At 37.3% G+C, this 57,671-nt stretch carries 49 protein-coding genes, 1 tRNA gene and 2 pseudogenes (1 of these 52 running past the window's edge); 21 read left to right on the forward strand and 31 right to left on the reverse strand.

All coding sequences use genetic code 11. The annotated features are described in order from the left end of the window. The coding region (locus A0F92_RS00750) for a CRTAC1 family protein (RefSeq protein WP_167516679.1) at positions 1-1,989 on the reverse strand (1,989 nt) is incomplete at its 3' end. 200 nt (positions 1,990-2,189) lie between these two features. On the opposite strand from A0F92_RS00750, the gene A0F92_RS00755 reads away from it, so the two are divergent. Next, positions 2,190-3,146 (forward strand): GyrI-like domain-containing protein, encoded by a 957-nt coding sequence (locus tag A0F92_RS00755; protein WP_068240640.1) that lies wholly within the window; start codon positions 2,190-2,192, stop codon positions 3,144-3,146. A 103-nt stretch (positions 3,147-3,249) separates the two neighbouring features. On the opposite strand, the gene A0F92_RS00760 is transcribed toward A0F92_RS00755, so the two are convergent. The 4 genes from A0F92_RS00760 to A0F92_RS00775 form a co-directional block, all read right to left on the reverse strand. After that, on the reverse strand, positions 3,250-6,585 hold the full coding sequence (locus A0F92_RS00760; RefSeq protein WP_068240642.1) for a VCBS repeat-containing protein: 3,336 nt from the start codon (positions 6,583-6,585) through the stop codon (positions 3,250-3,252). Between the two features lie 57 nt (positions 6,586-6,642). After that, positions 6,643-9,969, reverse strand: coding sequence for an FG-GAP-like repeat-containing protein (locus A0F92_RS00765; protein ID WP_068240644.1), 3,327 nt, complete (start codon positions 9,967-9,969; stop codon positions 6,643-6,645). Between the two features lie 292 nt (positions 9,970-10,261). Beyond that, the gene (locus tag A0F92_RS00770) at positions 10,262-11,908 is read right to left on the reverse strand and encodes a RagB/SusD family nutrient uptake outer membrane protein (RefSeq protein ID WP_167516680.1); all 1,647 of its coding nucleotides are present in this window, start codon (positions 11,906-11,908) and stop codon (positions 10,262-10,264) included. A 23-nt stretch (positions 11,909-11,931) separates the two neighbouring features. Further along, positions 11,932-14,946 (reverse strand): SusC/RagA family TonB-linked outer membrane protein, encoded by a 3,015-nt coding sequence (locus tag A0F92_RS00775; RefSeq protein ID WP_068240646.1) that lies wholly within the window; start codon positions 14,944-14,946, stop codon positions 11,932-11,934. Between the two features lie 228 nt (positions 14,947-15,174). Here A0F92_RS00775 and A0F92_RS00780 point away from each other — a divergent pair, with 228 nt between their 5' ends. Next, the gene (locus A0F92_RS00780; protein ID WP_068240648.1) at positions 15,175-16,158 is read left to right on the forward strand and encodes a LacI family DNA-binding transcriptional regulator; all 984 of its coding nucleotides are present in this window, start codon (positions 15,175-15,177) and stop codon (positions 16,156-16,158) included. A gap of 14 nt (positions 16,159-16,172) precedes the next feature. Here A0F92_RS00780 and A0F92_RS00785 read toward each other — a convergent pair. Then, positions 16,173-16,499, reverse strand: a pseudogene (locus A0F92_RS00785) (beta-galactosidase small subunit-related protein); the annotation flags it as partial. Positions 16,500-16,649: 150 nt separating this feature from the next. Between A0F92_RS00785 and A0F92_RS15405 the strand changes: the two are divergent. Next, positions 16,650-16,793: pseudogene (locus A0F92_RS15405) on the forward strand (aldo/keto reductase); the annotation flags it as partial. A 57-nt stretch (positions 16,794-16,850) separates the two neighbouring features. On the opposite strand, the gene A0F92_RS00790 reads toward A0F92_RS15405, so the two are convergent. From A0F92_RS00790 to A0F92_RS00820, 7 genes are all read right to left on the reverse strand, one after another. After that, positions 16,851-17,099: a hypothetical protein gene (locus tag A0F92_RS00790; protein WP_068240653.1), complete on the reverse strand. Its 249-nt coding sequence runs from the start codon at positions 17,097-17,099 to the stop codon at positions 16,851-16,853. Between the two features lie 243 nt (positions 17,100-17,342). Next, entirely contained in the window at positions 17,343-17,699 is a 357-nt protein-coding gene (locus A0F92_RS00795) for a S41 family peptidase (protein WP_167516696.1), read from the reverse strand. A 269-nt stretch (positions 17,700-17,968) separates the two neighbouring features. After that, a complete protein-coding gene (locus tag A0F92_RS00800) occupies positions 17,969-18,259 on the reverse strand; it encodes a hypothetical protein (RefSeq protein ID WP_068240661.1) in 291 nt (96 codons plus the stop codon). Further along, positions 18,259-18,552 (reverse strand): hypothetical protein, encoded by a 294-nt coding sequence (locus tag A0F92_RS00805; protein WP_167516681.1) that lies wholly within the window; start codon positions 18,550-18,552, stop codon positions 18,259-18,261. The genes A0F92_RS00800 and A0F92_RS00805 overlap by 1 nt, the downstream gene beginning before the upstream one ends. Before the next feature lie 3 nt (positions 18,553-18,555). Further along, positions 18,556-19,047 (reverse strand): hypothetical protein, encoded by a 492-nt coding sequence (locus A0F92_RS00810; protein ID WP_167516682.1) that lies wholly within the window; start codon positions 19,045-19,047, stop codon positions 18,556-18,558. Between the two features lie 213 nt (positions 19,048-19,260). Continuing rightward, a tRNA-Arg gene (locus tag A0F92_RS00815) sits at positions 19,261-19,332 on the reverse strand. 112 nt (positions 19,333-19,444) lie between these two features. Further along, on the reverse strand, positions 19,445-20,851 hold the full coding sequence (locus tag A0F92_RS00820; protein ID WP_167516683.1) for a C45 family autoproteolytic acyltransferase/hydolase: 1,407 nt from the start codon (positions 20,849-20,851) through the stop codon (positions 19,445-19,447). A gap of 429 nt (positions 20,852-21,280) precedes the next feature. Between A0F92_RS00820 and A0F92_RS00825 the strand changes: the two genes are divergently transcribed. The 5 genes from A0F92_RS00825 to A0F92_RS00845 all read left to right on the forward strand — a co-directional run bounded on the left by A0F92_RS00825 (position 21,281) and on the right by A0F92_RS00845 (position 25,721). Further along, positions 21,281-21,748: a VOC family protein gene (locus A0F92_RS00825; RefSeq protein ID WP_068240670.1), complete on the forward strand. Its 468-nt coding sequence runs from the start codon at positions 21,281-21,283 to the stop codon at positions 21,746-21,748. Between the two features lie 77 nt (positions 21,749-21,825). Further along, positions 21,826-22,476, forward strand: a complete 651-nt coding sequence (locus A0F92_RS00830) for a tetratricopeptide repeat protein (RefSeq protein WP_068240675.1) — start codon at positions 21,826-21,828, stop codon at positions 22,474-22,476. A gap of 20 nt (positions 22,477-22,496) precedes the next feature. Then, positions 22,497-22,937 (forward strand): hypothetical protein, encoded by a 441-nt coding sequence (locus A0F92_RS00835; protein WP_167516684.1) that lies wholly within the window; start codon positions 22,497-22,499, stop codon positions 22,935-22,937. Positions 22,938-23,104: 167 nt separating this feature from the next. Continuing rightward, on the forward strand, positions 23,105-25,282 hold the full coding sequence (locus A0F92_RS00840; protein ID WP_068240743.1) for a TonB-dependent receptor: 2,178 nt from the start codon (positions 23,105-23,107) through the stop codon (positions 25,280-25,282). A gap of 226 nt (positions 25,283-25,508) precedes the next feature. Next, the gene (locus tag A0F92_RS00845) at positions 25,509-25,721 is read left to right on the forward strand and encodes a YgaP family membrane protein (protein ID WP_068240745.1); all 213 of its coding nucleotides are present in this window, start codon (positions 25,509-25,511) and stop codon (positions 25,719-25,721) included. Positions 25,722-25,793: 72 nt separating this feature from the next. On the opposite strand, the gene pgl is transcribed toward A0F92_RS00845, so the two are convergent. The 3 genes from pgl to gndA form a co-directional block, all read right to left on the reverse strand. Continuing rightward, on the reverse strand, positions 25,794-26,525 hold the full coding sequence (pgl, locus tag A0F92_RS00850) for a 6-phosphogluconolactonase (protein ID WP_253809994.1): 732 nt from the start codon (positions 26,523-26,525) through the stop codon (positions 25,794-25,796). Between the two features lie 111 nt (positions 26,526-26,636). Continuing rightward, entirely contained in the window at positions 26,637-28,160 is a 1,524-nt protein-coding gene (gene zwf / locus A0F92_RS00855) for a glucose-6-phosphate dehydrogenase (protein ID WP_068240686.1), read from the reverse strand. Between the two features lie 49 nt (positions 28,161-28,209). Further along, complete coding sequence (gndA, locus tag A0F92_RS00860; RefSeq protein ID WP_068240687.1) at positions 28,210-29,622, reverse strand: NADP-dependent phosphogluconate dehydrogenase; 1,413 nt, start codon at positions 29,620-29,622, stop codon at positions 28,210-28,212. Positions 29,623-29,748: 126 nt separating this feature from the next. Here gndA and A0F92_RS00865 point away from each other — a divergent pair, with 126 nt between their 5' ends. Beyond that, positions 29,749-30,093: a carboxymuconolactone decarboxylase family protein gene (locus A0F92_RS00865; RefSeq protein ID WP_068240689.1), complete on the forward strand. Its 345-nt coding sequence runs from the start codon at positions 29,749-29,751 to the stop codon at positions 30,091-30,093. A gap of 60 nt (positions 30,094-30,153) precedes the next feature. Then, positions 30,154-31,188: a 2-oxoacid:ferredoxin oxidoreductase subunit beta gene (locus A0F92_RS00870; RefSeq protein WP_068240692.1), complete on the forward strand. Its 1,035-nt coding sequence runs from the start codon at positions 30,154-30,156 to the stop codon at positions 31,186-31,188. Between the two features lie 72 nt (positions 31,189-31,260). Here the strand turns inward: A0F92_RS00870 and A0F92_RS00875 are convergent, their stop codons facing one another. Together A0F92_RS00875 and A0F92_RS00880 are read right to left on the reverse strand one after the other, a co-directional pair. Continuing rightward, positions 31,261-31,953, reverse strand: a complete 693-nt coding sequence (locus A0F92_RS00875) for a porin family protein (protein ID WP_068240694.1) — start codon at positions 31,951-31,953, stop codon at positions 31,261-31,263. Positions 31,954-32,056: 103 nt separating this feature from the next. Next, positions 32,057-32,956 (reverse strand): cupin-like domain-containing protein, encoded by a 900-nt coding sequence (locus A0F92_RS00880; protein ID WP_167516685.1) that lies wholly within the window; start codon positions 32,954-32,956, stop codon positions 32,057-32,059. A gap of 194 nt (positions 32,957-33,150) precedes the next feature. Between A0F92_RS00880 and A0F92_RS00885 the strand changes: the two genes are divergently transcribed. Beyond that, on the forward strand, positions 33,151-33,759 hold the full coding sequence (locus A0F92_RS00885) for an L-threonylcarbamoyladenylate synthase (RefSeq protein WP_068240704.1): 609 nt from the start codon (positions 33,151-33,153) through the stop codon (positions 33,757-33,759). Positions 33,760-33,761: 2 nt separating this feature from the next. On the opposite strand, the gene A0F92_RS00890 is transcribed toward A0F92_RS00885, so the two are convergent. After that, positions 33,762-34,460, reverse strand: coding sequence for a ribonuclease HII (locus A0F92_RS00890; protein ID WP_253809997.1), 699 nt, complete (start codon positions 34,458-34,460; stop codon positions 33,762-33,764). Here A0F92_RS00890 and A0F92_RS00895 point away from each other — a divergent pair. Continuing rightward, on the forward strand, positions 34,452-35,516 hold the full coding sequence (locus tag A0F92_RS00895; RefSeq protein WP_167516686.1) for a COX15/CtaA family protein: 1,065 nt from the start codon (positions 34,452-34,454) through the stop codon (positions 35,514-35,516). The two genes, A0F92_RS00890 and A0F92_RS00895, sit on opposite strands and share 9 nt — an antisense overlap. A 140-nt stretch (positions 35,517-35,656) precedes the next feature. Next, on the forward strand, positions 35,657-37,891 hold the full coding sequence (locus A0F92_RS00900) for a hypothetical protein (protein WP_167516687.1): 2,235 nt from the start codon (positions 35,657-35,659) through the stop codon (positions 37,889-37,891). Positions 37,892-37,963: 72 nt separating this feature from the next. On the opposite strand, the gene A0F92_RS00905 is transcribed toward A0F92_RS00900, so the two are convergent. From A0F92_RS00905 to A0F92_RS00915, 3 genes are all read right to left on the reverse strand, one after another. Continuing rightward, positions 37,964-39,181 (reverse strand): N-acetylmuramoyl-L-alanine amidase family protein, encoded by a 1,218-nt coding sequence (locus tag A0F92_RS00905; protein ID WP_068240710.1) that lies wholly within the window; start codon positions 39,179-39,181, stop codon positions 37,964-37,966. A 111-nt stretch (positions 39,182-39,292) separates the two neighbouring features. Beyond that, positions 39,293-40,558 carry an OmpP1/FadL family transporter gene (locus A0F92_RS00910; protein ID WP_167516688.1) on the reverse strand — a complete coding sequence of 422 codons (1,266 nt, stop codon included), beginning with the start codon at positions 40,556-40,558 and terminating at the stop codon, positions 39,293-39,295. A gap of 9 nt (positions 40,559-40,567) precedes the next feature. Further along, positions 40,568-41,938, reverse strand: coding sequence for a DUF4270 family protein (locus A0F92_RS00915; RefSeq protein ID WP_167516689.1), 1,371 nt, complete (start codon positions 41,936-41,938; stop codon positions 40,568-40,570). Positions 41,939-42,297: 359 nt separating this feature from the next. On the opposite strand from A0F92_RS00915, the gene A0F92_RS00920 reads away from it, so the two are divergent. Together A0F92_RS00920 and A0F92_RS00925 are read left to right on the forward strand one after the other, a co-directional pair. Next, positions 42,298-43,344 carry a Kelch repeat-containing protein gene (locus A0F92_RS00920; RefSeq protein WP_068240717.1) on the forward strand — a complete coding sequence of 349 codons (1,047 nt, stop codon included), beginning with the start codon at positions 42,298-42,300 and terminating at the stop codon, positions 43,342-43,344. A gap of 61 nt (positions 43,345-43,405) precedes the next feature. Continuing rightward, positions 43,406-43,675 carry a DUF4907 domain-containing protein gene (locus A0F92_RS00925; protein WP_167516690.1) on the forward strand — a complete coding sequence of 90 codons (270 nt, stop codon included), beginning with the start codon at positions 43,406-43,408 and terminating at the stop codon, positions 43,673-43,675. A gap of 109 nt (positions 43,676-43,784) precedes the next feature. On the opposite strand, the gene A0F92_RS00930 is transcribed toward A0F92_RS00925, so the two are convergent. Next, complete coding sequence (locus A0F92_RS00930) at positions 43,785-45,575, reverse strand: acyl-CoA dehydrogenase family protein (RefSeq protein WP_253809999.1); 1,791 nt, start codon at positions 45,573-45,575, stop codon at positions 43,785-43,787. Between the two features lie 50 nt (positions 45,576-45,625). Further along, positions 45,626-46,066, reverse strand: a complete 441-nt coding sequence (locus A0F92_RS00935; protein WP_068240721.1) for a MarR family winged helix-turn-helix transcriptional regulator — start codon at positions 46,064-46,066, stop codon at positions 45,626-45,628. A gap of 92 nt (positions 46,067-46,158) precedes the next feature. On the opposite strand from A0F92_RS00935, the gene A0F92_RS00940 reads away from it, so the two are divergent. The 3 genes from A0F92_RS00940 to A0F92_RS00950 all read left to right on the forward strand — a co-directional run bounded on the left by A0F92_RS00940 (position 46,159) and on the right by A0F92_RS00950 (position 49,472). Continuing rightward, positions 46,159-46,971, forward strand: a complete 813-nt coding sequence (locus tag A0F92_RS00940) for an alpha/beta fold hydrolase (RefSeq protein ID WP_068240722.1) — start codon at positions 46,159-46,161, stop codon at positions 46,969-46,971. Between the two features lie 20 nt (positions 46,972-46,991). Beyond that, the gene (locus A0F92_RS00945) at positions 46,992-48,140 is read left to right on the forward strand and encodes a glycosyltransferase (RefSeq protein WP_068240723.1); all 1,149 of its coding nucleotides are present in this window, start codon (positions 46,992-46,994) and stop codon (positions 48,138-48,140) included. 258 nt (positions 48,141-48,398) lie between these two features. Further along, positions 48,399-49,472 carry an ABC transporter permease gene (locus A0F92_RS00950; RefSeq protein ID WP_068240724.1) on the forward strand — a complete coding sequence of 358 codons (1,074 nt, stop codon included), beginning with the start codon at positions 48,399-48,401 and terminating at the stop codon, positions 49,470-49,472. A gap of 24 nt (positions 49,473-49,496) precedes the next feature. Here the strand turns inward: A0F92_RS00950 and A0F92_RS00955 are convergent, their stop codons facing one another. The 7 genes from A0F92_RS00955 to cysC all read right to left on the reverse strand — a co-directional run bounded on the left by A0F92_RS00955 (position 49,497) and on the right by cysC (position 56,294). Then, positions 49,497-50,957 (reverse strand): O-antigen ligase family protein, encoded by a 1,461-nt coding sequence (locus A0F92_RS00955; RefSeq protein ID WP_068240725.1) that lies wholly within the window; start codon positions 50,955-50,957, stop codon positions 49,497-49,499. Then, a complete protein-coding gene (locus tag A0F92_RS00960) occupies positions 50,957-51,823 on the reverse strand; it encodes a Wzz/FepE/Etk N-terminal domain-containing protein (RefSeq protein WP_068240726.1) in 867 nt (288 codons plus the stop codon). Before A0F92_RS00960 ends, A0F92_RS00955 begins: the two co-directional genes overlap by 1 nt. 39 nt (positions 51,824-51,862) lie before the next feature. Further along, positions 51,863-52,330: an Lrp/AsnC ligand binding domain-containing protein gene (locus A0F92_RS00965; RefSeq protein WP_068240728.1), complete on the reverse strand. Its 468-nt coding sequence runs from the start codon at positions 52,328-52,330 to the stop codon at positions 51,863-51,865. A gap of 402 nt (positions 52,331-52,732) precedes the next feature. Beyond that, on the reverse strand, positions 52,733-53,785 hold the full coding sequence (locus tag A0F92_RS00970; RefSeq protein WP_068240730.1) for a sulfotransferase: 1,053 nt from the start codon (positions 53,783-53,785) through the stop codon (positions 52,733-52,735). Between the two features lie 369 nt (positions 53,786-54,154). Further along, positions 54,155-54,328 (reverse strand): hypothetical protein, encoded by a 174-nt coding sequence (locus tag A0F92_RS15410; RefSeq protein ID WP_167516691.1) that lies wholly within the window; start codon positions 54,326-54,328, stop codon positions 54,155-54,157. An 11-nt stretch (positions 54,329-54,339) separates the two neighbouring features. Beyond that, positions 54,340-55,668 (reverse strand): arylsulfotransferase family protein, encoded by a 1,329-nt coding sequence (locus A0F92_RS00980; RefSeq protein ID WP_167516692.1) that lies wholly within the window; start codon positions 55,666-55,668, stop codon positions 54,340-54,342. 17 nt (positions 55,669-55,685) lie between these two features. Then, entirely contained in the window at positions 55,686-56,294 is a 609-nt protein-coding gene (gene cysC / locus A0F92_RS00985) for an adenylyl-sulfate kinase (protein WP_167516693.1), read from the reverse strand. Positions 56,295-56,420: 126 nt separating this feature from the next. On the opposite strand from cysC, the gene trmB reads away from it, so the two are divergent. The 3 genes in view from trmB to A0F92_RS01000 are tightly spaced (at most 1 nt apart) and all read left to right on the forward strand, a layout consistent with a single transcriptional unit that may run on beyond the window. After that, on the forward strand, positions 56,421-57,125 hold the full coding sequence (gene trmB, locus A0F92_RS00990; RefSeq protein ID WP_068240736.1) for a tRNA (guanosine(46)-N7)-methyltransferase TrmB: 705 nt from the start codon (positions 56,421-56,423) through the stop codon (positions 57,123-57,125). After that, on the forward strand, positions 57,112-57,321 hold the full coding sequence (locus A0F92_RS00995) for a DUF5522 domain-containing protein (protein WP_068240737.1): 210 nt from the start codon (positions 57,112-57,114) through the stop codon (positions 57,319-57,321). Before trmB ends, A0F92_RS00995 begins: the two co-directional genes overlap by 14 nt. Before the next feature lies 1 nt (position 57,322). Continuing rightward, positions 57,323-57,671 carry the 5' portion of an MGMT family protein gene (locus tag A0F92_RS01000; RefSeq protein ID WP_253810001.1) on the forward strand. It continues 38 nt past the right edge of the window, so 349 of the gene's 387 nt are visible here — the first part of the coding sequence; it begins with the start codon at positions 57,323-57,325; the stop codon falls past the right edge of the window.

Genomic DNA, 57,671 nt, shown 5'->3' on the forward strand with positions numbered 1-57,671 from the left:
ATCGCCATTTACATCACCCAAAGCTAATTTAGGCCCCTCAGTTGAAAGCATTTTGGGCATGAGTCGTTCCACATCAAAATCAACAAATTCATTTTCCCGGTGTGTAATAGCACCCTGAATACGAGCTGTTGCCACATTGGTGTACCAGGGTTTTACAGGAAGCGGGAATTGCCTTTTTATGGTTGCATCCGTTTCTTTCACCACAAGGGTTTGATTAGTGGCAACTGTATAACGTGTTTCCTGTTTACCATTGGGCCAGTCAATAACAACGCTATCGGCTTGCTGTAATGAATCTAAGCCAAATAACAATACCGGCTCTACGCTACTTTGAAAACCACGGGTAGGCATTTGTTCCTGCATTTGTATATGATGCCCTGCAAATACGGTAACCCTTGCACCTATGCCAAAGGTATTGGGTGCATTTCCTTTGCATTGAATTTTTAAAAACCTGGCATGTGTATGTTCAGTAGTAGTATTTTTATAAATAAAAGCAGGTTGATCTAAATTGTTCGCCACCAAATCTAAATCGCCATCACCATCTAAATCGGCATAAGCAGCCCCACTGCTGAAGGAAGGTGTTGCAAGTCCTAATGCATTGGTTTGATTGTTAAAGATGAATTGGCCTTTATTGAGATACCCATAATTTGAAATGGGAACCGAAGGCATTTTGTTTAAAATATCCTGCAAACCAAATGCACCTTCCGCTACTTTGCGCATGGTTTCATTGTTATTAAAATAAGCCAGAAAATCCTGATCGGTTAAATCACGTTTCAATCCGTTAGATACAAATAAATCTTTTTTCCCATCATTATTAAAATCAAATAACAATGCGCCCCAGCTCCAACCGGTAGCATCAACTCCTGATAGTTGTGCAATTTCGCTAAAAGTACCATCCTGATTATTGAGCTGTAAACAATTGCCGGTAAACTGGTGATGAAAATCTAATACATTCTTGGCATTCTGCACATCGTAATCATCAAACTTAACGGTAGTTTTTAAACGATAATCAGATTCAGGCAACATTTCGGCGGTAAAAATATCGAGATAGCCGTCATTATTGATATCGGCCATATCAGAACCCATGGAGCCATTGCTCATGTGGCCCAATGCTGCATTACTCACTTCTTTAAAAGTTCCATTTTTTTGATTGATGTAGAGATAATCTTTTTCAAAAAAATCGTTAGATACATAAATATCTTCCCATCCATCATTATTTACATCACCTACAGCAATACCAAGTCCATAACCAATGGCGCTGCCATAAATTCCTGCCTGTGCACTCACATCGGTAAAAGTGCCATTGTCGTTCCTGTATAGTCTGTCGCCGTCAGTGGTATCCCGTACATTTCGAACATTTTTTTTATAGCCAAAGCTTTCAATTGATTTAGGATTATTGTTGAGTATAAAACAGTCTAAATCGCCATCATGGTCATAATCAAAAAAAATAGCCTGTGTAGAGGCGCCGGTATCGTTTAAATGATACTTCGCTGCTTCTTCTTTAAATGTGCCATCTTTTTGATTGATGTATAATTCATTGGCCCTGTCATCGCCCGGCATAATGCCGGCATTGCATACATAAATATCTAACCAGCCATCACCATTAATATCTACCATAGTAACACCGGTATGCCATTTGTGTATACTTGAAATGCCGGATTGTTGTGTAATATCTTTAAAATGAAAATTACCTTCATTCAAATACAGTTTATTTTCACCCTGGTTTGAGGTAAAAAAAATATCGGGCTTTCCATCGTTATTAATATCGCCAATGGCTACACCGCCACCATTGTAAAAATTATGGTAGTTGAAAATATTCATTTCACGAGTATCTTTTACCTGATTGATGAAATGAATACCGGTTTCATCGGGTGAAAGTTGCTCAAACAGCGGTTGTTGTTGCGATGCAGTAGTAGTGTGATGACAGCCGGCAACCATTACAATGGTGACAACCAGTATGCCGATACGTTGAACTGCACAATTCATGAACATATTTCCTGTTTTAAAACCACGGGTGAAAATTAACCTAATTTAGGCAGCAGTGCAAATACAATGAAATTTATTTTATTGACTGCCCTGAAAAGAAAAGTTAAGATTATTTTAAAGGTTATTGAATACATTCAATGGGTTTTTATGATCGATTAGGCTTATTTTGCAAGCGTTATAACTAAACCGTTTAAATAAGTTGTTGCATGAAAAAATGGATCCTGATTATTGTTACACTTTTAATCATTTTTTCGGTTACGGTATATATTTTGTTTCCACGGGAAGCCACCATGTGTGTTACCTTAAAAATAAATGCCAATGAAAATGGTGTTACCCGTTTACTACAAGATACGAGCCAATGGCGAAAATGGTGGAACTACGGCAACACTAATAGCGGTCATGGAGTTACTAATTGGGAAGATGGGTTTGTGATAGATAATATTCATCTTTCAGTAATCGAGAAATTATATAAAGGTTTAAAACTTTTATTAACATCTGGCGAAAAGGTGTACAATTCGCAAATTAGTATTATCCCTTCCAGTATAGATTCCAGTTATATTCTCTGGCAGGTAAAAATCCCCACAGGCAATAATCCGTTTTTAAAAATCATTCGTTATCGCACTGCACTGCAATTAAAACCCGCTATGCAACAAATGCTGGCACGCTTTACTGCCTTTGCAGAAAATAAGGAAAATGTATATGGCATTCAATTACACCAACAGGGTTACAATGATACCTATCTAATTGCAACAAAAATAATTTTAGAAAAACAACCTACACCCAAGGACATTTATAGAATTATTAACCGGTTAACAGATTTTGCAAAAAGCAAATCGGTATTAGTACCTAACGGACACCCTATTTACAATATTACCCATTGGAATAAAGACAGTATACAATTAATGACAGCCATTCCTATTAGCCGACCTATTGAAAGTGAAGGGAAGTTTGAATACAAACAAATGGTAAAAGGTAATTTTGTTGTTACGGAAGTGAAGGGTGGGCCGTGGAGTATTGATCATACTTACAAATTACTGATGCAGTATTTTACAGATTATCACCGAACTGCGATGGCCATACCATTTTACAGGCTCATGAATGAACAACCCACAAAAACCGATACTACACAATGGGTAACGCAAATTTATCAGCCGGTTTTTTAGGATATGAGTTAAAATATTTTGTTGCCACGAAACGAATATTTTTTGCTCCGCCATTCGTGGCGATTACTGTAATTCGTGGCTACTCACAAATTATATTGACCTTCTATTTCTCAAACCCAATCACCATTGTACTATCATTATTGCGTGCCAGAATAAAGCAATTTCTACCACCAATCGTAATGGGTAATATATGTCGTATTTGGCCTTTAATGATGAGCCCATTCATAGTGCTTGCAGTAAATTGCCGGTGTCCATTGTTGGTTAAAATAGTTCCAAAATCGGCATCATACCTGCCCATCTGAATATTATTATCATAAAAATTGCCACCCAGCAAAATATTGGGTAACCCATTAGTGCCGATATCTAACACAACTCCGGTTTTATAAGGCGATAATTGTGCCTGCCAGGGTAAAGCCTGTACCGTAAAGTGCATATTGCCATTGTTAAGTAAAACCGCATTGGAAAAATAATTAGCTTCTAACACCATAGCGCTGCTCAATTTTTCTTGTGTGAATAATTCGGGCAAAGTAGCTTTTGCAAAATCTTCTGCATATAAAAATCGTTTCTTTAAAATGGGTATTTGTTTTTGTAATTCATCTTTATTCGCAAACGGAATTTCTTTTCCTTCTAAATAATAGGTAAGTACCTGTTCTTTCTGCCCATTATCATCAAAGTCGTTCACATACAAGCGAACGGGTTCTTTTTCAGTGGCTTTTAAGCGGCTATTCAGACCTAAGTTTCCTGCAATTAAATCTATTTGCCCATCATTATTAATATCAACCGGCAATACAAAATTCCACCAACCTTTTTTATCGGTAAGCGTAGTCTTTACAAACTGCCCGTTTTGGTTCATGAATGCATAAATACCATTCCACTCTGTAGTTACAATTAAATCTTTTTTTCCATCCTTATTTAAATCGGACCAAAGGCCCTGGGTTACCAAACCAATATTGCTTAATCCTTTTGCATATTTTTCGGTTACATCAGTAAAATGCCCTTTCCCATCATTCAATAATAAATAGGAAGTTGGCGTTTGTCCATAATTCCAAGGCACTGCCCTACCGCCAATAAATAAATCCACAAAGCCATCACCGTTAAAATCATAAGGTGAAACCGACGATGCCGTCATATAAATATTTTTAAAAGCATCGGGCAGCTTGGTTAAATTACCTTTGCCATCATTTAAATATACACGGGGCTGCATACGTTCATCTGTGCCATAGTATTCATTGCCGCCAGATGCAATTACCAAATCAACATTACCGTCATTGTTCACATCTACCCAGGTGGCATCTACATCTTCATAAGTACTATCGGCATTTAATGCCGGTTCATTTAACTGTTGGAATGTACCATTGGTTTTTTGTAAAAAAACAACCGGCTTATATGTTTTGGATGCCCCAATAAACACATCCTGCAAACCATCATGGTTAATATCGGCTACTGCTAATGCAGGGCCTTCTGTTGATACCATGTGCGGAATTAAGGATTCCCGATCAAATTCAACAAAATGATTTTCTTTGTGCAGGTAATTCAATTGAACTTTTGCGGTAATATTTTCCATTGGCCGCGAAGTGTTTGGATGATGTGCAGTAATGTTTGCATAGTTGAACTTTGGTAATCCTTTTTTATATTGCAGGGTAATGGTTGTATTTTTTTCGGCAAAGCCTAACCGTTGGTACGTATTATCGGGCCATATCAAAAAAGCCGAATCTATTTTGGTACTGTCTAATCCAATATGTAAAGGTATTTCCATGCTCGACTGGAAGCCGCGGGTAGGATATTTTTCATAGGTACGTATGCCGCCATTTGCATAAACAATAACTTTACTACCCAGTGCATGTATGTTTTTTCCCGGACCTTTTAAATTCAATTCCAGGTACGATTTTTTTATTGCGCCATTGTTGGTGGTATTTTCATATACCATCACGGGTTCATCAATATTGTTTACTACCACATCTAAATCGCCATCATTATCTAAGTCGGCATAAACTGCGCCATTTGAATAGGTAGGCTGATTATTTTGTATTCTGTTTTGTTCATCGGTAAAAACCATCTGACCATTATTTCTATAAAATTTATTCGGAATTTTTATTTCGGGAAATTTATTCACCAAAGCCATATCCTGATCGGCAATGGTATTGCTGTTAATCTTTTTTTGTATTTCTTCGTTCGAAACAAAGTTTACATAATCCATATCATTCATTCTTTTGGGAATGCCATTCGATATAAATAAATCTTTTTTACCGTCATTATCAAAATCCATCCACAAAGGAGCCCAGCTCCAGTCGGTAGCATATACGCCCGAATACAAACCAACTTCACTAAACATTCCATTACGCCGATTGAATTGCAGGTTGTTTCTGGTGTATTGGTAATTGTATCCAACATCTATTTTATGATAAAAAATATCGTATTCATCTTCACCCAACGAACGTTTTAAAATGTATGGATCAAAGGGCAGCATATCCATTGAAATAATTTCGGGATAACCATCATTGTTTACATCAGCTACATCAACACCCATTGAAAACTGGCTGGTATGCATGAGGCGTTGATTATTTTCTTCTGTAAAAGTTCCGTTTTTTTGATTGATGTATAAATAATCATTTTCATGAAAATCATTTCCTACATATAAATCGGGGTAACCATCTAAATTAATATCGGCAACTGCAACGCCAAGCCCATAACTGATGGCAGAACTATTGATGCCGGTTTTTCGGGTAACATCAGTAAACGTGTTATTGCCATTGTTTCGGTAAATTCTATCACCGGAAAGTGAATCGTAAGTGCCTAAGAAATTTTTGCGAGGAGCAAATAATCCGTTTTGATGCACAGAGTGGTTAAGCAGAAACATATCTAAATCGCCATCCATGTCATAATCGAAAAAAACGGCCTGGGTACTGAAACCAGAAAAATCCAGTCCATAAGCTTTGGCTTCATCTTTATAATGTGGAATTCCGGCAGAATCAATGCCTGTACAAATGAGTAGTTGATTGTGTCCGTTTAACACTTCATAATGGCCTACCCGGCAAATATAAATATCCAACAATCCATCATTGTTAATATCAACCACCGAAACGCCGGTTGACCATTCTCCATCTTGCGGAATACCTGCTTGTTGGGTTACATCTTCAAATTGTAATCCACCTTTGTTTATATATAATTTATTATCACCCTGATTGGCTGTAAAAAACAAATCAATTTTTCCATCATTATTAAAATCTCCTGCACCAATTCCAGCACCGTTATAAAAGTACATGTATTTAAACATGTTAAAATTAGGAGAGGGTTTTAAATGGTTCTGAAAATGCAAGCCTGTTTGTGTATCGGTTAATACTCGAAACAAAGGCGGCGCCATGGGTTGTTTTGCCGAATTGGAATGACAAGCACTTATAGTAACCGCCAGTAAAAAAAGAAATGGAATATTTTTTAACATGCACTACAGATTTTTTTGTAAGCAATAGCAGCATCAATAAAACTTGATGTTTCCTTATTATCGATGCGTTGATGTTTGTAACGTATCATGTAATTGAAATAATACAGGATAAGCATCATTTTGCAGAAACAGAAAATAGGGTTTTCCTTTGGTTAGAATTTCAACAATATCGCGTATCATACCTTCCAACTCTACACCCGATTCTTGTATACTCAATATTTTAAATACGGCATTACCTCTATTCATCATCACTGTTCCAAAACTTGCATCTAATCGTTCAAATTGCGGCAAAAATCCAAATTCATTTCCCCCCAACAATACATCTATTTTACCATCGCCATTTAAATCGGCACAACGGATGGCATTAACGGAAGAGAATTGAACCACCGGTGGTAATTTTTGAATTTCAAACACACCATTGCCTTTGTTAATGGCAATTACAGATGGTGTATAATTGAATTGCTTTACAATGCAGGAATTAATGACTGATGCAGGGAATAGTTCTTGTACTGACTTAGAAGCATATTCATGATGCCTTAAATTGTTTTTCTTTAATGAGGGAATTTCATCTTCCATATCACGTTTTAAAAAAACCGGCAAGTCTTTACCGTTGATAGTGCTGGTTAGCACTTTGTCCTGCACTCCATTTTGATTAAAATCATTGATCCATAATTTCACCGGATGCGTTGAGTCGGGATGCAGGTAAAAGTTTTCACCAATATTGCCTAAAATTAAATCATTTAATCCATCGCCATTTACATCGGCCACAGCAAGGCTTTCCCACCATCCGTATTTGTTGTTTAAATTTGTATTTACTTCGGTAAACGTATCTCCTTTTACAGAAAAAATACGTGGTGTCATCCACTCCCCTACAATAATCAATTGCTGATTGCCTGTGCCCAATACATCGGCCCATTGTGCGCCGGTAACCATGCCAATATGTGCAATGGTTGGATTTTTTGTGGCGGCAATATCGGTAAAATGGCCTCTACCATCATTTACAAACAAATAGCTTTGAGGGTCAACTCCGTAATTGCGAGGCTCATTTCTTCCTCCAATAAAAATATCGGGATAGCCATCGCCATTAAAATCATGTACGGCAACTGCAGATACGTTCATGCCTGTATTGGGAAACGCATCTGTTTTAATGGTAAAGTTTCCTTTTCCATCATTGGTAAACAAACGTAACTGCATTTGGCGGGTATTGGATGGATGTGTATTTCCGGTAGGGCAAACCAGCAGGTCCATATCGCCATCATGGTCATAGTCTAAAAACGCAACGGCTCCGTCTTCAAAATCGCTAAACTGTGCAAAAGCAGGTTCCGGTTTTTTTACAAAGCTGCCATTGGGTTGCTGCAAATAAATTTGCCCGGGGTGACCAATGGTACCCCCTATGTACACATCGGCCAATCCATCGCCATTTACATCGGCTACTGCAGCTTTAGGCCCTTCACGGGAAAGCATTTTAGGAATATTTCTTTCATAATTAAAATCAATATTATCATCCTCTACATGTTTTTCAAAAACGCTTTTTACCGAATCGAGTAAAGGAGTTACCGTTATTTTTTCTTTTTTAAAATAAGTAGAAAATGTATCAGGTTGTTGGTAATGGTAAACGGTATCAAATGCAGGATGCAGATATGTTGTAATACCAAGATTAGGCCAGATGATGCGGATGGAATCAATATGGGTGAATTGTCCTAAACCAATAATTTGTTTATAATCCATTGAAGATTGAAAGCCGCGGCTGGGAAATACATCGCGACTCATGATTTGCCCGTTGGCATACACTTCAATTTTGCTGCCAATGGCAAAAGTATTTTGCCGGGTGCCTTTCAATAAAAAACCAACATAATGGTTTTTGTTCATTTCGCGACTATTGTTTCTGTACACAAAGGCCTCCATGTTTTCATTGTTCACTACCAAATCTAAATCGCCGTCATTATCCAAATCGCCATAGGCGGCACCATTTGAAAAAGAAGATTGCACCAAACCCCACTCTTTTGCTTTATCAATAAATCGTAAATTATGTTGGTTCTGAAAGGCTTTATTGGGCAAAGGTGTTTGTGGAATTTTTAATAGTACCTGGTCTACATTATCTTTTTTGCCGGTTAATACCATTTTCTGTATCACATCATTCGCAAAAAAATCAATAAAATCTAAGTCAGTAACATCACGATTCACCCCATTACAAACATAAATATCATTGTATCCATCATTATCCATATCAAACATCAAGGCTCCCCAGCTCCAGTCGGAGGCCGGAACGCCGGCATAATTGGCTATTTCAGAAAATTTCCCATTTTTATCGTTTAACTGTAAACAGTTTTTTACGTATTGATAATAAAAGCCTGCCCTCAACTTACTTCTAAACAAATCAATATTATCGAAGGCGCCGGTGGTTTTTAATCGGTAATCATCATCGGGTAGCATATCGGTATTAAAAATATCAATACAGCCATCATTATTGATATCGGCAAAATCACTTCCCATTGAAGAAAAGCTGGTATGCCGAATGCGGTCTTCGAACTCGTCTTTAAAAGTACCATTGCGTTGATTGATGTAAAGATAATCTCGTTCATAAGAATCGTTAGAAACGTAAATATCCGGATAGCCATCACCATTTACATCGCCCACTGAAATGCCCAATCCAAAACTAATGAGGCTACTATGCAAACCGGCTTGCTGCGTAACATCTACAAAATGGCCGTTATCATTACGCAGTAAATGGTTACCACCGCCTTTTAAAAAATCAGCTATTTTCCAGGCACTATCGGGTAAGTCGCGATTATTATTAAACGCCAGTTGATTAACGGGTATGGGGCTGTTATCAATAATAAAACAATCTAAATCGCCATCTAAATCATAATCAAAAAAAGAAACCTGGGTAGTATAGCCTTTATGGTCTAACCCGTATTGGTGTGCAGCTTCCGTAAAAGTATTGTTGTGATTATTGATATATAATTTATTACGGCGGTTACCATTCGACATATGGCCGGAGTTGCAAATATAAATATCCAACCAGCCATCGTTATTAATATCAACAAACACAACCCCGGTACTCCACATACTATCTTGCTGAAAACCTGCAGTAGCCGTAATATCTTTGAATTTAAAATTGCCTTCGTTGAGGTATAATTTATTTTCGCCCATATTAGAAGTAAAGAACACATCGGGTAAGCCATCATTATTAATATCGCCAATAGCAACGCCACCCCCGTTATAAAAATTTCTAAAGAGAAAACTATTTTCCAAACGGCCATCGGTTACATCATTTCTAAAATGAATGCCGGTATTGGGCATTAAAGTAAAGAGGTTTTGTGTATCTTTTTGATGGCAGGAAGCCAATGCAAAAACAGTTATAAATAACAGAAAATATTTCATAAAAAAGGTATTGACTTGTCGTTTCTTATTCAATTGAAAATTTGATTGGGTTGATGCTTTCAAAATAAAGCAATATTAGCAGCATACCATTTTCTGCTGTAGCAACTGCTGTAAATGTAAGTACTAAAATGGAATGCTGTAAAGGGTATGAAAGGATAATCTACCACACTACAATATATAACAGAATTTTAAAGGAATACTAAAGGAAACATCTATTATATCATAAATTTATTAAAAAGCAAAAGACCGGTAATGCCGGTCTTTTGCTAGATTGTTGTATAAAAATGCTGGTTTAATAACCGGGGTTTTGTGTTAAGTTTGGATTAGAAGCCAACGCTTGTGAAGGAATAGGATACACTAAGTTTTTAGGATCATCATTGGGTTTATACTGCCAGGGTTTCAGGAATACACCAAACCGAATTAAATCGGTTCTTCTGTAACTTTCCCAATACAATTCACGGCCTCTTTCAGCCAGTAAAGTAGTAGGATCATCTACATTTGAAGGATTTACCAAAGTCATTGAAGCTAAAGCCGGTGCGTTTCTGGCAGCACGTAATTGATTTACCAACAATAATGCCTGTGCATTATTGCCTTTACGCATTTGTGCTTCAGCCACCATTAATACTACATCAGGATAACGCATTAATACCAACCAGTTACCCGAGTTATTTGAGTAAAATTTACCGCTTGCATCTGTAAAATCAGGCACATATTTTACTACACGAATACCGGTTCTTTCCAGAGTACTATCTGTTGTTTCAATCATGTTCGATGCAATAGTCGGAATAAATTTTAACGCATTACCCTTTCTGTCTTTTTCAGGATTACCTGCTGCATCGTATTGCTGGCCTACCAACATACCTGGACGAATACCTGCATAAGGAGTAATATTTTTGTTATAACGTAATCCTATACGGGCATCTAACACAGAATCAGCCATAGAATAAGTGGTAGGAACAGGTCCTAAAGCATTTACTCCAAAAGTATTATAAAAATCGCTCATGGTAGAAAATCCATTCCAACCTGCATTGGGTGCTTGTGGAGTATAAGAATTATAATGCAGGGTCATCATCCAACGTGCCTGAATACCTGAACTGTTCACAACATTACCCGAGGAATTAGGATAAGCAAAAATGATTTCAGGTGAGCTACCATTATTAGCTTTAAAATTGTCGAAATAATCAGCAGCATAACCATAAATAGGATTAGACATTACTTGATTACCAAAATAAATAACGGAGTCCATATCTGAACTAGCAAACGTGGGGGCGGCTCTATTAGCAATAGCACCACGTTGTAAATAGCAATGCATTAATAATGTTTTAGCTGCATCCTGAGTGGCTATGGTTTTATTTGTGCCATCAGCAGGAGACAAATCCGGTAATACAGCATATAATTCACTTATGATAAAATTCATACCAGCTGCACCTTTTAAAACAGTGGGAGGATTCAGTAAATTATCACCAGGATTTCTTACAGGATATTGTCCATATAAATCTAATAAGTAATATAATGTATAAGCTCTTAAAAATCTTGCCTCTGCTGCTTGCTTTTTAGTTGTTTTAAAAGTTAATACATTTGTTGCATCAAAGTTTAATTTATTTAAACTATTGAATACATTTAATACTTGTGCATGATCCGCATTCCATGTATGATTGTGAATTACCCGCCAAACACCATTGTCATCCCAGTCTCCTCCACGTGTTGGAACCAGGGATTCATCAGAAGCATTTTCTTCTAAGGAAAATACCTGATCCTGACCATTAAACGGAGTAATTAAATCTACATAGGCACCATTCAGTAATAATTGAGCATTTAAAACATTGGCCGCCTGTGCTTGCGTTAAATTACTATTTAGCGTTTCATTCAGCTTTGTACAACCCACCATCATTCCTAATAATGGTATTGCAACTGCTAATATTTTTTTATAAGATAGCATAGTTATAATTTTTAATAATTAACTTATAAAGAAAAATTTAATCCTAAAGTTATTACCCTTGGTGTAGGATAAGGTATATATTCAATTGATCTAGATGGATAACCACTAGTACTTTTATCAATATTTACTTCAGGATCAAATCCGGTAAACTTAGTAATTACAAACAAATTGGTTCCGCTAACAAAAGCTGTCATATTTTTTATATATTTTCCAACGTTTCCAATTTGGTAATTCAATGTAGCATTTCTTAATTTAAAATAATTACCACTTTCTAAGAACCTAGTAGATGCAGCAACTCCACTTGATGGTTTTTCAGGAGAATTAAATGCAGCTTTATCAATATTTCTGCCTTGTGATATCCCTGCAATATTAGTAACACTTGTAGCTGTATTATTATAAATCAGGTAACCACCTGCCCCACCAGTGTTTATGGTTAAAGAAAATTTCTTGTATCGCAGATCAGTATTGATACCATAAATAGTATGGGGATTAGGATCTCCGGCTATTACAGGATTAGGGCCAATAATTTGGTTACCGCTAGCATCGAAACCACCAAAAGGTTTTAGATAAAATGCATCAACGGGTTGATTATTGGTTATAATCTGTGCTAATGTACCTGATGTACCCTGCCCATTAATTTGCCCGGTTAGGATTTGAAGCGGCAATTTTGTATTAGGGTCTAAGAAATCTGTAACCTTATTTTTATTGTATGCAATATTAAAATTAACATTCCATCCAAAATCTTTCTTATCCACTAAAACAGCACCTAAACTAAACTCAACCCCTGTATTCATGTTATGCCCAGGTAAGTTGATGTAATAAATAGCTGCGGGAGCAGGTTGTATGGCATTGTTTTGAAATAAAATATTGGTGGTATTTTTATTATAATAATCAAAAGAACCAAATAAACGACCATTAAACAATGCATAATCAAAACCAAAGTCATATTGAGTTGTTTGCTCCCATTTCAAATTTGGATTGGGAACATTTATTAAACCACCATTATTATAACTTCTTAAATAAAATTGTTCACCTGAAGCCCCTGCAGGAAACTCCTGGTTTCCTGTAATACCCCATGAAGCTCTAAGGGCCAAATTAGAAATCAACTTGTTGTCTTGCAAAAATTTCTCATTACTCATTACCCAACGTGCGCCAACTGAAGGGAAATATCCGTATTTATTATTGGAACCAAATTTGCTGGAACCATCCGCACGCATCGTTCCATTTAAAAAGAAACGATTATCATAGCTAAAACTTGCCCTTATAAAATAAGATTGCAAATCAATTTTTGGGTCTACATAAACAGAGGGTGGATTCTGTGAAGAACCGTTCTGCAAAAGAGAAGTATATGGAATATTAATTAAATTGGAATGGTCCAGATTTGTATTGAATCCACTTGCACTTATAGAGTTATTTGAGTAGTTTGATGTCCAATACTCATATCCTGCCACGGCATTTAATTTTAATTTTTGAGTTATATCAGCATCGTAGCTTAGTGTGTGTGTAAAAGTTTGTGAAGTTAATAGTGCATTTGAAATAGCACCAAACCCTTGGCCAGACAGTCCTGAATAACCATTTAAAAAACCGTAAAAATTATTGAGCCTGTTACCGGTTGAATTATTAATTGCATACAAGAATTTGTATTGCAAATTCTTTACTATCTTGTAGTTAGCTGAAATATTCCCCAATACTGTATTAATATTTGAAACATCACTATAAGCATCTAATAAACCAATAGGATTTCCCCCACCATTAGCGGTACTATTTCCGGCACCGGTATTATTATAATAATAACTAGCAGACGGATTTAAAAAGGCAACAGTTGGATTCCACTGTAAAGCAGCACTAATTAAATTTCCCTGTGAACCTGCAGTATTAGAAATCAAGGGGATTGTATTAGTTACATGACCGGCAATTAAATTAAAATCAATAGTTAATCTTTTGTCAAGAAATTTATATTGACCAGAGAAAGTAGCCAAATACCTTTGCAGATTAGAATTTTTAAGGAATCCATTTACATTTGATGCCAAAAATGAAGCTCTGAATCTCCCTATATCATTACCACCACTTAGAGCCACATTATAGTTTGAAGTTAAAGTATTTTGAGTAATTTCTTTTAATGCATCAACATTAGCACCTCCATCCAATGAATTTGGTAAACCATATTTGGTTAAAGCCTGACGAAACTGTCCTGCACTCAAAACATTGTACTTCTTCATATAACCAGCATTAGTACCAAATGAAACACCAGCTTCAACTTTCATTGGTCCTGCTGATGCTTTTTTGGTAGTAATAATAATCACACCATTCGCACCACGGGAACCATAAATGGCAGTTGCAGCGGCATCTTTTAAAACATCAATTTGTGCAATATCGTTTTGATTAATAAAAAGCAAAGGATTATCATCTGGTGTAGAACCAAATCCGCCTAATCCTAAAGTTACAGAAGGTCTGGCAGATCTTCCATCTAATGGCACCCCATCTACTACATATAAAGGATTTCCCCCGGCTCTAATTGAGTTATTTCCTCTTATTTTAATTGTTGTTGCTGTACCAGGTTGACCACCATTTTGAGTAACTTCTAAGCCGGCCACTTTATTTTGCAATAATTGATCTGGAGAATTTATAATCCCCTGGTTAAAATCTTTTGCTTTAACAGATGATAGTGCACCGGTTAAATCATTTTTACGGGCAGTACCATAACCAATTACCACCACATCGCCTAACTGATCGGCCGATGGTGCTAATGATACATTAATGGTTGTGCCGGTAATGGCAATTTCCTGCGTATTAAAGTTGAGTGAACTAATCACCAATTTTTTTGAATCGGCAGGGGCATTTAATTTAAAGGTACCATCCGGTCCGGTTTGGGTTCCGTACTGGGTGCCTTTTACCACAACAGTAGCACCGGCAACAGGTGAACCATCTTTCGAATCGGTTACCTTACCGGTAATTACTTTGGTTTGGGCAAAAGCTGCGGTGGAGAACAAAGCCAAGAATAGGTATAACATACCTTTGGCAAGCGTTTTTAAGTTCATAAAGCTAGCGTTTAGTTAGATTATTGTGTTAAATTTACACCTTTTATGTCTTTAAGAAAACTTTTTGTTAATTTCCTTGCAGAACAATGTGTAAATGTGACATCTAAATTATCTGAAATGATGCATACGTTAACAATAAATTTATACTTAAACCGGTTGCAAACGTTTGCGAAAATGTTTGCAGGGGAAAACTTCCTGATTTCTTAACCTGTATTTAAGCGGCAAAAAATGACAAATACCACCCTGAAAAAAATTTCCGAAGTATTGGGCGTTAGTATTTCTACTGTTTCCAGAGCCTTAAAAAATCATCCGGATATTTCTGAAAAAACCAAAGCCAAAGTGGTTGAACTGGCGCAAACATTAGATTATGAACCCAATGCCAATGCCATTCACCTCCGTACCAATAACAGTAACTTATTTGGCTTATTAGTACCTACCATCTCTAATTATTTTTATGATTCTTTTATTGCTGCTATTGAGGAAGACAGCCGCCAGCAGGGCTATTCACTCATTATTCTGCAATCGGGCGATGATCCTTCCGTTGAAGCCACCAATCTTAAAATCTGCCGTCAGAACCGGGTTTCCGGTGTGTTTGCCTGTATTACCCCCTATACAAAAGATATGCAACCCTTTCAAAAAATGTACGATATGGGTATTCCGGTGGTTTTTTTCGACAAAGTACCCGATTATGCCAACTGCAACAGGGTTTGTGTAGCTGATACTGCCGCTGCTGCACTGGCTGCCAATGCCCTGAACAATACTGCCGCAAAAAAAGTATTGGCTATTTTTGGCAACCCGGCCATGTCAATCACCAAAAAACGACTGAACGCCTTTGTGGGCGCATTGCAACCACAAACGGAAATAACCGTTGTACATGCAGCAGATAGTCAGGAGGCTAACCGGTTAACTACGCAATACCTCACCGCTTCCAAAAAGCCGGATGCTGTTTTTTGCATGAGCGATGAAATTTTAACGGGCACCATGAAGGCGATCCAAACAGCTGCACTCCTTATTCCAAAACAAATTAAAGTAATTGCCATTAGCAATGGGTTTTTCCCCAGCCTTTATCATCCCACCATCACTTATGTAGAAACCAGTGGTTACCGCTTGGGCAAATTAGCTTTTTCAAAAATGATGACCTGCCTGTCGGGCGATGCCAATACAGCTGAATTGAGTTTGCCCTGTGCATTGGTGCAGGGGGGATCGATGTGATGTAAGTTTGATGACTATTGAATAGGTTTGATTATAAAAGTATAAGAATAGTCTTTATATTTCAGTTGATATTTTTCTAATGGCCAGGTACCCCAGGAATTAATGCCGCCTACGCCGGTTTGTTGAAGATCAATACTCAATATAGTTAAATCTCTTTCTTTCAACTCACCGGCATGGCTGTTGTGCTTTTCAAGTCCATCATCTAAATCTTTATCCAGAAAATGCCGAGCTGTAATATTCAAAACAGTATCACCACTAATCCATAAACCGGATCCATTTTTATCGGTTAACTGCATCCATCTTACATCGGTTTTATTACCCGTTTCCTGGGGTAACACAAACTGTTGATGTTGTGGTTGGCGAAAAAATAAAACACCGAATTGTAAGAGAAAAAAATTGAATTTCTTTTTGTGTTGCTAAAAGCACACTCTTTTGCAAGCTTTGGTCAATGACTCGTCCTAAAAAAAATTACAGTTTAATTAAGCAAACCCCATTGTACAGCCCCCATTATTGGCGCCAGTAAACCCGGGCATCTGGAAGATGCGGTGGCTGCTCTTTCTGTACAATTATCGCAGGAAGACATGAACCGATTGGAGGCACTGTATGAACCACATCCTGTTTTGGGTCATCAATAAATTGAATAATGCTACTACCGATACTTTGCTCCGCTGGAGCATTTTTGTTATATGCAATTAATTTTTCAATACTTCATCAAAAATTTCCCGCAACATAGAAAAATACAATTCCAATTCTTTTTTGGTACAGGGCGGAATTTGAATTTTTTGCAGGGTTGTTTTCGGAAAGTAAAATGTACTGCCAAATTCTTTTACAATATCATCTTCATGCACTTCTACCTTGTACACCGTGTTGGGATAAGAAATTAATTCGGTAACTTTTGCAGTATTGCTTTTGCCGTTGAAATGAAATGTAATTGTCGTCATAAGATAGATAGGATTTGCTTTAAAGAATTTGGAAACAGGATTCCGATTCTAAAAAGTAAATTAAAAAAGTTCTTTTCAAAATAGCCTCGCAAATGTAATGTATCCTCTAGTGGAAAGGCCCTTTTAGGAATATTACTACACAGTTTTCAGGGTTACACTACAATCAATGATCCATAGCGGTTTTATTAAAACTGGTACATCTAATGAAATACTACATACGCCCATCTCCCGTTTGATGTGTTTTTATTGAATCCTAGCTATTGCTTTCTCTAAAGCTATATCATGGCCATTTTGAAGAGCAGTTATGTTAAATGGAATAAAAATATCAGGAGGAAATCCTTCATTTTCATAGATTTTGCCATTAATATATTTAAAGCGGGTCGAAGATATTTGAACGTGCATAAAATTAGCAATGATAAAACTACCATAATTTAATGAGGAATCATTTATTATGGCACCGGTTGCACCAAATGTAGTTTCACCTATAAAAGTACTATTTGGAATTGACTTTATAAACATCACAAGTGCCTCTGCAGTAGAGGCAGAAAAGTTATCCGCAAGTATGATTATGGGTTTTGAAATATTTTTTGTAAAATTAATTTACGAATAATCGTAAACCTATTTCAGGACAAGACAGTTTAGTATAAAAATGGTAGGTAACAACAGTAGCACCCAAAATTTCAGGAGCTTCTTAAAACGGGGTCGGGTAAAATTTTTCATAGTGTCTTTTTTATGAAATTATTAATTATTTGAATTTAAAATAAACTATTCATATTAAAATAAAATTAAAATATAAATTTGTTTATTGGTACGTATATAAATTTTGACAAAAGTTAAACATTTAATATAACACAATTCATACATTACAATTATTGCCCCTGCAATCTAACTATTGCTTTTCTCAATTCTTGTTCAAACACCCCGGTACTTTTTACCGGCAATTCAATGACGGAATAAGGATTAGATAAAGAATCTGACCCATAGCCGCCCAAAATAATTTTTGCCACTGCATTGGCCAGGTTTATTTGTACGTTGGTATGGGTATCATCTACTGATACATGAATAACCCATTGCCCTGTTATTTTATTGGGTATTAATGATGGCGTTATTAAGTCCCAACTCCTGTACTTTGTGCACACTACATAGGCTGCACTGTCCATTAACTGCTGTTGCCGTTTTCCCAGGTATAGGAGTTAATGAATGAAGTATTTTCGGTGGTAATAATACCATCGGCCGCATCAATGGTTTTAATGGCAATGCCTTTTTGGGTTAAAAACTGTAAAATGGCATTCCATACCTGTGCTTTGGGTAATGGGTATTGAAAGGTATAACCACTATCGGCATAATGGCCTTTTAAGGGAACCTTTACAAAAGCACAACCTGTTAATGCCCATATACTACCCATTAGTACAAGTGCCAGCATCCAATTGCGCATATACACTATCCTTTTCATAATTTATAAAAGGGTGTCTTTATCTACATAAGCATTAAAAACAGTACCTTCTTCGTATTTGGCGTTTTTGCCATTAAACAATAAGGCTACCGGCGATACCAATAGGGCACCGGCTGCAACAGCAGCACCGCTTCCTTTTAAATTTTTGGCTATCTGGCTACGCAGCTTTACCACCTTGCCGTTGGGCAAATACATATAATCAATACTAAAAGCTAATTTCCCTTTTTTGCCCAAAGCCTTAGAACGTTCTGCTGCTGTAATCGTGCCGGTTATTTTTGCTCCTTTTTGCACCACTACTTTGTTATTCAACACAATATCCTCTGCTAATACAAAAGGGATGGTTTCGCCTACACTGGCAGATTTTCCATTAAGTGCCTGTGTAAGTTCAGCTTTAATAATGGTACCCTCTGTTAATATAAGAGCGCCGGTAGTATCGGTTTGTGCCCATAAATATGTAGGCAGTAGCATGAGCATTACAGCAATGATTTTTTTCATAAATAAATTTTGAGGGCAATGTATAAAATACATTACCTTCAAAAAAACGTATTTCTACGTATTTTGATTAAAATTAAATTAAAATTTAAAGATATTTTATCTGTTATCGAAAACCGACAGGATTGATGTAGCTCATTATACTTTACGGGTAACATATAAATACCAATTAACAAATTGGGGAAAAAAGCAAGGGGTTGTTGCAGATAAAATAGGTGGTCTCACCAAGAATCGAACTTGGATCTAGAGTTTAGGAAACTCCTATTCTATCCATTGAACTATGAGACCATTCATTTTTTAGCAGTAAAAATGGCCACAAATGTAGGCGTTTCCTGCTGAAAAAGTAAAGTAGAACAAGATAAAATATAGCCCACCAATAGAATAAGCTTAGTTAATCCAACTAAGGCTGTGCAGGGGCTGTAGCCGTAAACAGGGTCCATGGCCAGGCTTTCATATCTTTTAAATATTTTGATTGCCAGGCATATTCAGGATGGGCTTTATAAAATTTTTCACCAATAAAATCTTCGCCGCAAGGATGGCCCATATGTGCCCAAAATTGCATTTTACCGGCCAATGCAGCAGTGGTTACTTTGCCTTGCACAGCCCCCATAGGGTAATATGGTGCCAAATCCCATTCCGAACAACCTTTCACATCCTCATCAATATGTCCGCAAATAACACAACGGTTATTGGCCGTAATGTTATCCAGCGCATCATAATGGTCGGCTTCTATTTGTTGGCCGGTAGCTGCATCTAATTTACCCTTCATATCTACCAGTACCAATTGTTCCATTCTGCGTTTACGGGCGTTGGGGCTGGTGGTTGCATCGTTTATATTAAAAGTGGTTTCTTCTTTAATGAGTTTTTCGTCACTGGGAAAATTAGAACCTATCATACCTGTATCTTTACTACGCCATACCCTGTAATCTTTTAAACCCAATTCTAATTTAGCCACCTCATTGGTTTTGGTATCGCCCAATAACCAATCGTTGGCATAACCGCCATTATTGCCTTTGGTAAAAATGGCAATGGCATCATCAATACTATTGGCATATTGCGCCACTTTTCTGGCTCTTTCAAATTCAGGAATGCCTGCGGTATCAAAACCTTTAAACTGAGTAATGGTGGTTTCTGTAATCAGCAAGCCATTACCGGTAATCACAAAATCATCGCCGCTATGTATAAACCCGGGCATACAATCCATCATAATATGATTACCTTTTTCGGGCACTATATCGGCAATTACATTCCAGTGCTGGCCAATAATATATTCTGTCCAGTTATTATGCCCTATTACAATTTTACCATCTTTGGTATAACTGCCGGTAGCAATAAAGGCACTACAATTACCCGGTGCTTTGTTATTGCCACTACCCGGATTTACCTTATCCATTAATTGTGGCACATAATAAAAAGCCAGTTCTTCCGTAGCATTGTAAGCGGTAAGGTCTAAACTATCGTAATGCAATCCTTTATCCTGCAATCCGGCTACCATACCATTAATTTCGTCCTTATACTCTCTGTCTAATTTATCCCATAAAAAGTTACGGGCACAGGCGCGGTAAAATGCCCAGTCTTTTTTGGTTTCATGCGCTAAATAATATGCAGTAGCCTGCATGGCTGTATCAATTTCATTGGCCAATAAATAGCCATGCTGATAACCTATTACTGCAGGCGCACCTTCCAGATGCACATAAACCCATCCATTTTTGTTTTCTTTAAATGCTTTGGCCAAACGTTTGTCGGCCTTTGGCGAATGGCAGGCTGCGAATGCGGCCAAACAGAGTAACAGTATTCCCGATTTCATGTGCAATAGTTTTGGTCAATGAAAGTTAGCAGTAAATAATCATATACCTGCTGAAAATTTGCTTAAAGTACACTACCGGCAGCAGATAACATTTGTTGCCTTTTGAGGGTTAACCCTCCTAGTTTTGGGTGAAATACAGCTATTTCAAACAGGGGAAAGCTACCTGCCTGCTTCGACACTGCTTCGACTCAACAGCGTTGCGCAACGCTGTAAACTCGAATTTGGATGAGAAAGGGATGGGCTTTGAAAATGCCCCGGTAAATCCAGAAATGCTGACCGGTTGTTTCCTGAACAGCTAAACAATACTTTCAAAAGGCCGCATCAACCAAGGTTTTCCAGCCATTATAAACGCCTTAAATTCAGTATTCAGCTATGCCGTCCGTCAGGTATCCATCTAAAACGCGTATCTTCCCACTTAAAATAAATGGTATGAAACAACTTGCCTTTCCCTTCCTAATGGTTTTATTGTGCCTGAGCACTGCTCTTTCAGCTCAAAAAACCAATATTGCACAAATACGCCCCACCCTTAACCATATTGCAGTGTATGTGTATGACTTACAAAAACAGGCCGATTTTTATCACCAAGTGATGTATTTAGATACCATACCCGAACCTTTTCATGATGGCAGGCATGTTTGGTTTCGTATTGGCCCGCATAGCCAGTTGCACCTGATACAAGGTGCTAAAATGATTGTACGCCATGATATTAATACCCATATTTGTTTTGCTGTACCCAATTTACAGGCATTTATGGAACACTTAAACCAATTGGGCGTGGCGTACCAAAGCTGGACTGGCGAAAGGCATGGCATTACCAAAAGGCAAGATGGTGTGCAACAAATTTACCTGCAGGATACAGAAGGCAATTGGATTGAAGTGAATGACGACCGCTTTTAACCAAGCATAAAGCCCCTAAAATCAGGCATACGCTTTGTGCTTTTGCACCCTATCTTTGCAGCCCATAAAAACTATGTATGAAGTTGTATAACCTGATTATTAAATATAGATTCTGGCTCGGTATACTTTCATTGATACTGGCAGTGATTGTAACCATTATGAGTGGATTTTGGCCGGCATTTGTTTTGTATTTTCTGGGTGTAATTGCCCTATTTACCCATTTCTTTATTGGCCCCCTGCGTTTAATTCAGGAACCAATGGAACAGGGCAATGTGGAAGCAGTAGAAAAAATACTGAATACCATCTGGTTTCCCAATTTGTTGTACAAACCGGTTCGTTCTACCTATTTTACCATAAAAGGTAATTTAGCCATGATGAATCAGGATTTTGATACGGCCGAAAAACATCTGAAAAAAAGCAACGATTTGGGTGCCCCCATGCCCGAAGCCGAAGGCGCCAATAAGTTACAATTGGGTATGATGGCCATGCAAAAAGGCGATTTAAAACAAGCCGAAACTTATATGCGTGCAGCCATTCGTTTGGGTATTCCCGATAAAGAAAGTGAAGCAGTGGCTTTCTTGGGTATGTGCCAGATTTTTATGAATAAGCGTGAATTCAGGGCTGCCAAAGATTATTTTAGAAAAGCCAAAGCCTGTAAGCCCAAAACCAAACAGGTGGTTGACCAGATTAAAGAAATTGAAAAATACATTTCCCGTATTCCCGGATAAATTGATTGAATACAGTTGGTATGCGTGTATGGCAATTCATATCCCGTTGCATGAAAAAGCTGATGCTATTGTTTGTAATGGCAGGCTTTAGCTTATCCACGCTGGTTACCATGCCCAACCATTTTAATGCAGGGCGCAGTTTCATTGCTTTATATAATTATTGCCTGCAGGAAGATGATAATATGAACCTGCTTGAATTTATTGGCGAAAAATTATTATTGGCCGGCTTTGACCCTACCGAGCATCAGGAAACACGTGCTGCTACAGAGCATCCTTTTCTGCCGGTACCCAATGCTTCGGCCATGGGTTTTAATATTTTATTTTATAATCCTATTCAATTTTCTGCTACCATCCATCCTTGTATAGTACAACAAGCCTATACCGTTGTAAACAAATTGCACCTATTGTTATCCGGCTATCCGGGTGCCATCTTTCATCCTCCATTACCCGTTACCTGCTAAACAATGCAGTTCCTTTTCATTTAAATACATTGCGGCAATACAAATGTTATGGTGGCTATGAAATACGTTTTTCAGCACCTAAAACTTTGTAATTCGGGTTAATGCCTTATACACAGCGAAGCTGCATTGCAGTAATGTATTGTTTTGTTGATTTAAATTGAATGATCATGCTTCGTATATATTTATTTTGTTTATCCCTGTTTTTATTACAGTCAGTTACTGCACAACAAACCATTCAGGGTATTGTGTTGGATAGTAGCGGCACTCACCCGCTGCCCGGCGTTTCAGTTACTTTACCAGCAATAAAAAAAATTACGATGACCGATAGCACCGGCCATTTTTTGTTTCAACTCAATACTTCGGAACTGAAACAGAAAATTCGGTTTAGTCATACCGGTTTTACCATCAAAGATTCCGTTATTCATTTACCCGCCAAAGGTGCAGTTACCATTCGCATAGCACTAAATAACCAAACCAATAACCTGGGCGATGTGGTAGTAGTAGCCGCTTCAAAAACCAATTCAAGAATTGAAGATTTACCCACCAGGGTAGAAGTAATTGGTGCCGAAGAAATTGAAGAAGAAACACAAATTAATCCCGGGAATTTATTGGGCCTGTTAGGCGATGTAGCCGGCATTCAGGTACAACAAACCAATGCAGCCACCGGCAATGCCGATTTGCGTATACAGGGCTTACCCGGCAGGTACACCCAAATACTGCGCGATGGCATGCCCCTGTTTGCGGGTTATTCGGGTAGCTTTGGCTTGTTGCAAATTCCGCCTTTAGATTTAAAACAAGTAGAGTTAATAAAAGGCGCCTCTTCCACTTTATATGGTGGAGGTGCCATTGCCGGAATGATGAACTTAGTATCAAAAACACCCAAACGCAACCAACCGGAAAATAGTTTTATTATCAATCAAACATCGTTATTAGAAAACAATCTCAATGTATTTTCTTCCGCTCGTAACAATAATATTGGTTATACCCTGTTTGCAGGCGGTAACTTACAACAGGCGGTAGATGTGTACAACAATGGCTTTAGTATCGTGCCCAATATAAAAAGCATTTTTGTGCATCCCCGTATTTTTCTTTACAACAATCCTAACAGTACCCTTATTGTAGGCTATACGTTGAATGCAGAAGACAGGAAGGGTGGCGACATGCAGGTATTAGACGGGAAGGCCAATGCAACACATCAATTCTTTATTCAAAACAAAAGCTTACGGCATACCCTTGATGCAGATTGGGAAAACAATTTGAATAACGGTGCCCGATTAAGTCTGAAAGCCACTACCAGCTTGTATAACCGGCAGGTAATTACCAATTTGTTTGGGATGAAAGCGCAACAAAACCTATGGTATAGCGAATTGACTTACAGCAAAAAATCGGCACAACACAATTGGATTGCCGGGCTAAATTTTAACGGTGATGCATTTGTGAAACATCAACCCGACACCACTTTATTAACCAATGAAAATGGGTATACCATTGGCGGATATGTACAAGACGATTGGAAAATAACACCGGCGTTAACAGCAGAAGCCGGGTTACGAGCCGACCATCATAGCGTTTATGGCAATTTTTTATTGCCGCGTATTTCTTTCATGTATCGATTGATCCCTCAATTAACTATGCGTTTGGGTGGTGGCATGGGTTATAAAACCCCCTCTTTATTTTCGGGAGATGTTGATGAACGCGATTACCGTTACTTAGCTGGTTATAAACCCGGCACTCTTGCAGAGAAAAGCACTGGCGCAAACTTCGACATCAATTACAAATGGCGGGGGGAAGAATGGCAGTTTACCCTGAATCAGAGTTTTTTTTATACGGCCATTCAGCATCCCTTATTGCTCGATTCGCTCACCAATCCATTAAACATGCACTGGTACAATGCACCGCAAAATATTACCACGGTTGGTTTTGAAACCTATTTGCAGGCAAGAGAAGATGAAACCGAATTGTATTTAGGATATGTATTTACCAATACACAAAGAAAATATGATTTGCAGGCACCCAATTTCCCCTTAATTGCCAAACACAAAATAGCCGGATTGGCCAGTTTTGAATTAGAAGATCATTTTAGAATTGGTTTAGAATTATCGTACACCGGGAAACAATTTTTGGAGGATGGCAGCACAACCAGAGATTACATTCTGTCGGCCGCCATGCTGAATTACCGGTTTAAAAAAATATCTATTGTTTTGAATTGTGAAAATCTGTTTAACTTTAAACAAGGCAATTATGAGCAATTGGTATATCCGCCTTATACTAATCCGGTGTTTAGTGATATTTGGGGGCCATTAGAAGGCAGGGTATTTAACTTATCGCTACAAGTAAAATGGTAAAAACAACGTATGTGATTTTTGTCATGTTTCTATTAAAACAAACCGTTTAATTTTATACCGGAATGAAAGGTGTTTGGCTACGATTGTTATTAGTTTGCATCATTTGTGCTTTATTGGCTTGGGGGGTAGCGGGAATTATACAGGCTTTTTTGCCGGATACCTACAAGGGAACAATACAATTATTGGATTGAAATTTTACATCATTAAAAAAAACAAAAACAGGTATATGAAAAAAAACATGGGCGGTGCTGACCGCATTATCCGCGTAATACTGGCCATTGTATTTGGCATCTTGTATTTTACGCAAACCGTTACCGGAACTTTGGGTATTATTTTATTGGTATTAGGAGCTGTTTTTCTAGCTACCTCATTCATTTCATTTTGCCCCTTATACACCATTTTTGGCATTAAAACCTGTAAAGTAACACCCAAGAAATAACATCTTTAAACTTAGTTTATTGTGCTTTGTTTACTGAATAACCCGGATGGTTTTCCACCCGGGTTTTATGCTTTATTTATAGGATAACAGCGCCGCCGCTGCTTCGTCTGTAAACCAGTGTAAACTTCCTTTTGGTTGAATAATTTGTGAAGGATATTGATGCACATTAACAGGCCCTTCTAATACTTGTTTTAAAGCACTTGCTTTATTAGCACCTGTAGTAATAAATGCCACTTGCGCCGATTGATTAACGATGGGTGCTGTTAAAGTAACCCGATACATTTGCTGTGCTTCTAACCACAAATACGTAGCCCATTTTTTTGTTTCATCAATCACCGCCGTACCCGGAAACAACGACAAGGTGTGTCCGTCATCCCCCATTCCCAATAATACCAAATCAAAACTAAATGGTTGCCCGTTGAAATATTGGTGTAAAATTTTTTCATAGGCTGTGGCAGAAGCTTCGGGTGTAATATGTTCCGTTTGCATGATATGAATCTGCTCCGGCCGAACGGGTACATCATTTAACAAGGTATCGAAAGCCATTTTGGCATTATTCCGCTCATCATCAAAAGGTACAAAACGTTCATCCCCAAAAAAGAAATGCAATTTTGCCCAATCAATTTTATGCCGATAAGCATTAGATGCCAGTAACAGATACAAACTTTTAGGTGTATTGCCTCCTGATAATGCAATAGTAAACCGATCCTGCTGTTTTAATTTTTCGGCAATGATATCTACCATCCAGTTGGCAACTGTATGCATCAATATATCGGCATTGGGTTCTACATAAAGGGGCATCATTAGTATTTTAAAAATGAATAATTCAATTTCACAACAAGGGCACCACGTTAGAAGCCATTGTTTCCATTTCAATGGCTCTATAGACTTAACTTATTTACCTCAACAAAACTATTATTCCTTGTGAGGCAAAGGCAGGGTAATCCAGTTATGGCCATCTCTTGCTATCAGCGCTTCAGCATCCTCAGGACCCCAGCTATCCGGGCTGTAATTCGGGAAGTCAACCGGCGGCCTTATTTCCCAGGCTTCCAAAATAGGCATGATAATTTTCCAGGCGGCTTCTACCTGATCGTCGCGCATAAACAGTGTAGCGTTTCCCTGCATTACATCTAACAATAAAGTTTCGTAAGCTTCGGGTTCATGACCATCATATGCATCGGCATAACTAAAAATCATATCAACCGGATTGAGGGTGATATCCTGCCCGGGCTTTTTGGCCTGAAAGCGTAAACGGATATCCATATTGGGTTGTATGCTGATGGTTAAACGATTGGGACGCCAGGTTTCTGCCGCTTCGGGCGGAAAAGCGAATTTGGGTGCCTGTTTAAACTGAATGGTAATGATGGTTGTTTTTTCGTGCAGGTATTTACCCGTGCGAACATAAAAGGGTACATCCTGCCAACGCCAATTATCTATAAAAAACTTAACAGCAGCAAAAGTTTCAACGTTTGAATTGGGATTTACATTTTCCTCTTCCCTATACCCTTTTACTTCTTTGCCCTTCATCCAACCTGCACTGTATTGTCCCCTAACCGCATGTTCATGCGCTTGTTCTCTGGTAATTTTACGAATGGCATTCAATACATCTACTTTCTTATTTCTAATTTCATTGGCATCGAAACTAACCGGTGCTTCCATCGCAATCATGCAAATTAATTGCAGAATGTGGTTTTGCACCATATCGCGCAGGGCACCACTTTTTTCGTAATATCCGCCTCGTTCTTCCACACCAACGGTTTCGGCATTGGTAATCTGCACATGGTCAATATAATTGCGGTTCCAAATGGGCTCAAACAATGCATTGGCAAAACGGAAAGCCAGGATATTTTGTACGGTTTCTTTTCCTAAGTAGTGGTCAATACGGTAAATCTGTTCTTCTTTAAACATGCTTTTCAATAAAGCATTCAGCTCATGTGCACTTTGTAAATTGTGGCCAAAAGGTTTTTCAATTACAATACGTACACAGTTGGCAATATTGCTCATCTCTAATTTGCCCAAACTGGTAGCAATATCGGGAACCAATTGCGGCGCCACGGCCAAATAAAAAACCACTTGAGGTTTTATATTCCATTCCTGGTTTTTGGTACCTACAAAATCGCTTAATTTATTATACGATGAGGCATCTTCACCATCCATAGCAATATAATGGATGTTTTGGCTAAACTCGTTCCAGTGTTGTTCTGATTTGGGATCATCTTTACTCCGGCTATATAAATCAATACCCTTCCATAACCTTTTTCTAAAATTTTCGTTGGTATAAGCAGTGCGTCCTAATCCAACTATGGCAAACTGACCGGGCATATAGCCATCTAAAAACAAATTGTATAATGCGGGGGAAAGTTTACGTTGATTTAAATCGCCACTGCCTCCAAAAATGAAAATAACGGTTGGCGGTGGAAGATGATTTTCTATTGACATAAATAAGTTATTATAAATTGTTTAAATAAAATAGATAGGAGTAAATTGTTTAATCCCACTGCGTATGGAAGGTGCCGGGTTTATCTATACGCTGATAGGTATGTGCACCAAATAAATCGCGTTGCGCCTGTATTAAGTTAACCGGCATATTAGCATCTGTATAAGCATCTAAATAGCCCAATGCACTCATTAAACCGGTTACGGCAATTTTACTTTGTACGACCTGTACAATTACATTACGCAAAGCAGCTTCTTTTGTTTGCAACATTTTGGCTAATTGCGGATCTAATAAAATATTGGCTAAATCGGGATTGTTTTGATAAGCCATATAAAAATCTTCTAACAATAAAGAGCGAATAATACAGCCACCGCGCCAAATTTTTACTACATCCTTTAATGGAATATCCATGTTATAAACGGATGAGGCTTTGTGTAACATGGCCAATCCTTGTGCATAACAAATAATAATGGCCGCCTGAAGAGCATTACCCAAATTTGCAATAAATGCTGTTTTATCAGCAGCAATGGGTATACGTTGGGGTTGGTATAATGCTTCTGCAGCAACACGTTCTTCTTTATAAACTGAAATATTTCTGAAGGCAACTGCAATATCAATGGTAGGAATACTGATGGGCAAGTTCATTGCTTCCTGGCTCGTCCATTTACCGGTACCTTTAGAGCCGGCTTTATCTAAAATAACATCTAATAAATCTTTACCTGTATCCGGGTCTTTTTGTAAAAATATTTGAGCAGAAATTTCAATTAAAAAACTTTTTAGCTCCCCTTCATTCCATTTGGAAAATACCTGATGCATTTCTGCATTGGATAAGCCCAATCCGGTTCTTAACGCATCATACACTTCACTAATTAATTGCATAATAGCATATTCTATACCGTTATGCACCATTTTTACATAGTGGCCGGCGGCATCTTTACCCATATATGCTACACAAGGTTCACCATTTACTTTAGCAGCCACTGCTTCTAATAAAGGTTGCAGGTTTTTCCAAGCCTCTACATCGCCACCGGGCATAATGCTAGGGCCAAAACGGGCACCTTTTTCGCCACCTGAAACACCCATACCTACAAAATGTAATTGTTTGCTTTGCAGAAAAGTAGTTCTGCGCAGCGTATCTTCAAAAAAAGAATTACCGCCATCAATAACAATATCGCCGGGTTGTAATAAAGGCAACAAACTATCTATCACATCATCTACCGGTTTACCGGCAGGCACCAGCATCATTATTTTACGAGGCTGCGCCAACTGTTGCACCATTTCCTGTAAACTACTAACGGCCTTAACTTTATGTTGTGGGGTTGATTCATTGAGCAATGCGGCTCCTTTTTGTTCATCTTTATCAAAACCAATAACAGAATAGCCGTGATCGGCTAAGTTCAATAACAAATTACGGCCCATAGTACCTAAGCCTATCATGCCGAAATGAAATAAATTATTGCTCATATTATATCAATTGAAGCTGCAAATTATACAATAACCTTTTAAATAGCTGAAATGGCATGTTACAATTAACTTATTTCGACAATCGCAATCGATTGCTTACAATACTTTTACAAAAAATATATTGCCATGAGTCAACTTGTAAATGAATTTAATGACTATCGTTTAAAAATGAACGAAGTCATTCTGAGTAAAAACAACCTGGTTTTAAAAAGATTATGGAATTTAGATACCAATACCTATGAACCCGGTGTATTGGATGCCGCCACCAAAGAAATGCTGGGTTTGGTAGCCAGTATGGTTTTACGTTGCGATGATTGCATTAAATACCATTTGGGCAAATGCAAAGAATTGGGTATTGGTACCGAAGCCATTTATGAAGTATTTGCCATTGCCAATATTGTGGGTGGTACGATTGTAATACCCCATACCCGCCGTGGGGCCGAATATTGGGAAGAATTACAAAAAATTTAGAACAGCAGCGGGAAGAATTACGTAAATTCGCTAACCATTTATTGAAATAAATTATAAGCCATGAGCGAAGTTGTAGCCACAGCTACCTTAACTGCCAAAGATTTTGCCACCGACCAGGAAGTACGCTGGTGCCCCGGTTGCGGCGATTATTCTATTTTAGCACAGGTACAAAAAGTAATGCCCACCTTAGACATTCCCAAAGAAAATTTTGCCATTATTTCAGGAATTGGGTGTAGCAGCCGCTTTCCTTATTATATGAATACGTTTGGCATGCACTCCATTCATGGCCGTGCCACTGCCATTGCCAGCGGACTGAAAGCAGCAAGGCCTGATTTAAGTGTGTGGATTATTAGTGGCGATGGCGATAGCTTAAGTATTGGCGGAAACCATACCATTCATTTATTGCGCCGCAATTTTGATGTAAATATGCTGGTATTCAATAACCAGATTTATGGTTTAACCAAAGGCCAGTATTCGCCTACTTCTGAAGAACATAAAATTACCAAATCAACCCCTTATGGCAGTATTGACCACCCGTTTAACCCGCTGGCATTAGCTTTAGGTGCGGATGGTACTTTTATTGCCCGCAGTATGGACCGCGACCCCAAACACCTGCAACAAACACTGTTGAGAGCCGCGGCACACAAAGGCACTTCGTTTGTTGAAATATATCAAAACTGTAATATTTTTAATGATGGTGCTTTTGAACTTTTTACCGAAAAAGCTACTAAATTAGAAGAAGGCTTATACTTAGAACAAGGCAAACCACTGATTTTTGGTGCTGCACAAAACAAAGGTATTCGCTTAAACGGATTACAGCCCGAGGTAGTTGAATTAGGTGCTGAATATACTGCCGATGATTTGTGGATACATGATGAACACGATTTTTACAAAGCACAAATACTGGTACGTATGTTTGATGATCCATACAAAACAGGTAATCATTTTCCCCGCCCGTTTGGTGTGTTTTATGAAACCAACCGGCCTTGTTATGAAGAAGTAATGGCCATGCAAATTGAAGAAGTAGTGACCTCAAAAGGCAAAGGCGATTTAGATAAACTACTAAGAGGACGTGAGGTATGGGAAATTGCTTAATAAGCATTTTTTATAACAAAAAGCCATCCTCGTTATACAGGATGGCTTTTTTATTGCGGTTACTAAATGAATTTATTTCAGAATCCAGCGAAAGTTAATTGTTATATTGTTAAGAAAGTTATTGCCAATAACCGTACTATTGAAGTTAAAACTATCTGTTTTATTAACTCCGCCTGAATTGGGACCACCTATATCAGTAGCTTTTTGATGAGAAAAACTTGCCGTTAAGAAATTAGTTAAAGAAATATCAGCCAAAAAATTCTTTTTAATAAAATAAGCGATTCCGGGATAGGCAAAAGCACCTATGGTATAACCCTGAATTTTCCCATACTGATAATAATTAACATAGGCGCCAGATTGTGAGTAATTGTTAACGTTTAACCCGCCGGACAATCCGACATCATAAAACAAACTCCATTTAGCATGGAGTGGAATATATTTACGCTTATATAAATTTAAATAAAAAGCATTGGAATGCTGTTTAGCATAATCACCAGGAGTTATACCTGTAAATTTTGCTTCATTGTAATTATACTGTATGCCAACCCCAAAACCATCGGTAGCATTACGCATTTTTATTAGATTTAAACCAATGCCAAAACCCAATAAACTATTATTTATAAAATTTGGTGTTGGTTCTGTCTGGGTTTTACTGGTATAAAAATTAACCGAAGGCCCGATTAATTTATCGCCGGCAGCTAATTGCGACCAACTGGCAACATACACAAAAACAAAAGAAAGCAGCAGGAGTAATTTTTTTTTCATATTAAAGTATATTGATGAACTTTAAAATTAATGCATCAATATACAAACAATTGTTAATAAGAACAACAAAAAGGTTAAACTTTTTTTAATATACTTAGCTGCACTATGATTGGCTGAATTTGAGTTGTTGCTGCACATAGGGTGCAGCGTTTTGGTAAATACGTTCTAATTTCCAGTTATACCAGGGTTTTGGGGCTGTTTTTTTCATTACCGTATCAATGGTGCGCATGCCAAATAAATTCCATACACCTTTGGCCTTACCTAATAAAGAAGGTTGCAATGCACGCAGGCTCATGGCAAATCCACTATCTAAATATTCCATGTGGTGCCAATAACCGGTAGGCATAAACAAAGTATCACCATGTTCTAATATTACTTCATAACCCTTTGCCTGTTTTAAGGCAGGGAAGGCTTCGTAATCGGGTATTCCGTTACCCTTATAATAGTTACTGAAATCGGCCAGACTCAGCACTTCAAAAGGTTTGCGATATAATTTGTGCTGCTCTTCAAAAGGAAATAATAACACCCTTTTTCTGCCCATAAATTGGGTGTGGAGAATATGACTTAAATCAATATCAAAATGCATGTGTGTAATAGAGCCTTCTCCACCGATAAACAACATGGGATATTTTTTTACAAAACCCTGCATTAAATGTTCGGGCCAGTTAAAATCATCAATTAATTGAGGTGCATGTTCAAAAATATTGAATAAAAAAATGCGCCATCCTGCCGGCCCTTTGCGAATCATTTCAATGTACTCGCCAAAAGTTTTATAATCATCTGCCTTGTTAATGGGTGTATAGGCATCGCTTTTTACATTGTTGTATAAAGCCACTTTATGCCAGCCAATCAGTTCATTAAAATAATCCCAGTTCCATTTTTGTAAAGCAGGCCATTTCCGGCTCAGGTTTTGAATCACCAACGGTTTCAAAGGCTGGAAATATTGTTGCTGAAAATCGGTGCCGGAAATATCAGCCACTACATCTACCGGTTGTAACTTCATACACAAAATTTAACTGCAAAAATAAGTGCAAATTAATATTTCATATTATTACGTATATATTTGTTACGAGCGGTTAAATATACCAACTGAAAATCATCATAAAAAAGAATGAAAATGTATGGCAGGCCTCACTAAACATACAAAAACAATATAGGTATACCAGAATTTTAAAATTGCTTTTTGTACCTTTAAATATGTTTCTAAAAGTACATCCTGTTAATCCCGATCCGCGGCATTTGAATATTATAAAAGAATGTTTATTAGATGGCGGCGTAATTGTATACCCTACCGATACAATTTATGGTTTAGGGTGCGATATATTTCAGCACAAAGCCATTGAACGCATTGCACAAATAAAGCATATTGACCCGCAAAAGGCGCAACTAAGCTTTGTATGTTACGATTTAAGCGATTTAAGCAAATACACCAAAAGCATTGATACGCCTTTATACCGAATTTTAAAAAAATATTTACCCGGGCCTTATACTTTTATTTTACCGGCCAGTAAACAAGTACCTAAAATTTTACAAAGCAAAAAAAATACCATTGGGTTAAGAATACCCAATAACAACATCACATTATCGATCGTACATCAATTATCGCATCCGCTGCTCAGCGCCTCTTTACCCGGCGAACAGGTAGAAGAATATACTGACCCCGAACTCATTCACACCAATTTTGAAAAATTAGTAGATATTGTGGTGGATGGAGGTATTGGCGGGATGATACCTTCCACCGTAATTGATTGTACACACAATAATTACGAAGTGATTAGAATGGGTGCCGGTGAATGGTTAGAATAAGTTTAAGGCGCTATGGCAAAACTTTGCCGATGATACCTGCACAAGCCATATTGCTGAATAGCCATGCGGTGTTCGGCCGTTCCGTAACCTTTATTTTTTTGCCAGTTATAATGTGGAAACTGCTGATGCAACTGTTGCATATAAGCATCGCGATGCGTTTTTGCCAAAATACTGGCTGCTGCAATGGCCGCATATTTACCATCGCCTTTTACAATACAGTGGTGTGCAATGCCGGCATAGGGTTTAAAGCGATTCCCATCTATCAGCAGTAAATTGGGCTTTATTTTTAAACCATCTATGGCACGGTGCATGGCAACATAAGTAGCCTGCAAAATGTTGATGCGATCTATCTCTTCATGACTCACCATGGCAACTGACCATGCAATGGCCTGTTGCTCTATAATGGCACGCAATTGATTTCTGTTGGCGGCTGTAACCTGCTTACTGTCGTTTAATAATGGATGATAAAAGCTTGCGGGCAAAATCACTGCAGCCGCACACACCGGCCCTGCATAACAACCCCTGCCGGCTTCATCGCATCCGGCTTCGTATAAACCATTATTGGGAGAAAATGCATTGATTAACATATTATACGATGGATCCTGAACAAAAATGCGAATCTTTTCATCAAAAAATGAATAATTCTGGCAGGATAATACCTTTGCGCCTTCGGGCAAATAAATATGAAACAAATGTTGCAAACAAAAAAATCGTATATCTGGGTATCGAATTGGTTGTTTTTAGGTGTGGCCATGCTCATTGTACAGGTTATTTTAGGAGGTGTAACCCGATTAACGGGCTCCGGGTTATCCATTACAGAATGGGATCCCATCATGGGCTTCTTGCCCCCATTGAATGAAGGCGGATGGCAGCATGCTTTTCATCAGTACCAGCAAATTGCACAGTTCAAATACATAAATTTCGATTTTACACTCAGCGATTTCAAACATATCTTTTTCTGGGAATGGTTTCATCGGCTCTGGGCAAGAAGTATTGGAGTAGTATTCTTAATTCCTTTCATTTATTTCATCATCAAAAAACATATCAAACCCTGGATGATTCAGCCACTGATTGGTTTGTTTTTATTGGGTGCCATGCAGGGATTAATTGGATGGATTATGGTGAAAAGTGGATTAAACGATGAAAATTTATATGTAAACCATATAAAATTAGCTGTTCATTTTGTTGCAGCGATGGTGTTAATTGCTTATACCCTTTTGTTTGCTTTAATGATACGGGTGCCACAAGAACAAAAGGTAGCCAATGGTTCACTAAAAAAATTTACTTTATTCATTATTGTATTGCTGCTTATACAAATCATGTATGGGGCATTTATGGCTGGATTAAAAGCTGCCAGCGCTGCGCCTACCTGGCCAACCATTAATGGCATGTGGCTGCCCGATGCTTTTTGGAATGGTAATATTACACAAAATTTATTCTTCAATAAAATTACCATACACTTTATACATCGAACAGTAGCGTATATTATTTTAATACTGCTTATTATCTGGTATCGTAAAGCTTCGCAAGTAAAACAATCAGATTGGTTGAATGTAACCAAAAAACTTTCCATTGCTTTGGTTGCCTTACAAGTATTGTTAGGCATTGCAGCTATTTTAGCAAGCCCCGGTATTGTATTAGGCAAATTTGGTTTGTTTGAATGGCTGGCTGAAATACATCAGGTGGTAGGCATGCTGCTTTTATTATCGATGATTACTAATGCATATTTATTGCTGTTTAAAAAAACAAACACATAAGATAATAGCTTCAACTATTTTTTATTTTTATAGATTGCAGTTAACTTTATAAGCAATATCCCAATTTATTGCAGCCATATTAGTGTAATGAAAAGATTGCTGCATGGTTGATATGGTTTACAAAGCTTATACACAACCGAATGAAAAAATATTTTTTTGGCTTTTGGTATTCATTACCTGTACAGCTTTTTTTACTGCATTTTAGAAAGTACCAGATTTTGTTGCTATTCTGGTATATTCTTTTTGCTACCATAGCCGGTTATTTCATGGAAAATTTTGGCGCTAACTCACTCTATCTGGCACCTGAATATTTTGATAAAGTAAATCCTGTTAGCGCCGCTATGGTGGGTTTTGCTATTGGCATTTTTATTATGAGCTGGAATATTACTACATTTATTTTAAATGCCCGATACGTTAAATTTTTAGCAACTACAGCCTCTCCATTTTTAAAATATTGCATCAACAATGCTGTGCTGCCATTGCTGTTTTTAGTGTTTTATTTAATTAAAGGATTGCAATATGCCCAACAACAACAACTGCAAAGTTTAGGCGATACGCTATTTACCGTTGCCGGTTTTACCGGTGGTTTATTTTTATCTATTCTGTTTGCATTTGTTTATTTTTTTAGTGCCGATAAAACCATTTATTACACCATTAAAAAAGGTATATCAGATGCCAACAAGCGGTATAATTCTATTATCAACGATAACCCATTGCCGCAGGCTAAATCAGAAATGCGGGTTGACTGGTTTTTGAGCGCCAGCTTTAAATTACGCAGGCCTCGCGATATTAGGCACTATAATGAATCGTTTTTAGATGATGTATTTTCCAAACACCATATTGCTGCTGTAATTGCCATTCTCATTGCTTTTATTTTTTTAATTGTTTTAGGTTTTAGTGCCGATACCCGATTGTTTCAAATACCTGCTGCAGCCAGCATTTCAGTACTATTTGCCGTATTAATTGCTGTTTTGGGAGCAGTGTCGCTTTTTTTTAAAAGCTGGAGTATTCCACTCATTATTATCATTTATTTAATCTTGAATTATTTATACCAGGCCGGTATTATTGACCCCAGAAACAAAGCTTATGGATTAAATTATGATAATAAAACAGAAAGACCGGTATATGATGCAGCTGCAGTTAAACAATTGGCATCTGATAGTGCAATGCTGACCGATAAAGCATATTATTTATCCATCTTAAATAAATGGAAAGCACGGCAATCTGAGGAAAAACCAATCATGTATATCATCAATACCAGTGGTGGTGGTTTAAGAAGTGCAGTATTTACCATGAACACCTTACAAAAATTAGACAGTGTTTTACAAGGCCATCTTATGCAGCATACTTTATTCATTAACGGAGCTTCCGGCGGATTATTGGGCGCAGCATATTTTAGAGAATTGTATTATCAAAAAACCATTGGCAATAAAAATATTCATTTGCACGATACAAAATATGTAGATGATATTGCCAAAGATTTATTAAATCCGCTTTTCTCTTCTTTTGTTACACGTGACATTATTGGGCCGGTACAAAAATTTGAATATGAAGGATTTGAATATATTAAAGATCGCGGCTACGCCTTTGAAGAAAAATTGAACGAGAACACACATGGACTGTTAGATAAAAACATTCATGCTTATGCGGCCCCCGAAGCTTCTGCCACTATTCCCATCATGTTCTTTAACTCCACCATCAGCCGCGATGCAAGAAACATGATAGTGGCCACCCACCCTGCCCGATTTTTAATGCGCCCCCTGCCCGATTCTTCGCACCTCACGGCTTACGATTCAGATGCTATTGATTTTAATAGTTTTTTCAAACAACAAAACAGCGACAGCCTGCGCGTTTTATCGGCACTGAGAATGAATGCAACCTTCCCATTTGTTCTGCCGAATGTATGGTTGCCTTCTCAACCTATTATTGATGTAATGGATGCCGGCCTTCGCGATAATTTTGGACAGGAATTAACACTCCGCTTTTTGAATGTATTTAAAGACTGGTTAAAAGAAAACACCAGAAAGGTGGTAATTATACAATTGCGTGACAGAAGTATTAATGATTGGGAAAACCCATACGATAATACCAGTTTGTTAAGCATGCTAACCAAACCTTTACTATTGCTTCAATACAACTGGTTTAGGCTACAGGATTATTATCAGCACGATGCATTGAATTATTTTGCAGATGGATACGGTTCACATTTTTATACCGTTTCTTTTCAATACCTCGCTTCCAAAAAAGATGCGGCTGCTACATTAAATTTTCACCTCACTGCTGCTGAAAAGAAAAGTGTGATTGATGCTTTTGATAACAAAGTAAACTTGCAGGCGCTGCATTTTCTTATGAAAGAAAGCCACGACTTACAATAAATTGCCCACAAAAAACAGCACAAAACTTTATGTTTGTATGCATATTGAAATAATGATTGGGAAATAGGAAGCTTAATTTTTTTCGGTAGAAACATATTGCAACCAATCTTTTATACCCAGTACAATTTGTCTGGCTACTGCAGTTCTGAAGGCGGGGCTTTTAATTTTAGCCTCATCGCTTTTATTGCTTAAGAAGGCAATTTCAACCAAACAGTTCACAAAATCGGTGGGGGCATTTAAAGCAAAATTAAAACTGCCTACATTGCCAAACTCGTTCATTTTAATAGCGGCAATCCGTTTTAAAATAAATTGGCTTAGTGGTCTGAAACCAATGTGCTTATAATAGGTACTTGCGCCATTCACACTGACATCATCTGCCGAATTTAAATGCAGACTAATCAACACATTCGGATTTTTTTGTTGCAAAAACAATACCCTGTCTATATTATCGAAGGTAGTATCGTTGGTTCTTGTCATCATTACTTTTGCATGTGCCAGCTTTAACTGTTTTTCCAATTCTTTGGCAAATAACAATGTATAATTTTTTTCTACTAACCCATACACATTTCCGCTGGCTCCTTCATTGGTTCCGCCATGCCCGGCATCAACAGCAAAAGTTAAATGCGATAAACCAACGATATTGGGCTGACGTTTAACTTTAATCATCAGTGTATTTCCTTCATACCCAATGGTATAACCCCAATGCTGTGCATGTTGTAACTGTATGGTAACTTCCAGCACATCATTTTCTATTTGATGGTAATATAAATTTTTAATTTCCTTCAGCGATTGCAGCTGTGTGATCCAGTTGGTATTGCTTTGCACGCCATACAGATTAATTTTTATGGCAGCAGGATTTACTTCCATGTAGGAAGTATAAGGCACTTTCTCATTTAAATGAATGGTTACGATATCATAACAGCTATCAGTACCCCAGGCTTTCCACGATCCGCTAAGAACGGGTTTAGCTGTTTGCAATGCAGTATCACGTTGTATCATTGCAGTATCAATCAATGCTGTATGAAATTGCGACAATTGTAATTGATAAAATTTTTTAGACCGGCCAATGATTTTACAAACCACACCGGTATCAATATAGCCCATAGCGGCACCTCCTAATCGGTCGACCCCTTCACCATACAACAGTGCAGGCAATTTACCTATGGTTTTGCCCCACCAAATAGAATCTTTTTTAACAATTACATTGGATTGTTCTGCTTTTTGATGATTGGATTGGCTACAGGCAGTAAATACTACAAAGAGAATGGGACAAATCAGGCAATATTTCATCTTACGGTAATTTATAGCAAAGAGAAAATAGTGAAAATTTACATTTCACGATTTTTTCCGTAAATGAAAATACCAATAATTCAGCAAATAAATGATGATGTCAGTTCTATGTTAATCATATCTTCTAAAGTGGCGGGGAAGCCAAAACTCACGGAAGCCCAGAATAAAGGTTACCTGAAGATAATTTTCTTTCACCAAACCATTAATGGTAGTTCCGCGAACCCCACCTTCTAAATTCACCTGAACAGAAAGTGTACTACGTAAGGCATTAAAGCCGGTACCCAGGGTACCTCCAATATTATCAATTTGTTGTCCGGCTATATTCACATAAGATTTGCCATAGAAAAAGCCGGCCTGAAAAAAACTTTTCTCTGCAGTAATATCTCTGAATTTTGCTTTTTTGCTATATTCAAAACCCACATTTACCCGATTGCTGTTTACCAGATTATAAGAAAGCCCGCTGTAATTTAATTTACGCCAATCCTGATAAGTATAATCGGCTGCAAAAGTGTAATTGTCTTTATAAGTAAGGGCAATACCAGCCGTATACATATCCGGAAGCGTAAAACTGCCAATATTGTATTGCGGATTATCAATCAGCGTTGTGGTACCATCGGTTACATTTAAAGAAGTTAAGCTATTCAGTTTGGTTTGCATAGAACCAGATGCACCCAATGCCACTTTCCATTTTTTGCCAATTTTGGTTCGGTATTGCACCCCTAATTTTAAATATGGGTTATTGAGATAGGTGTTTTTTGTGGTAACCAGGTTACTGTCTAAACCGGTTCCGGAAATTGTTTCGGTTTGCCCTAATTGCCCAAACAAATAAGAGGCCTGTAATCCAACAGAAAAATGATCAGAAAATTTATAGCTATTGGTTAAATAAAACAAGTTGGTACTGCCGGTTCCGGTATAATAGGCCGGGAAAGTTTGTTGTGTACCCTGAATAACTTTATTGGCATAAAAAGAATAATTGGCCGTACTAAAAGGGGTTAAACCAAAGCCAATAGCCCATTTGGGGCGTACTTTAATGGCCATGGCAATTCTTTTAAATTGAATATCGGCACTCAGGTTATTATTCACCAAATCAATAGGCTGTCCGGTATAAGAAACACCGCGATAGCGGGCAGCTATTTCAAAATTAAAAAAATGTTCATCCAGCATGCTTAATGAAGCAGGGTTAGCCATATACATGGTTCTGTTGCCGGAAAGCGCCACACCTGCATGCCCCATACCGGAAGTACGGTCTAAATAGCTTTGTTCTAAATCGCCAATACCAATAATAGAGTAAGGTGAATTATTATTTTGAGCCATTGCTTTACTACAAAAGGCTGTAAAAGCAATCATCAATATTATGTAAAAGTCAATTTTCTTCATTCAAAAAAATTAGTATGATTTTACGGATGCGTAATAAAGGTCTAATTCAATCTGGCAATTAATATTTGGATAAAATCTATCGCCAACCACTACCCTTGCAAATTGCGACTGAAACGCCGGATTAGGTGGTGTTAACAACAACCCGGATTGATAGTAGGGATATTCTGGATCGGCCAAAATATTTTTTACGTAATTGGTTAAATCGTATGTATAATAACTTTTACCGCTAAAATAATCGGTTACCAGATTGCCATACTGCACACCGGCGCCGGCTCCTGGCGTTGCTACCTGTGTTAAATCCTGCCCCAATTGGTTTAAAATGGTGGTGGTGGAAAGCCTTAATTGTGGTGGCAAATAATATAAGGGATTATAACTGTTTGCAACCGGACGAACAATGAGCTGGGCTTTTAAGAATTTAGCATAATAAGGCAGTTTTTGTACATCCTGAATATTCGGGAAACGAATTTTTATCATGGTATTGGAAATAGGCTGGGAGAAAGCCATATTACCTGCCTGAGTACTCTTAATAATATTTACTTTCCCGGGTTGATTCAATCCACCCAAATTTTGCAATGCCGTTCCGGTTCTGTCTGCTGTAACATGAATAAAATGCAAGTTTCTGTTCACTAATGGAAAAGCCAAACGGGCACTGTCTTTATTTAAATTCGGATTGTGATAGGCTAAAAACACAGTAGCAGAATCTGCACAGGTATATACTGCATGGCTGTTACTGTTTGAGGCAATACGTAATCCATAAAAATAGCTGAGAAAATTGCTGGTGCTCTGTACATCTAAACTGGCTGTTTTTATTTTATTAAAAAGTTCCTGCCCCATGGCATCATCTAATTTTATATGAATGGAATCATCCACAGTTGGGCGAATATAGGCATCGGTAGCACCTAAGGGTTTTGGAAATACCGCAAAACTGTTTTTACTATATAATATACTACCCGGATCGCCATAAAAGGAGGGCGGGATAATAGGTTCTGAAAGGCGGGATACCTGAATATGAATGGGCTGCGTGGTATCACCATAAAATGTTTTACGCAGTTTTAAGGTAATATACAACGAATCATAAATAGACTTTACATAATCAGTAGCTTTGGTGGTAGGTGGTGCAATTTCATAAAAAGTTTGCGCATCTAACCTGCCAAAATAAGGGTCGGTATATCCCCCAAAAACCGTAACACCTGTTGAGCCGGTTGAAAAAGAATCGATATATACAGTCGAAATTTCAGTATTAAAGGTATCAGTCATGATAATTTGGGTAAGTGTATTATCTAATAACTGACTACTAAAATTAATATCTGCCCTTTTGCAGGCATTCAATAAAACAATAGAAGCAAGGGTAAAGAATAAAATAAGTAGTTTCTTAAGCATTATGTATGGTCTTATCTCAATTAAAAAGGGTTTTAGAAACCGGTTATAGAATACAATATGTAAGCTGCAACCTGTTATAAAATTGTTAGCAGCATGCATAATTTACAAATATACAGCTACAACATTTGCAAATGTGCTTACAACTCATATAATCAAAACATTTAGAACGCAAGGTTACAAAACATAAGAGCAGCCAAAACAAAAAGACTTGTTAAATCAATCATTTTACACTAAAAAAAGCCCATTCAAAAACTTGACCATACCAGTATTATTCACTTATCTTTGAAAACTTAAAGAAAACCAGTTTTAACTTTTGTAAAGTACACTCACCCTTAATTTTAGAAAAAAATTAAACGTCAATGAAGCAAATTAAGTATTTCTTTTTCTTACCCGCCAGCTTGGTATTACTGCTTATTTCCTGTGCCAGAACCGTATTAGACCCCACTCAAAGTAGTGGTAACTGGGTATTATCTCCCAACGACTTTGTGGGCGACCAGCGCACTGCTGCCTGTTCCTTTACTGTTGGAAATGTGGCTTATATTGGAACCGGATACAACTTAGCCAAAAACATTAGGTATTCCGATTTATATTCTTTTGATCCTACCAAAGGTGCCAATGGTAGCTGGACGCAATTGGCCAATGCTCCTGCTAATTTTACCCCCAGAAGCAATGCCGTTGCTTTTGCGGTTGGTACCAATGGTTATATTACCACCGGTCAGGATAATTTCAATAATTTTTTAAATGATACCTGGCAATATAATACAACCACCAATACCTGGGCTCAAAAAGCAAGTTTTGCCGGCACCCCCCGTATTGATGCACTGGCCTTTTCAATTGGCAACTTAGGTTATTTATTGTGTGGTTATGATGGCGGCTCTAATAAAAAAGACTCTTGGCAATACAATCCTAACGCTGATTCCTGGACTTTAACTGCTACTCAGTTTACCGGTAGCAAACGCCAAGGCGGTATTGTGTTTGTTTATAAAAATAAGGCTTATATTGTAACCGGAAACAATAATGGTGAAGTGAACGACTTTACTGTATTTGACCCTTCCAACACTGCTAACCCATGGAATCAGTTACGCCCCATAACCAATGTAAGCGCTGATACTTATGATGATTTGTATACCAATATTATTCGCGACCACGGTGTAGGATTCGTATTAGGCGACTCAGCCTACATCACAACCGGACAAAATGGTGGCTATAATATTAGTACCTGGGGTTATGATTTTGTAAACGATTTATGGTTCCAAAAAACCAATTTTGAAAGAGCTGGCCGCTCAGGCGCTATCGGTTTTTCAGTTGCAGGTAGGGCTTTTGTTACTACAGGTTCAGGTGGTTCAGCTTATTTTGACGACTTAAACGAATGGTTACCTTATCAACCCTATAATCCGAATGATTAAAAAGTATTGGGTATATATTTTATTTGGGATAGCTGTTTTTCTTTTTGTAGTAACAGGCATCATGGAAAAAAACAAAAAATCTAAAGTGCCCCAAATAACCTATAAAACTTATTACTCAGATAGTTTGCAATGGGGTTATGATATTTATGTGAATAATCAATTACGGTTTCACCAAAATATTATACCCGGTGCATCCGGAAAAAAAGGTTTTGTATCTGAACAACAAGCAGCAACCATTGCCCGTTTGGTGATTGATAAAATGAAACACCACCAGGCACATTTTCCTACAATTACCAATGCTGAATTAGACAGTTGCGGCATAACCAGATAAAACGTCTTAATTTTGTATATAAAAATAAAAACCCGGCAAATGAACAATGCCGGGTTTTTTATTTGTTTACTCTTAATATTTATATCAGCATTTTTGTTGTATTTATCTGCTAAAATGGATAATGATTGGCTGCAATCATAGCTTTTGCAATATTCCTTCTGGCAACTTTTGTATTAAATGCCTCCACTTTTGTAAACCTTTTTAAACCAATATGCATCATGCGTAATTCATCGCCTTCTGCAAAACTGTTCAATGCATCTTTTCCAGATTTGTTGATACAATCAGCAGCATCATATAAATAAGTACGCACCATATCTGCCTGCAAACTTACAGCAGCTTCGCCTTTTGTTTGCGCCAGTTTTATTAAACGAAGCAGGGCACTTTCTACATGATACACTTCAATAGCCATATCCGCAATTTTCATCAACAGTTCCTGTTCTTTGTCTAATTGCATCATTAATTTTTGAACAGCAGCACCGGCAACTAACAGTATGGCCTTTTTAAAATTAGCTACATACTTTAATTCTTTGGTAAATAAACCTTCTGTTTCAGATCCAAAATCAGGAATACTCATCAATTCTTTAGAAACAGCCATTGCCGGCCCCATTAAATCTAATTTACCTTTCATGGAACGTTTCAGCATCATATCTACTGAAAGCAACCGGTTTATTTCGTTTGTACCTTCATAAATACGGTTAATCCGCGAATCGCGATAGGCTTTGCTGATAATGTATTCATCACTAAACCCATTACCGCCATGTATTTGCACCCCTTCATCTACTACATAATCCAGCAACTCGCTACCAAATACTTTCAGCATGGCACATTCAATGGCAAATTCTTCTGCTGCGCCTAATAAAGATGTATCAAACCCGGCACCACTTTGCATTAATTCTGCTTCTTTTAAATCAATCCATTTGGCAGTTCTATATAAAGCTGATTCGGCTACCCAAATACGGATACACATTTCGGCCAATTTATGTTGAATGGCACCAAAACTGGCAATAGGCACTTTAAACTGTTCGCGGGTATTGGCATATTGCACAGAAATACCGGCTGCTTTTTTACTGGCACCCAAAGCTGCAGCATCTAATTTTAAACGGCCAATATTTAAGATATTGAAAGCAATAATATGTCCGCGGCCAACTTCGCCCAATACATTTTCTACCGGCACTTTACAATCTTGAAAATACAATTGAACGGTAGATGATCCTTTAATCCCCATTTTATGTTCTTCCGGACCTTGTGTAAAGCCTTCAAAACCGCGTTCTACAATAAAAGCCGTAAACTTATCGCCATCAATTTTGGCAAAAACAGTATACACATCTGCAAAACCACCGTTGGTAATCCAGCATTTCTGGCCGTTTAATAAATAATATTTCCCATCACTGCTTAATGTGGCCGTTGTTTTGGCACTCAAAGCATCACTACCACTGTTGGGTTCTGTAAGACCATAAGCGCCCTTCCACTTGCCAGAAGCTAATTTGGGAATGTATTTTTGTTTTTGCGCTGGTGTTCCAAAATATAAAATGGGTAATGAGCCAATGCCGGTATGTGCTGCAATGGCCACTGAAAATGAAAAGCCGCCACCCAAACCTTCATTCACAATTGTGGAGGTAATAAAATCTTTCCCCAATCCGCCAAATTCTTCGGGGAATGAGGTGGAGAGTAATCCCTGTTCTCCCGCTTTTTGCAAAAGCGAAGGCATTAATCCGGGCTCTAATTGATCAATACGATCAATAATCGGTTCAATTTCTGTAGCAATGAATTGATGGCACATATCCATCACCATTTGCTGTTCTTCATTAAAATCTTCAGGAATAAAGGTTTGTTGTGGATCGCTTTCTTTGATTAACCACTCGCCGCCTTTCAGCAGCGTTGTTGTTGTATCGATTGACATATCAGTAAATTTTATGATTGAATAATGAAAATGTCTGTAAAAACTGTCGGTTATTTTAAATTATCGTACACCTGCTGCAACACTTTTTTTACAATCTCAACATCTTGTTTTGCAATACCCGTTAGTGCCTCTTCCATAGTTTGATTAGCTAATTGCAAGGTAAGTTCCTGTAATCCTCTTGCAGCTTCAGTTAAACAAACCAGATTAATTCTTCTGTCGGTCGGTGATGGATGGCGATTTACCAATCCCTGTTTTTCTAAATTATCTATTAGCCGGGTAATGCTGGGCTTATCTCTAAAAGTTCTAACGCACAATTCCTGCTGGCTCAAACAGTCTTCTTTCCATAAATGGTACAAAATACTCCACTGCTCAATGGTAATTTCCAATCCTGCCTGCCTGAAATTTTTTTGCAATCGCCTTGCAACTGCAATTGATGCCATGCCATTGATTACACTGTATAATTCGCCTCGCTTAAATTGGTTGTTTGGCATATAGTTAGTTATGCAACTATTTTCAAAATTGGTGTATCTTTATCAAATTACCAAGTAATATTTGCGAAATTTTTGTAAGTTTTAAAACTATAATGGCAGTGCTTCAAGAAATATTACCCTATCGAAACTCGTATGTTCAATATTACAGAATAGGGAATGGACCCACTTTGATTATTGCCCTACATGGATATGGAGAAGATGGTCGTAGCTTTTCTTTTTTAGAAAACAAGCTGTGCACCAATTATACCATTATTGCCATTGATTTGCCTTTTCATGGCGGAACGGTTTGGCGGGAAGGTTTACATTTTACAGCAACTGACTTATGGCAAATAATTACAACCATTGCAAATGGATATACCCAACCGCTCATTATTTTGGGTTATAGTATGGGTGGTAGAATGGCTCTGCAGCTATTGCAATATTTTCCCGAACAAATACAAAAAATTATTTTAATTGCACCAGATGGCTTACACCATAACAAATGGCATTATCTGTCTACCCAAACCCGTGTTGGTAATCGATTATTTAAATGGGCCATGCAATATCCCAAACCGCTTTTTGTATGTATGGAGGCCTCTTGTAAAATTGGTTTATTCAATAAAAGCGTATTCAATTTTGCACATTTTTATTTAGACGATGCCAATGCCAGAAAACTACTGTATGAAAGATGGACAACGCTGCGAAAATTTCAACCCAATCACAAAATTTTAAAACAAAATATCCGCAAATATTATGTTCCAATACATTTAATTTTTGGTCAATTTGATCGTGTAATCACGCCAAAATATGGTTTTCAGTTTAAAAAAGGAATAGCATCATGGGTAAGTATTGATATCATTGCTGCAGGACATCAGTTATTAAAAGAAAAAAATGCAGCTGTAATTGCCGCAGCCATTTCTAAGTAATATTGTTTCTTTGCAATACCATGTTCATTCCATTCATTCTGATTATTGCAATTTTATTAACCCTATTTTATGTATGGCTGATTTTGTTGTACAGAAGATGGTTTGTGCGGTTAAAACCTTTTGTTGATGCAATTGAAACACAGCCTGCTGTTTCTTTCAGCATCATAATACCTGCCAGAAATGAAGCGGCCAATATTGGCGCATGTTTAAAAAGTATTACTGCACAAAATTACCCTTCACATTTAATAGAAATTATTGTAATTGATGATTACTCCACCGATAACACTGCAGCTATTGTACAGCAATGGCAACAGCAATATGCCAATATTCAATTAATAGATTTATCGAAAGAAAGCAGAGATGCTACTACCAATTCTTATAAAAAATGGGCTATTGAAAGAGCCATTCATTATGCCCGTGGCGAATGGATTGTTACAACAGATGCCGATTGTGTAGCCGGGAAAAACTGGATCAGCAGTTTTGCAAAATGTATTGAAAAAGAACAACCCATATTGATTGCCGCACCTGTAAGATTTATTTATTATCCTACATTGTTAGGCGCTTTTCAATATTTAGATTTTTTAAGTCTGCAGGGTATTACTGCCGCTTCTGTTTCTGCAGGGTGGCACAGTATGTGCAACGGTGCCAATCTGGCTTATCAAAAAGCAGCTTTTTTTGCTGTGAATGGGTTCACCGGCATTAATCATATTGCCAGCGGCGATGATATGCTGCTCATGAATAAAATTAAGCAACGATATCCGGGAAAAGCAACTTACTTATTTCATCCTAACGCCATTGTATTAACGCAACCTGTTTTTAGCTGGTATGAATTGCTTCATCAACGCATCAGATGGGCCAGTAAGGCAGATAAGTATGAAGACAAAAGTATTTTTGGGGTATTGCTATTTGTTTATCTGTATAATTTGGTTTTATTCATAATGCCTCTTCTTGCATTTTTTGAATGGCGGATGCTGATATATTGGATGATACTGCTTTTAATTAAAACCCTTACTGAACTCAGATTTATGAAACCGGTCAGTCGTTTTTTTGGTGAAAACCATTTGCATTGGTTTCCATTTTTACAACCCATTCATATAGCCTATACCGTTATAGTAGGCTGGTTGGGAAAATTCGGGCATTATCAATGGAAAGGAAGAAGGGTAGTGTAATGCTTTACCTTCCGTAGTTCATTCAGGCAATCTTTTTTTCCGGAATTCCAACATACAATAACAGGCAAATAAATGTTAGCAACACAAAAGGCAGCAAAACAATATTTTTAAACACATGTAGCATACAATTATATTTTAATGATGATAAAATGAGTTTAAATATGACATTAAGGGCTTTCTCTAGAATTATGACCTGAAAAAACTAAAAATGTTTAACTTTCATATTTTTGTTTTTAAATTTCAGACAGATTTCTGCAAATGCCTGCTCAATTCGGTAAACACATAAAAAATTTCGGCAAACTGATTTTTCAAAATAAAAGCCTTGCTGTGGGCTTTGTCATTGTTACAATGGCCATATTTATTGCGCTATTTGCATATATCATTGCACCCGATGCCACTGCCAATGCCAACCGAATGATCCCCGAAATTGGCAGTAAACCACCGGGTTTTAGTATTTCGTTACTTCGTATGCCTACAGATACTATACCACTAAATAGAGAGAAAGGCATTTTGCATTTTTTTCATGTTTTATACAATGGCAAGCCCGATCGGTACCGTTATATCCCGGTTACGGCTTATTATCTGCATAATGACACTGTTTTTGCAAAAAAATATATTGATGATGGCATTACCGCTGCAATTCAATCGCCACTTAAAACCTTAGGGCAACCATTTGCAATACACCGGCATTTTTACCTGGGTACCGATACATTTGGGCGTGATATTTTAAGCAGACTCCTAATTGGAACCCGTATTAGTTTAGCAGTGGGATTCATTGCAGTAGCCATATCACTCACTATTGGCATTGTTTTAGGCTTATTTGCGGGTTATTTTGATGGAAAAACAGATGCCATTATTAGGTGGTGTATTAATGTAATTTGGAGTATTCCAACTTTATTACTGGTTTTTGCAGTAACCCTTTTATTGGGTAAGGGTTTTTGGCAGGTTTTTATAGCAGTAGGACTGACCATGTGGGTAAATGTTGCCCATATGGTTCGGGGGCAGACCCTTGCCGCCAAAACATTGGATTATGTAACTGCAGCAAAGGTTTTAGGGTTTGGCAACCTGCGTATTCTCTTCAAACATATTTTGCCCAATATTGCAGCGCCAGTTATAGTTGTTATTGCATCCAATAATTTTGCAGGCGCCATTGTAATTGAGGCAGGACTAAGTTTTTTAGGAATCGGTGTTCAACCACCGCAACCCAGTTGGGGATTGATGATTAAAGAAAACTATAATTTTATCATTACACATCAGCCTGCATTGGCATTGGCACCGGGTATTGCCATTATGCTATTGGTGGTAGGCTTTAATTTATTGGGGAACGGATGAAGTGATATACTCAATATTCCGGGCTCATTTAAAACCGGCAATTGATTGTTGTTCAATTTTTAAGCGATGAGATAATACAATGAGTATACCGGCAGAAAGCCAGAAAAGACTTCCAATTTTATCGGTTTCAATTAAATCACTCAAAAAATTCAAAGTGCCAACCATAGCTACAACAGCACCGGTTGTTAATGCAACCATAGCATTAAAGCGACCTTGTAAATGGTGGAATAAATATTGTGCATAGCCCAGCATGGCGATAAATAAAGTACAAAAGAATAGTAAACCCGGTAAGCCCTGCTCTAAAGCTGTTAACAAAAAATAATTATGAACCGATGAGTGATCAGGATTGCTGCTCACCCAGGTTTTAAATCCACTATTGGTATAAGCTTTATAATAATCATAAAAATTATTAGGTCCAAAACCGGTAACAGGTTTGTCAATCACCATGTTTACCCCTGCCACCCATCGGTAAATACGTTCCGCATTCGATACATCCTTCATGGCAACAGTGGCTTCCAAATGGTCTTTAAAATTGGTGTGAAAAATGGTATGCTGAAAATCGGGCTCCAACTTTAAATACTTATTTTGTTGCACTAAGCCATAGGTAATTAATATTATCAAAACAAACCCGGTAATTACCAATTGCCAAAGCCATTTTTTATACAACACAAAAGCCATAATAATACCTACCAATAAAGCCAGCCAGGCACCTCTTGAATACGACAATATTAATCCGGCAATAAAAACCATCATCATACCATATAACCATTTTCTGGATGATTGAGACGCAGGAGTGAGCACCAGCATGGCCGCTAACATGGCCATGATACAAACCAACATAGCAGAATAATTAACGTGATTGCGGAAAAAAGGAGATAAAATTTTTTTGATTCCTTCAAACGAAAACTGATAGAATGCATGGCGTACAATAGCCTGCACAACTACGAATAGCATGGGTAAAATAAAACACAAGGCCAATCGTTTAAAATCTTTCTGCGATTGTATAAGCAGCGCAGGTAGCAACACAAAAGGAACAATAAACCAGCTTTTAGCCAATAAGAATTTTATGGAAAGAATGGGGTTTTCAGAATAGATACAAGTAATCGCTATCCAAATGATATGCAACACAATTAAAAAAAACAAAGGATGTTTTAAAAGGAATGCAGGTATCACTTCGGGTTTCAACAGCCATTTAAAAAAGAATAAGCCGGTTAGCAGTATCATGATAGCTTCATCAGGAAAATTGAGTGATAATGCATCTGTTACCTGCCATTCAGCAGATAGTGGCAATACACACAACAGGACCCAAAATAAATAGGAAGTATACTGAACTATTTCATTAAAAATTAATGGAAGCAAAATCCATATAAAAGGCAAAGCCCAAAATAAAGGTTGTTGCAATACGATTCCCAACACAACAGCCACCATCATTACCATGCCGGCTGTAACAAATTGGTTTTTATTAAAAAAATGAATAATACGCATTATTCAGGCTGGTTACGGAAATAAATCAATACCGCACAAGCTGCAAAAACAAAACTAATGATACATACTGCTACCAACACTAAGATGGGCCTGGGCTTATCGGGCTTAACAGATGGAGCAGCTTTTTGTACAACATATAACCCTGCAGGTACATTTTGTAATGCCAATTGTAAATCAGCAATATTTTTCCGATATTGCCCCAATTGCTGAAGATCCTGTATTTTTTGTGTTTGCAAAATCATTGTATTAGCTTTTGTGCTTCCTGATACCGACAACTGTTGTTCAGTTTCATTTATTTTTTGCTGCAATAATTGTATTTGGTTTTGCAAACTGTGCATGGCATTTTGATAGTTTTGCAGCCAAAGACTTTCTTCACTTTGCTTTAATAAGGCTACCGCGGCATTGGCTATATCTGCAGCTAAAACAGGATTTTTATCCCAAACACTAATAGCTAATTGATTATTTTCTGTTTTTTTAAATTGCAGATTTTCCTTAAGTGTTTTCATCGCATTAAAGCGGCGCAATGTTTCATTAGATACTTTAATGGCATAAGTATTCACCAAATGAAAACTATCTGTTAACTGATAGTAAAGCGTATCTAAACGTGTCATTCCATACAACAAATCCAAATCATCGCCATTTCCAAAATAAGAATAAAGCCTTTGTAAATTATTATAAGCAGCCCGTTCTTTATCTGCCAGTTCAGGATTTGAGGGCAAGACATACGCTGTTGATTGATAATATCGGGGAACAAAAAAAAGCGTAATAGCTGCAATTACAAAGGCAATTATTACAACCCCAATAATTTTTTTTCTTTGCAATTGCAACGTATGCAACACGTCTGTTAAATTCAAATTTGTGGGCATAGAAAATGGGTTAGAATAAATATTGTTGAATAAGCGTGATTACTGATCAACCACTACATTTCTGCTAAAACTTTCTTCCAGCGAAATAAAAGTTTCAGTACGTTCAATGCCTTTGATATTTTGCAATTTATCGTGCAATACAAAACGCAGTTGCTGAATATCTTTTGTCACAATTTCAGCAAACATGCTGTAATTGCCTGTTGTGTAATTCAGGCGTACAATTTCCGGAATAGATTTTAATTCTTTGGCAACCGTATCGTACAAAGAGCTTTTTTCTAAATAAATGCCAATAAACGCAATCACATCATAGCCCAGCGCTTTTAAATCTACTGCCAATTTTCGGCCTTTTACTATTTTTTGTTCCTCTAATTTTTTAATGCGAACATGTATGGTGCCGCCCGACACAAACAATTGCTTGCCTAAATCGGCATAAGAAATTTCGGCATCTTCCATCATGGCCTGAATAATTTGCAAATCCAGTTTGTCAAGATTTAATTTAAGGCTCATATTGCAGTTGATTTTTAAATAAATTTAATTAAATTATAAAAATAATGAACAATTTCTAAATTTTTAAAAAAATTATTGATTTATTTTTAAATAATGCTGCATAATGTTTAATATTGTGCTGTCAAACAAAAGAAATAGTTCTTTATACTGTGGGGTGATGAAACTTTTGGCAGACATGCCCTCTCGTCTCGGGGGTGAGGACAAAAGGATAAACGTAGCATAGAGCCTTTCGCAAGAAAGACCGGGGTTGACCACCGGACTTTGTGTTACAGCTAACTTCCTCGTGTAGGTTCGACTCCTACCCCTACAGCTCTCTCTAATTCTCATGTGCATTTGGGCCTTCGAAGTTTTTACTTTGAAGGCTTTTTTATTGCATCATGCCTCTTTCTTATTATTTACGTTCTATGTCTGCATTGCTTTTACCCGCAGTGCTTCATAGACAAACATACACGCTTTTAATAAACTGTGGTCAAAATTTTCTATTTGTTGAACATCGGGTACTTTAAAGGGTGGTATTGCCCTTGTATTTTGTATTTGTAATCGCTTGAATAAATTGCTGAAAATATCAGCACCTTTTGTTCCCAAATCTTCATAACAAATACAAATGCAGTTAGCCTCATTGAATGACAGAATTTTTTCATAATAATTCTTCCAACATTGTAACCAATAGTTTATTTCATTAATGGAAAACTGTTGCAAAATGGCTGCATCTTCCTGCTTCCAAATAAAAGGTTTATGCCCCAGGCCAAACTCAAAATGCCCCAACCAATTCATGTATTTTAATACAAAAGGATTGTTTTTTTGTATGCCGGAAAAATGTTTATGTTGTTTCATTAATGAATAAGCATGCTGCAGTGGATGCCGAAAAGGTATGATAAAAACAGCCTGAGGCAGTTGTTGCATCAGTTGCGGAAACCTTAATATATTATTATTATTTTTTGACAAATAACGTATCCCTCCGGTTGAATTTTCAGCACTTGCTACTGTATACTGCATAAAAAGCTGAAACTTTTGGATAACCTCATTTGAAAGTTTGTGTGGAATAACACTGTTCGTTTTAATATAATCATCCGCACAAAAGCATCTCCAAAAAATTTCTTCAAATGCTTCCGGACTATCAAAATTTACCATAATGCCATCTGCATGCGCCCGTTCCTTTAATGTTGAAGTCAATACTGTTTTGTTTCTAAATTTTTTCCAAAGACCGGGCATTAAAACAAATGGCATATCTCTGTATGTAAGGCATCGAAATACCCCGGTTTCATAAATTGTGCGCATGATGATGGTAGTTCCGCTTCTTGCCAAACCGCTAACAAAAACAGGAGAACCTATAGCTACAGGTTTATTTTTTTGTAAAGCAGTTTCCATATCAAAACTAAATTCTAAAACACTTCTGTTGCCCAAAGCAATGGAATGCAGCATTTTAGATAATAATGAGTAATCAAATTTGCTCATATATTTTTTTCACAATAAAATAAACAATAAATGTAAAAACTGAAAGCCAAAAAACACGCCATGTAAACATGTATTGAAACAAATATGCATTGCGCCAGTATAAAAAACTAATGGAGAATAAAATAAATAAAAAAAGGCTTATTAAAACAGACAATAGCCCAAGCAAACGCAAACTATTATTGAGTAACCGTATGGCGTAACCTAAAATAAATTTTTCTTTGTATAAATCGGATGCATTTTTATATCGAACAAAAACAAGGTAGAGTTTTTTATAACAATCCCAAGAAGCTTTGGTATATTTTGTAAATGGCAAAACATCACCGGTAAGAAACAAGCAAAAAAACAAAACAAACAGTATACTACCAGCCATTATGCAACCTTTTCATCTTCCTGTTGCGAAACAGTTTTTTTCTTAAATTTTTTCAGGAACCGCTTAAACGGATACCATACAATTGCAAATATTGCCATAAAAAAAGACAGTAAAATACCAAAAACAACAGAAAGTACACCACCATCCATTCCCGGACCAATATAATTCAACATATATTTAAGCTTTAATTTTCACTGTAATCAAATTTTCCATTTCCTGTTTTTAATAAATAACGCCCCCAAGATAATATACTGATATGCTTAGCATCTACCGGGCTTTTATATTCCCATAACACAGCATCTGCCGATAGCCGAAAGGCTCTACCAAAATTAGATTCCTCTACAAAAGCGGTTCCATCCTTTAATAATTTTACCCTTCCTTCCGTTATTGTGCCAATTTTTTTTTGATGAAAAACCTTTGCAAATGGTTTTGTTACAGAATCATTTGAAAAATTGTATAAATACACCTGATTTGTATTTTGATATAACTTATCACCACCTAAAGCAAATGTTCTTACAATGTTGTTACCAAAAATGCTGATATGTGTACTATCCACAAAATCAGGACAATGTTGGTTGAGCCAGGGGCCTGTTTTTAACCAAATAATTTTGTTGGTAGATGGCCGATATAAAAACACGGTGCTTTTATGTCGTAAACTCACCAATAAATCTCCTTTTTGCCAATATTGGCTGCTATACCAAGCCGGCCTTACTTCATTTAAATGCAGGGGGTCTTCGTCAATTAATCCGGTGCCTAATAAAAGGCCTTTGTAACCATTGTCAACCAGAATTTGTGCAACAGAATGAATAGAAATGATTTTACCCTGAGGCGATATGCAGGCAATAGCATCATTTCTGTTTTTTCCCACTAAATTTTCTTGCACAAAAGAAGTATCTAAAACAATAGGCGACCAAAAATTACCATTAGCATCTATTTCGGTGGAATGGTGAAAAACCCCATCTATTAGCCAAATAATGTGGTTGTTGCTGTCTAATTTAAACAAAGGCCCTTCATTGATTTTTACGATGATACTTCCATCCTGAAGCAATAAAGGATGTAATGCACGTGCCTGACTAGAATGTAAAATACTATAATGAAAGAAAGGATTGTTGGTATGTGTAAGATTATGAATTTTATCCAATGGCGGTATCCATACTTTTAAAATCTGTCCATTTTGTAAGGATACTAATTTCACCGTTGTTTGATGATAGGTAGGATCATACACGGTGGTTAAAAAAGCACCGGAATCTCTTTTAGAGATATTAAAATAAGTCAACCCATTGATTGCCGTATTTTTATTGGGGATGATCTGCTGATTGAATCCTAATACCTCAGCCACTGCATCACGCACCATTTTTGGGTATGCGGCTATAGCAACAGCCCATTCGCCTGCTTTCCCTAATTTTTTACCTCCTAAAAGCTGGTGCCTTACCGCAGCCCCAAATAACAACATAATCATTATGCCTGCAAATACTATTAATAACAACCAGCGAATCGAAATTTTTTTGTCCACACGAATCAATAAAATGATTAAATAAATTTATTTGTTTTCAGATAGTACAATATTTCAGCAGTAGCCGTTTCAACAGATACCTGTTCGGTATCTATTCTTATTTCAGGAGCTATGGGTACTTCATAAGGTGCATCAATCCCTGTAAAATTTTTTATTTGACCGGCTAAGGCTTTTTTATAAAGCCCCTTGGGATCTCTTCCTATACATACTTTTATAGAGGCACATACATACACCTCAACAAAATTTTGCCTGCCAATAATATGTTTGGCTACATTTCTTTCTGTTATTGTTGGCGAAATAAAAGCAACAATTACAATTAATCCTGCACCAGTCATTAATTTACTTACCTCGGCAACCCTTCTTATGTTTTCATCACGATCCTGCTGTGTAAAACCCAAATCGCTACATAAACCCTGGCGGATAATATCTCCATCTAATAAAATAACAGGCGCATTGGCTTCCTTTAATTCATTGAATAATTGGTTTCCTAAGGTTGTTTTACCTGCACCACTTAAACCGGTTAACCAAACAACAAAAGGCTTAGTTATGCTAACCACCCGATGAATTGATGAGTTTTCAGAATATAAAAAGGATTGTTTTTGATGTGAAGTAAAACTTTGCTGCATGCACACTTGGTTTATTGAAACGACCAGTTAATGTCTGCTAACTGGCTATAAATTTTAATCAGACTTTTATTTTTTCATTAGGTTTAATTCAATTTCAGTATTGTACCCCTATTTTTGCTGTTTACCATGGCACATAAAAAATTAATTCGGTTCGAGGCAATTAAATCTTTTCCCAATGTTTTTGAATTGCCCCAAAACATGCAGGAACAGTGGACAGTTTTCTTCAAAAATCAACACCCATTGGTTTTGGAATTGGCCTGTGGTAAAGGAGAATATACAATATGTTTGGCAAGGCTGTATCCACAAAAAAATTATATTGGTGTTGATATAAAGGGCAATCGTATTTGGCGGGGTGCTTTAACAGCCATAGAAGAAAACTTACCCAATGTTGCTTTTTTAAGAACGCCAATTGAGGGTATACACCAATATTTTACCCCCCATACAGTTGAAGCCATTTGGATAATATTTCCCGACCCGCAACTGCGCTTATCAAAAGCCAAAAAAAGATTAACCCATCCACGATTTTTACGCCTATACCAACAAATATTACAACCCAATGGCATTGTACATTTAAAAACAGACAGTCCGGATCTGTATTATTTCACCAAAGCTGTTATCAACTTATTTGACTTGGAATTGTTACAAGATTATGATAACCTGTATGCAGAACAACAATTATTACCGGAACACACCATTCAAACCCATTATGAATTGTTAGATATTGCCAAAAGTAACCGCATTCATTATTTGGCTTTCCGGTTAAACAAGCCATTGGATGTAGAAAAAGATGCAATACTAAAAAAATTAATTTTTGAACATGCCGCTAATTGAAGGAACTGATTTTTATTATGATGCGCAAGGTTATATGGTATTGACAGAAAAATACCATTTAGAAAAAGGCTATTGCTGTGGGTATGGCTGCAGACATTGCCCTTACCAGTATGAAAATGTTCCCGAACCTAAACGATCTACATTAATTGAATCAACTATTACTACTAACTTAAATACTCCAATAAATCCACAATAGTTTGGCAAAGTTACAAAAATCAATACCCATCAAAAAGGTCTTACCAAGCGGGAAAAAAGACCAATCATTTTTTGAACAAGTATATGCAATAGTGGCTTTAATACCTGAAGGACGTGTAACCAACTACGGGGCTATTGCCAAATTTTTAGGCACCAAAATGAGTGCAAGAATGGTAGGCTGGGCACTAAACAATGCACATCATTTACCAAATGTGCCTGCACACAGGGTAGTAAACCGCAATGGCGCTTTAAGCGGGAAAGCCCATTTTGAAACACCTACACAAATGCAAATCTTATTAGAACGGGAGGGCATTACCGTAATTGATGATTGCGTTGTAAATTTCAAATGCC

The sequence above is a fragment of the Hydrotalea flava genome, from assembly GCF_001623405.1.
Classification (GTDB): domain Bacteria; phylum Bacteroidota; class Bacteroidia; order Chitinophagales; family Chitinophagaceae; genus Hydrotalea; species Hydrotalea flava.

Coding starts and splice junctions, on each gene's coding strand:
- A0F92_RS00915 (WP_167516689.1), bottom strand. CDS start 41,938: ATGCTTAAGAAACTACTTATTTTATTCTTTACCCTTGCTTCTATTGTT.
- A0F92_RS00865 (WP_068240689.1), top strand. CDS start 29,749: ATGAGTCAACTTGTAAATGAATTTAATGACTATCGTTTAAAAATGAAC.
- A0F92_RS15410 (WP_167516691.1), bottom strand. CDS start 54,328: ATGTTGAATTATATTGGTCCGGGAATGGATGGTGGTGTACTTTCTGTT.
- A0F92_RS00775 (WP_068240646.1), bottom strand. CDS start 14,946: ATGAACTTAAAAACGCTTGCCAAAGGTATGTTATACCTATTCTTGGCT.
- gndA (WP_068240687.1), bottom strand. CDS start 29,622: ATGAGCAATAATTTATTTCATTTCGGCATGATAGGCTTAGGTACTATG.
- A0F92_RS00905 (WP_068240710.1), bottom strand. CDS start 39,181: ATGAAATATTGCCTGATTTGTCCCATTCTCTTTGTAGTATTTACTGCC.
- A0F92_RS00935 (WP_068240721.1), bottom strand. CDS start 46,066: ATGCCAAACAACCAATTTAAGCGAGGCGAATTATACAGTGTAATCAAT.
- A0F92_RS00790 (WP_068240653.1), bottom strand. CDS start 17,099: ATGACGACAATTACATTTCATTTCAACGGCAAAAGCAATACTGCAAAA.
- A0F92_RS00765 (WP_068240644.1), bottom strand. CDS start 9,969: ATGAAATATTTTCTGTTATTTATAACTGTTTTTGCATTGGCTTCCTGC.
- A0F92_RS00805 (WP_167516681.1), bottom strand. CDS start 18,552: ATGAAAAGGATAGTGTATATGCGCAATTGGATGCTGGCACTTGTACTA.
- A0F92_RS00845 (WP_068240745.1), top strand. CDS start 25,509: ATGAAAAAAAACATGGGCGGTGCTGACCGCATTATCCGCGTAATACTG.
- A0F92_RS00880 (WP_167516685.1), bottom strand. CDS start 32,956: ATGAAGTTACAACCGGTAGATGTAGTGGCTGATATTTCCGGCACCGAT.
- A0F92_RS00870 (WP_068240692.1), top strand. CDS start 30,154: ATGAGCGAAGTTGTAGCCACAGCTACCTTAACTGCCAAAGATTTTGCC.
- A0F92_RS00995 (WP_068240737.1), top strand. CDS start 57,112: ATGCCGCTAATTGAAGGAACTGATTTTTATTATGATGCGCAAGGTTAT.
- A0F92_RS00835 (WP_167516684.1), top strand. CDS start 22,497: ATGCGTGTATGGCAATTCATATCCCGTTGCATGAAAAAGCTGATGCTA.
- A0F92_RS00885 (WP_068240704.1), top strand. CDS start 33,151: ATGTTTCTAAAAGTACATCCTGTTAATCCCGATCCGCGGCATTTGAAT.
- A0F92_RS00810 (WP_167516682.1), bottom strand. CDS start 19,047: ATGAAAAAAATCATTGCTGTAATGCTCATGCTACTGCCTACATATTTA.
- A0F92_RS00800 (WP_068240661.1), bottom strand. CDS start 18,259: ATGGACAGTGCAGCCTATGTAGTGTGCACAAAGTACAGGAGTTGGGAC.
- A0F92_RS00830 (WP_068240675.1), top strand. CDS start 21,826: ATGAAGTTGTATAACCTGATTATTAAATATAGATTCTGGCTCGGTATA.
- A0F92_RS00950 (WP_068240724.1), top strand. CDS start 48,399: ATGCCTGCTCAATTCGGTAAACACATAAAAAATTTCGGCAAACTGATT.
- A0F92_RS00895 (WP_167516686.1), top strand. CDS start 34,452: ATGTTGCAAACAAAAAAATCGTATATCTGGGTATCGAATTGGTTGTTT.
- A0F92_RS00760 (WP_068240642.1), bottom strand. CDS start 6,585: ATGTTAAAAAATATTCCATTTCTTTTTTTACTGGCGGTTACTATAAGT.
- A0F92_RS00755 (WP_068240640.1), top strand. CDS start 2,190: ATGAAAAAATGGATCCTGATTATTGTTACACTTTTAATCATTTTTTCG.
- A0F92_RS00940 (WP_068240722.1), top strand. CDS start 46,159: ATGGCAGTGCTTCAAGAAATATTACCCTATCGAAACTCGTATGTTCAA.
- A0F92_RS00875 (WP_068240694.1), bottom strand. CDS start 31,953: ATGAAAAAAAAATTACTCCTGCTGCTTTCTTTTGTTTTTGTGTATGTT.
- pgl (WP_253809994.1), bottom strand. CDS start 26,525: ATGATGCCCCTTTATGTAGAACCCAATGCCGATATATTGATGCATACA.
- A0F92_RS00965 (WP_068240728.1), bottom strand. CDS start 52,330: ATGAGCCTTAAATTAAATCTTGACAAACTGGATTTGCAAATTATTCAG.
- A0F92_RS00900 (WP_167516687.1), top strand. CDS start 35,657: ATGAAAAAATATTTTTTTGGCTTTTGGTATTCATTACCTGTACAGCTT.
- A0F92_RS00960 (WP_068240726.1), bottom strand. CDS start 51,823: ATGCCCACAAATTTGAATTTAACAGACGTGTTGCATACGTTGCAATTG.
- A0F92_RS00945 (WP_068240723.1), top strand. CDS start 46,992: ATGTTCATTCCATTCATTCTGATTATTGCAATTTTATTAACCCTATTT.
- A0F92_RS00970 (WP_068240730.1), bottom strand. CDS start 53,785: ATGAGCAAATTTGATTACTCATTATTATCTAAAATGCTGCATTCCATT.
- A0F92_RS00770 (WP_167516680.1), bottom strand. CDS start 11,908: ATGCTATCTTATAAAAAAATATTAGCAGTTGCAATACCATTATTAGGA.
- A0F92_RS00925 (WP_167516690.1), top strand. CDS start 43,406: ATGGAAAAAAACAAAAAATCTAAAGTGCCCCAAATAACCTATAAAACT.
- A0F92_RS00920 (WP_068240717.1), top strand. CDS start 42,298: ATGAAGCAAATTAAGTATTTCTTTTTCTTACCCGCCAGCTTGGTATTA.
- A0F92_RS00820 (WP_167516683.1), bottom strand. CDS start 20,851: ATGAAATCGGGAATACTGTTACTCTGTTTGGCCGCATTCGCAGCCTGC.
- A0F92_RS00930 (WP_253809999.1), bottom strand. CDS start 45,575: ATGTCAATCGATACAACAACAACGCTGCTGAAAGGCGGCGAGTGGTTA.
- A0F92_RS00825 (WP_068240670.1), top strand. CDS start 21,281: ATGAAACAACTTGCCTTTCCCTTCCTAATGGTTTTATTGTGCCTGAGC.
- cysC (WP_167516693.1), bottom strand. CDS start 56,294: ATGCAGCAAAGTTTTACTTCACATCAAAAACAATCCTTTTTATATTCT.
- trmB (WP_068240736.1), top strand. CDS start 56,421: ATGGCACATAAAAAATTAATTCGGTTCGAGGCAATTAAATCTTTTCCC.
- A0F92_RS00955 (WP_068240725.1), bottom strand. CDS start 50,957: ATGCGTATTATTCATTTTTTTAATAAAAACCAATTTGTTACAGCCGGC.
- zwf (WP_068240686.1), bottom strand. CDS start 28,160: ATGTCAATAGAAAATCATCTTCCACCGCCAACCGTTATTTTCATTTTT.
- A0F92_RS00840 (WP_068240743.1), top strand. CDS start 23,105: ATGCTTCGTATATATTTATTTTGTTTATCCCTGTTTTTATTACAGTCA.
- A0F92_RS00780 (WP_068240648.1), top strand. CDS start 15,175: ATGACAAATACCACCCTGAAAAAAATTTCCGAAGTATTGGGCGTTAGT.
- A0F92_RS00910 (WP_167516688.1), bottom strand. CDS start 40,558: ATGAAGAAAATTGACTTTTACATAATATTGATGATTGCTTTTACAGCC.